Consider the following 56,189-nt stretch of genomic DNA (forward strand, 5'->3'; position numbering starts at 1 on the left):
GGCGTCCTGCTCTGCCACGGCTTCACCGGATCCCCGCAGTCGCTGCGCCCCTGGGCCGAGTTCCTGGCCGAGCGGGGTCTGACCGTCTCGCTGCCGCTCCTTCCCGGGCACGGCACCCGCTGGCAGGACATGCAGGTCACCGGCTGGCAGGACTGGTACGCGGAGGTGGAGCGCGAGCTGCGCGTCCTGCGGGAGCGGTGCTCGCGGGTCTTCGTCTGCGGCCTCTCCATGGGCGGCACGCTCACGCTGCGGCTGGCGGCCAGGCACGGCGACGCGATCAGCGGCATCGTCCTGGTCAACCCGGCGAACAAGCTGCACGGCCTGTCCCCCTACGCGCTGCCGGTCGCCCGTCATCTCGTGCGGACGACGAAGGGCATCACCAGCGACATCGCCAAGGACGGCCCGGTGGAGATCGGCTACGACCGGGTGCCGTTGCACGCCGCGCACTCCATGCGCCGCCTGCTGCGGCTGGTCGACGGTGAACTGCCGCAGGTGACCCAGCCGTTGCTGCTGCTCCACAGCCCGCGGGACCACGTGGTGCCGCCCGTCGACTCGGCCCGCGTCCTCAGCCGCGTCTCGTCCACGGACGTCACCGAGATCCTGCTGGAACAGAGCTACCACGTGGCGACGTTGGACCATGACGCGGACCGGATCTTCGAGGAGAGCCACGCGTTCATCGACCGGCTCGCCCCCAGCGTCGGCAAGGAAGGGACGGCCACCGGTGGCTGAGCACGAGGCGGACCGCGACGAGAGCCGTGACGAGAGCCGTGAGGGGAAGCGCGAGCAGAACCGCGACGGCGCTCGCGGGCCCGACCGGAGCGAGCCCTCCGGCGACGGGCTGCCGCTGGACGAGGACGCCGCCTGGCAGGCGATCGTCGCGGCCTACGGCGAGGAGCCCGCGGACCCGCCGGGCGCGAAGCCCTTCAAGTCGGTCGAGGACCTGGCGCTCCTGGAAGCGGAGTCCAACGGCCCGGCGGACGGCCCCGCGAGCGCCCGCACCAAGGACCCGGGCAAGGAGGCCGAGGACAGCTCGGCCTCGAAGGACGACACCGGCTCCGGCGCGGGCAAGGCGCTCGGCAGCTCCGTCTCCTTCGCGCCCGGCGTCGGCGGCCCCCGCGACCACACCCCCGCGCAGCCCTCCGAGGACGACTTCGACGCGGACGACGAGGGGCACTTCGTACCGCCGGAGCCGCCGCCGCTGCCCGAAGCCGACGTGACCGCCAAGTTCGCCTGGCTGGCCGTGCTCGGCGGCCCGCTGCTCATCCTGCTCGCCGTGCTGCTCGGCTGGCAGATGACGTGGTGGCTGACCACCCTCGGCATCGGCGGCTTCCTCGGCGGCTTCGCCACGCTCGTGGTGCGGATGAACGGCGGGGACGACGAGGAGGACGACGACCCGGGGCGCGGCGCGGTCGTCTGAGGACCGGGCCGTCGCCGGGTGCCCTATCGGGCGGGCGGCACCCTGAGGGCGGCCAGGACCGGCAGATGGTCCGTGGCCGCCCTCAGGTCCGTCGCGCTCACCCCGGGCAGGTGCGAGGGCACGCCGCAGCCGAGGACCTCGATCCCGGGTGTCGCGAAGATCGCGTCGATGCGCTGGTGCGGGTCCTCGGGGGTGGAGGTGTGCTCGCCGCCCCAGGGGTTGGCCGTCCAGCAGTCCCGCAGCTCGGCCGCGAGCCCGCGGAACGTCCGCCCCTGCGGCCGCTCGTTGAGGTCGCCGCCCGCGACCGCGTGCTCCACGCCGAGAGCGGCGAGGCGCTCGAGCAGCATCCCGCCCTGGGCGCGGCGCTCCTCGGCCTGGAGGCTGAGGTGGCAGCTCAGGACGCCGAGGCGGGCACCGCCGAAGCGGACGACGGCGGTCGCGAAGCCGCGCCGGTGCAGCCCCGGCGTGAGGGGCAGCAGGACGTCCTCGGTCCGTTCGACTCCCGCCCGCAGCGAGCAGAGCAGCGCGGGCCCGGCCGCGGAGCCGCCGCCGGAGAGGACCACCAGGTCGGCGGCGTGCGCGAGCCGGGCGAGCTTCTTGCGCCAGCGGAAGAACCGCGGCGCCTCCTGGATCAGGACGAGATCGGGGGCGCAGGCGGCCATGACGCGGGCGAGCGCGTCGGTGTCGTCGCGCATCGAGCGGATGTTGTAGCTGAGCACCCGGACGACGGCCGAGCCGTCCCCTTCGGTGCGCGAGTCGGGCAGCGTACGGGTCGGGCTCGTCGACATGGCGATCAAGATACGCGAACGCCGGGCAGGCGGAGGTCTCCGGCCTGTCCGGCGTTCGTTCGCGCACGGGCACGACGGGGGCGCGCGGCGCGATCGGCCGCGCCCCCCGGCGCGGGGTCACATGACCGGGTCGGGCTCCCGCGCCAGGTCCGCCGCGCCGACCAGGCCCGCCTTGTTGCCCAGCTGGGCGGCGATGACCTGGGCCTCGGGGCGCCAGGCGGCGCCGACGAGCCAGCGCTTGAAGGACTTGCGGATCGGGTCGAGGACCAGCTCGCCCTCGTCCGAGAGGCCGCCGCCGACGATGAACGCGGACGGGTCGAACAGCGAGGCCAGGTCGGCGAGACCGGCACCGGCCCAGCGGGCCAGCTCGCGGTAGGAGTCGATGGCCACGGCGTCGCCCTGGCGGGCGGCCATCGAGATGTGCTTGCCCTCGATGCCCTCGGGCGTGCCGTCCCCCAGCGAGAGCAGGAACTCGGCGTTCTCGGGGGTCGCGTTGGCCCGCTGGCGCGCGTAGCGCACGAGGGCGCGCCCGGAGGCGTACTGCTCCCAGCAGCCCTGGCTGCCGCAGCCGCAGAGCAGCCCGTCCGGCACCATCCGGATGTGGCCGAACTCGGCGGCCACGCCGAAGTGGCCGCGGCGCAGCTTGTTGCCGATGATGATGCCGCCGCCGAGGCCGGTGCCCAGCGTGATGCAGATGACGTTGCGGTGGCCCTTGCCACCGCCGAACTTGTACTCGCCCCAGGCCGCGGCGTTGGCGTCGTTCTCCACGACGACCGGCAGGCCCACGCGCTTTTCGACCTCATCCTTGAGCGGCTCCTGCCGCCAGTCGATGTTCGGCGCGAAGTAGACCGTGGAGCGCTGGCGGTTGACGTAGCCGGCGGCACCGATGCCCACGCCGACGATGTCGTGACCGGCCCGCGCGCCTTCCACCGCGGAGGCGATCGCGTCGACGATGGCCTCGGAAGTACCAGGGGTCGGCACCTTGAACGTCGAGAGGATGTTGCCGTCCTCGTCGACCACTCCGGCCGCGATCTTGGTGCCGCCGATGTCGACGCCGATGGTGAGTCCCATGAATCCCTCAGTTCGATCGAGCCCCGCTACGGCCCACCGTACCCGAGGGGGGTCAGTCGAGATCGATGTGTTCCGCGGCCGGGGGCTCCTCGTCGCCGCGGTCCGTGCCGCGCTCGCGCTCCGGGGCCCGCGGACCCTCGCCCCGCGTCCAGCGGCCCTCCTGGCCGCGGGCGGCCGAGCGGTAGGCGGCGAGCAGCTCGGATCCGGCGGCGGCCAGGTGGTCGAAGACGTCGGGGTTGCGCTCGATGACCGGCTCGACCGCGGCCTTCGCCTGCTGGACGACCTGCCGCACGGTCTGCTCGACGGCGCCCTGCGCGGCCGCGCCGAGCAGCGGCGCCTGGAGCCCGGCGAGCTTCTCGGAGACGGCGTCGACGAGCTTGCGCAGCTCCTCGGCGGCCGATCCGGGCGGCGTCCCGTACTGGGCACGGCGGCGGGCCCGCTCCGCCGCGAGGTCCTCGGCGCACGCCTGCTCCCAGGCGTCGGCGTCGACGTCCGGTCCGGGAGCTTCGGGGGCTTCGCGCTCGCTGGCATCGCTCATACCACTCGACGTTACCCGAATGGCGGCATCCCGTTCACCGTCCGCGCGGCCACAGCTGGGGGTCGGGTGTGAACCGCACGCGCAGCACCCCCTCGTGCAGCCCGGCCCCGGCGACGGTGCAGCGGCGCAGCGCGGACGGCAGGGCGACGATGCGGCGGTGGGCGCCGGCGGTGACGACGAGTTCGTCGCCGCGCCGGATCAGGCCCAGCTCCTCGCGCACGGCGCCGGGCAGCGGGATGTGCCATACGTACGTGTGGCCTCCCTCGCCGTCGGCCGCCTCGGTGACGGGCCACTCGGCGGGGGCGGGTGCGACGGCGGGGGCGGGCACGCCGAGGGCGGCGAGGTCGTCGGCGCCGCGCGGGTCGCGCCCGAGGTGCGGGATGCGGGCGACGGGCTCGTACGCGCTCTCCCAGGCGGCCAGCGTCTTGTGCTGCTGGGCGCAGAGCCCCGCGAGCCAGGTGTCCGCGGAGGTGTCGGGCAGCAGCCGGTTGGCGAGCAGGCAGTCGGTGCGCAGGCCCTGGAGGGCGAGGCCGGTGACGGTGGAGGCCACGGCGTCGGCGCCCGCCGGGCCCGGTTCGGCGACCAGGCGGACGGTGGTGCCGGGGGCCTCGACGACGGCCTGGGCGGCGGTCAGTTCGTCCTCCCAGCGGGCGGCGGTCCCATACAGCCAGGCGGCCGGCATCGGGACGCCCGCGAGGCGGCCGAGCATGGGGCGCAGGGCGCGGGCGGCCTGCCGCTCGGGCGGCAGCAGCCTGCGCAGGTAGCGGCGGAGCTGCTCGGGCAGGGCGAGCACCGCGAGGGCGGTGGGGGCGGGGGGCAGATCGAGCACCACGGTGTCGTGGGCGCCCTCGCGGGCGGCGTCGCGCAGGGCGCGCAGCAGGGCCAGCTCCTCGGCGCCGGGCAGCGGGGTCAGCTCCTCGCCGTCGAGCCGTTCGGCGCCGAGCAGGTCGAGGCCGGCGGCGGCACGTTCCTGCAGGGCGAGCAGGTCGTCCCGGAAGCGGTCGTCGGGGGCGGGGCGCCGCACGGTGAGGTTCGGATGCGGGGCCGGGCCGCCGAGCACCGCGGTGAGGGTGTCGGCGCGGTCGGCGCCGATCACGAGCGTCCGCCGGCCGGCGCGGGCGGCGGCGAGCGCCGTGGCGGCGGCGACGGTGGTCCGTCCGGAGCCGCCGGGGCCGGTGACCAGGAGGGTGCGCATAGGGGTGAACGCTACGTCAGCGGCCCTGCCGGGCCGCCGGCTCACGCCTCCTTGGACTCGACCCGCTTCTTCAGCCCGGCGAGCGCCCGGTCGATGATGACCTTCTCGGCCTTGCGCTTGATCATGCCGAGCATCGGGATCTTGACGTCGACGGTCAGCCGGTAGGTGACCTCGGTGCCGGTGCCGGCGGGGCGCAGGAGGTAGGAGCCGTCCAGGGAGCGCAGCATCTGGGACTTGACGAGGGTCCAGCTGACCTGGTCGTCGCCCGTCCAGGTGTAGCCGAGGGTCTGGTCGTCCTTGATGGCGCCGGCGTCCATGACGAGGCGGACCTCTTTGGCGCGGCCGCGTTCGTCGGTGGCGAGGACCTCGGCCTCCTTCACCTCTCCCGTCCAGTCCGGGTAGCGGGCGAAGTCGGCGATCACTCCCATGACCTCGGCGGGGGCCGCCTCGATCATGATGGTCGAGCTGGTGTGTTCCGCCATCGCTGTGGCTCCTCCAGATGCGGTCCGGGTCCGGGACGGGACGTCTGCCGCGTGAAGGCTACCGCGCGCCGCCGGCTCACCACTCCAGGGCCCAGGGCCTGCCGGACCCGGCGAAGTGGCCCACGTTCACGCACTCGGTGGCGCCGACGCGCATGCGCCGGACCAGGGGCTGGTGGACGTGGCCGAAGAGCGCGTACTTGGGGCGGGTCCTGCGGATGGCTTCGAGCAGGGCCCGGCTGCCGCGCTCGAAGCGGCGGGCCACGGTGTCGTAGAGCAGCTCGGGGACGTCCGGGGGGATGTGGGTGCACAGGACGTCGACCTCGCCGACGGCCTCGATCTTGGCGGCGTACTCCTCGTCGCCGATCTCGTAGGGCGTGCGCATCGGGGTGCGCAGGCCGCCGCCGACGAAGCCGAAGACGCGGCCGCCGATCTCCACGCGCTCGCCGTCCAGGACGGTGGTGCCGGGACCGGCGTATTCACGCCACAGGGTCGGCATGTCGACATTGCCGTAGGTGGCGTACGTAGGGGTGGGGAAGGCGGCGAACAGCTCGGCGTACTGCTTGCGGACCGCGCGTTCGATGGCCGGGACGCGGTCGACGCCCGCCCACAGCCGCGCGCCGAACGCCCTGGCCTCCTCGAAGCGGCGGGCGGTGCGCAGCTCGACCAGCCTGCTCGCGTTCCGCGCGCCGAACAAGTCGGGGAAGATGCCGCGCGAGTGGTCGGCGTAGTCCAGGAAGAGGACGAGGTCGCCCAGGCAGATGAGCGCGTCGGCGCCGTCCCCCGCGCGGGCGAGTTCCGCCGCGTTGCCGTGCACGTCACTGACCACATGGACCCGGAAAGCTGGCATGCGGATCACCCTAGGACGGCCGCCCGGGCGGCGGTAGGGCCCGGGCCCACGGCCGGACCTGCGGTTACTTCCGAGTCGGGAAGGGGGTGGCGTACTGTGCGGTTCAGACCAACGGCGACGTGTGACGCACCGAACATCTGGGCCCGCCCCCCTACCGAACAAGCCATACCGGTGGGTAACGTCCGGGCAGTCCAGTAGTGCTCAGCCCCCCACTCGACTGAGCACCTGCCCGATCTTGGACCGCACCGTCGCAGCACACAACGTCGTGGCGCCGGCGCCCTATGTAGGAGCAGCAGTCTTGCGCGAGTTCAGCCTTCCGGCCCTGTACGAGGTCCCCGCGGACGGCAATCTGACCGACATCGTCCGTAGAAACGCCGCGCAGCACCCGGATGTCGCCGTCATCGGCCGCAAGGTCGGCGGCAGCTGGCAGGACGTCGACGCCAGGACCTTCCTCGCCGAGGTGCGCGCCACCGCCAAGGGGCTGATCGCCGCCGGCGTGCGGGCCGGCGACCGCGTCGGCCTGATGTCCCGTACCCGGTACGAGTGGACGCTGCTCGACTTCGCCATCTGGAGCGCCGGCGCGGTGACCGTGCCGGTGTACGAGACCAGCTCGGCCGAGCAGATCCAGTGGATCCTCGGCGACTCCGGTGCCGTGGCCTGCGTCGTCGAACTGGACGCGCACGCCGCCGCCGTGGAGTCCGTCCGCCACGGGCTGCCCGCCCTCGCCCACGTCTGGCAGATCGACAAGGGCGGCGTCGAGGACCTGAACCGCGCGGGCGCCGAGGTCTCGGACCAGACGGTCGACGAGCGCAGCGCGGTCGCCAAGGCCGACGACCCGGCCACCATCGTCTACACATCCGGCACCACGGGCCGCCCCAAGGGCTGCGTCCTGACGCACCGCAGCTTCTTCGCCGAGTGCGGCAATGTGGTGGAGCGCCTCAAGCCCCTCTTCCGCACGGGCGAGTGCTCGGTCCTGCTCTTCCTTCCCGTGGCCCACGTCTTCGGACGCCTGGTCGAGGTCGCCGCCCTGATGGCGCCGATCAAGCTGGGCCACGCGCCCGACGTGAAGAACCTCACGGAGGAGCTGGCCTCCTTCCGGCCGACCATGATCCTGGGCGTCCCGCGCGTCTTCGAGAAGGTCTACAACTCCGCCCGCGCCAAGGCCCAGGCCGACGGCAAGGGCAAGATCTTCGACAAGGCCGCGGACACGGCGATCGCCTACAGCCGCGCGCTCGACACCCCCTCGGGGCCCTCCCTCGGCCTGCGGATCAAGCACAAGGTCTTCGACAAGCTGGTCTTCAGCAAGCTGCGCGCGGTGCTCGGCGGCCGCGGGGAGTACGCGATCTCCGGCGGCGCCCCGCTCGGCGAGCGCCTCGGCCACTTCTTCCGCGGCATCGGCTTCACGGTCCTGGAGGGCTACGGCCTGACCGAGTCCTGCGCGGCCACCGCCTTCAACCCGTGGGACCGCCAGAAGATCGGCACGGTGGGCCAGCCGCTGCCGGGCTCGGTGGTGCGGATCGCCGACGACGGGGAAGTACTGCTGCACGGCGAGCACCTGTTCTCGCGGTACTGGAACAACGAGGGCGCCACCGAAGAGGCCCTCGCCGACGGCTGGTTCCACACCGGCGACATCGGCACGCTCGACGAGGACGGCTATCTGCGCATCACCGGCCGCAAGAAGGAGATCATCGTCACCGCCGGCGGCAAGAACGTCGCCCCGGCCGTGATCGAGGACCGCATCCGGGCGCACGCGCTGGTCGCCGAGTGCATGGTCGTCGGCGACGGCCGCCCCTTCGTGGGCGCGCTGGTCACCGTGGACGACGAGTTCCTCGGCCGCTGGGCCGCCGAGCACGGCAAGCCCGCCGGGTCGACGGCCGCGTCCCTGCGCGAGGACGTGGATCTGCTCGCGGCGATCCAGAGCGCGGTGGACGACGGCAACGCGGCGGTCTCCAAGGCGGAGTCTGTACGCAAGTTCCGGGTGCTGGCCTCGCAGTTCACGGAGGAGTCGGGGCATCTGACGCCGTCGCTGAAGCTGAAGCGGAATGTGGTGGCCAAGGATTACGCGGACGAGATCGAAGCGATTTACCGCGGGTAGCGTCAGCGGGTGCGCCCACTCGCCGTGGGGGGCCTCTTGATGGGCGGCTCCCGGTCTCGTGTGGTTGCGGCGCCCACTCGCCGTGGGGGACCTGTCGTCTCGCGGCTTGCGGAGTTCTGTGGTTGCTCGCGCCGTTCCCCGCGCCCCTGGGGGGCGGGCTGCGCCCGCTTTTCTGTTGGCGGGGCGGTGGTCCTGCCTCAGGGGCGCGGGGAACTGCGCGAGCGGCCCACGACGGCCGTCGGGTGAGTGACGACTTCTGGCTGCGGCTCGGGGCGCCCACTCGCCGTGAGGGGTCTGTCGTCTCGCGGCTTTCGGGCCTCTCTTGGTTGCTCGCGCCGTTCCCCGCGCCCCTGAAAGACGGGCTGCGCCCGCTTTCCCGTTGGCGGGGCACGGGGAACTGCGCGAGGACCCTTAGAGCAGGGCGCGGAGTCGGTCCGCCAGGAGGTCCCAGCGCCATTTTTCCTCTACCCAGGCGCGGCCCCGCCGGCCCATGCGGGCGCGTAGCTCCGCGTCCGCCAGCAGCGCGGTGACGCGCTCCGCCGCCTCCTCGGGGGCGCCGCCCCGGACGACCCAGCCCGTCTCCCCGTCCAGGACCGCGTCCGGCGCCCCGCCGGAGTCACCGGCGACGACGGGCAGCCCGGTCGCGGACGCCTCCAGGTAGACGATGCCGAGGCCCTCGACGTCCAGGCCCCCGCGCCGGGTCCGGCACGGCATGGCGAAGACGTCACCGGCGCCGTAGTGCGCGGGCAGCTCCTCCCACGGCACCGCCCCGGTGAAGCGCACGGAGTCCGCGACGCCGGTCTCGGCGGCCAGCTTGCGCAGGTCGCTCTCGTAGGGCCCGCCGCCGACGACCAGGAGCACCGCCTCCGGCTCCGCGGCGAGAATCCTCGGCATGGCGAGGATCAGCGTGTCCTGCCCCTTGCGCGGCACGAGCCGCGAGACGCAGACCACGACGGGACGGTCGCTCAGGCCGAGCCGGGCCCGCACGACGTCGCCCCCGGACCCCGGGTGGAAGGTCTTCTCGTCGACCCCGGGCGGCAGTTGGACCATGCGCTCCGCAGCGGCCGGCGTCAGCGCGGCGGCGATGCGCGAGCGCGTGTACTCACCGAGATAGGTGATCGTGTCCGTCGACTCGCCGATCCGCCGCAGGAGTTGCCGCGAGGCGGGCAGCTGGGCCCAGCCGGCCTCGTGGCCGTGCGTGGTGGCGACGAGCCGCGTGGCGCCCGCCCTGCGCAGCGCGGGCGCCATGAGCCCGAGCGGCGCGGCCGCCCCGAACCACACCGACGTACAGCCGTGTTCGCGCAGGAGCGAGACGGCGCGGCGGGTGGCGCGCGGGGTGGGCAGCAGCATCGTCGTGGGGTCCCGGACGACCTTGAAGGGCTGCTCGGCGTCGAAGGCCGCGGTGGCCTCGGCGCCCTCGCGGCCGCGCTTCCAGGTGGAGGCGTAGACGATGAGCCGCTCGGGGTCCAGGCGCAGCGCCATGTTGTGCAGGAACGCCTGGATGCCACCGGGCCTGGGCGGGAAGTCGTTCGTGACGATCAGGGTCTTGTGCATCGCGCACGACAGTACCGAACGGCCCGGCCTCTTCGTCCGCCGCCGGTCCCACCCGGCATCATGACTCCACGAATCACGACGAAGCATGTGAAAAGGGGCGAGGAGCGCATGACAGGCACAGCACGCGTCCTGACCGTCTGGGCCCCGACCAGGATCCTCCTGCTGCTCTGCGTCTTCCGGGTGCTCGTCGTCCCGGGCCCGGACGTCACGAGCGATGTCTCGGTCATCTATCAGGGCTGGTACGAGGTCCTGCGCACCGGCACCTTCCCGCTCGACGACGTCACCTGGCAGTACCCGCCCGCCGCCGCCCTCGCCGTCCTCTCCCCCGCCCTGCTGCCCTTCCTCGGCTACGCCTCGGCCTTCTTCGTCCTCGCCTTCCTCGCGGACACGGCGGTCTGCGGGCTGCTCCTGTACGCGGGCCGGCGGCCCGGCAAGTCGTCGCGCGGGCTGTGGGTGTGGGTCGTGGGCGTGCCCCTGCTCGGCCCGACCGTGTACGCCCGCTACGACGTGATGGTGACCGCCGTCGCGGTCGCCGCGCTGCTCGCGGGGGCCGGCCGGCCCCGGGTGGCGGGGGCCCTCGCCGGGTTCGGGGCGCTGCTCAAGGGGTGGCCGGTGCTGCTGCTCGTCGGCACCCCGCGCGGGCGGGTGACGCGGCGGTCCTGGTCCGCCGCGGCGGGCACCGCGCTCGGCGCCGCGCTGGTGTTCCTCGTGGCGATGCCGGGGGCGCTCGCGTTCCTCACCTTCCAGCGTGACCGCGGCACCGAGGTGGAGTCCCTCGGCGCCCTCGTCTTCCATGTCGGGCGCCACCTCGGCTGGCGGGGCGAGGTCCGGCTCAACTACGGCTCGGTGGAGTTCCTCGGCCCGTACGTCCCCCTGGTGAGCGCGGCGGCGCAGCTCCTGTCGGCGGCGGCCCTGAGCTGGCTCGTGGCGTGGCGGCTGTACGCCCGGGCCTGGGCGGCGAACACCCTCGCGGACGCGGCCTTCGTGGCGGTGCTGCTCTTCACCGTGACGAGCCGGGTGATCAGCCCGCAGTACATGCTGTGGCTGGTCGGCGCGGCCGCCGTGTGCCTGGCGTTCCGCACGAGCCGCATGGAGCTGCCGGTGCGCCTGGTGCTGGTGGCCACGTTCGTGACGTTCCTGGAGTTTCCGGTGTGGTTCTCGCACGTCGTGGTCAGCGACCCGCTGGGCGTCGCCCTGATGTGCGTACGCAACGGCCTGCTGGTGGCGGCGACGCTGCTGGCCTGCCGCACCCTGTGGCGCCAGACCCTGTCCGAACCCCGCGAGCGGTCGGGCGGGACCGCGCCTGGGCGGGTCAGCCCAGCTCCGAGCGCAGATACGTGCGCCAGCGCGCCGTGAAGTCGCGCGGTGTGGTGTGCAGGACGTCCCGCAGCGCGTCCCGGACCGCGCCCGCCCGCCGGTCGTGCTCCCCGACGGCCCGGTAGAAGTCGGTCAGCCGCCGCTCGCCCCACCGGTCGGCGATCATCCGGCAGGCCAGCCACGCGCCCTCGTACGACTGGGCGAGGCGCCCGGCGTCGCCGGCGAACCCGAAGTCCTCGTCCTCGGGCAGCGCGCCGGGCAGCGAGCCGCCGCGCACCGCCCGCCGCAGCTCGGGCGCGGCCTGCCGCGCGGTGCGGCCCGTGCCGCGGTAGCCGACCCAGTCCGCGAAGCCCTCGGAGAGCCAGAGCGGGGTGGCATCGGAGGTGTGCGCGCGGGTCGCCACGTGGGCCGTCTCGTGGGTCAGGACGACCTGCTTGCCGAGGTCCCCGAGGATGCCGTACGCCTCGGGGTTGACGAGGATCCGGTCCGCCGGGGCGCGCCCCGAGCCGCCCGCCTCGCCCGTGGTGACCGCCGCTATCCCCCGGTACCCGGACACGGGCGCGCCGAGGAGGTCCGCCATGTCCTTCAGGGAGCGGGGCACGAGGACGACGACCTTCCCCGCCCACGCACCCGGCCAGGCGTCCCGCACGGCGGGCACCGCCCGGTCGGCGGGCCCGGCGAGGCCGCGCAGCTCCGCGGTGCTGTGCCCGACCCCGAGGACGAGGCTGTGCCGGCCCCGCACGACCGCGACCCGCCCCTGGTCCCAGAGCTGCTCGCCCGCCTGCCGCGCGGGCCGCTCGGAGGTGACGTACCACTGTCCGCCGTGCCGTTCCAGCGTGAGCGTGCGCGCGGCGGTGCGCGGGGCGCGGTCGTGGCCCTTGAGGCGGTAGCGCAGTTCGGCGCTCGCGGTGGCCCGGGCCCCGGTGCGGTCCAGGCTCTTGAGGCGGTACTCCCAGGAGTCCAGCGGCAGGGCGCGCACGCGGGCCAGGAGATCGGGCGGACGGGGCGCGCCGGCCGCCCGCCGCTCGGTGCGTCCGTAGGCCTGCTCGTCCCGGTCGAGGACCGCGTGCGCGCGCCGGTCCAGGAGTCTGCGGACGTCCCCGGCGGCGGCGTCCGGTACGGGGTCGGCGCCGCAGCCGGACAGCACGGCGAGGCAGAGCGCGACGCACAGCGCCACCGCCCACGACCCACGCCCGCCACCGGCCATCTTCCCGATCGTACGGGGCGGTGGCGGGCGCCCCGAGGTCAGATCCGGGTCACGGAGGAGACCGGCATCATGCCGACGGGGTCGTAGCGGACCGGTGCGCCGGGGTGCGGGGCGTGCACGACCTGGCCGTTGCCCACGTACATCCCGATGTGGCTGGCGTCGTCGCGGTAGGCGACGAGGTCACCGGGGCGCGCCTGGGCCAGCGGCACCTGCCGTCCGGCGTACCGCTGGGCCTGCGAGGTGCGCGGCAGGCCGACGCCGGCCTGGGCGTAGGACCACTGCATGAGGCCGGAGCAGTCGAAGCCGGAGGGTCCGTTGCCGCCCCACACGTAGGGGCGGCCGATGGCGGACCGGGCGGCGGCGAGGGCTGCGGCGGCCCGGGCGGAGGGGGCGGCGCCGGGCTGCGGCAGGTCCTCGCGGCCGCTGGTGCGCGAGGACCTCTCGCGGGCCTCGCGCTCCTTGCCCGGCAACGCGTTGAGCAGCCGCCTGGCCTGGGCGAGCTTGTGCTCGACGGTGCGCTTGTGGCGGGCGACGACGGCGCGGCTCTTCTCCAGCTCGGCGAGCTTGCGCCCGGCCTCGGCGCGCTGCTGGGCGAGGCCGCGCTGCGCCCGGCTGAGGTCGGCGAGGCGGCCCGCGTGCCGGGTGCTGACGCGGTCCAGTGCCGTGGCCTTGTCGAGGTAGCCCTCCGGGTCGGAGGAGAGCATCAGCTGGAGCGCGGGGTCGATGCCGCCCTCGCGGTACTGCGCCCCGGCGAGCGCGCCGAGCGAACCGCGCATCTCGTTGATCCGCTGCTGGCCGCGCGCGACGCGGTCCCTGGCCCGCTCGACCTGCGCGCGCAGCCTGTCCGCGCGCTCGTCGGCCTTGTTGTAGGCCTCGGTCGCCCGCTCGGCCTGTTCGTACAGCCGGTCCACCCTGGAGTGGGCGTCGGACGGCTTGTCCCGCGGCGCCGCGTCCGCGGGCACGCCGCCGAGGGCGACGGCCGCGGTGGCGGCGGCGGCCGTGAGGACGGTGGCGCGCGTGCTCCGGTCGATGCCGGGCTGGGCGGGACGGCGATGGGACACCACGGGTAGCCGCTCTCCCTTCCGCTGGAGGGCCCCCCGGCCGGCCCGGGGGAACGCGCGCCGACAGTAGCCGTGCGCATCCCCGGCGGCCAACGACCCGGATGGGTGCGGACAGCGCGACGCCCCGCCTCAGACGCAGGTCATCAGCGGGGCGCGGGGGTCAGCGCGAGGTGCCGTAATTCGCCCGTTCGGACGGTTCGGCACGCGTGTTGACGTCAGGCGACGCGGACGCCGAACTGGAAGTCGCCGAGGTACTCCATCGCCTCGTAGCGCACCACGGCGCCCGGCTTGGGGGCGTGCAGCACCTGGCCGTTGCCGGCGTAGAGGCCGACGTGCGCGAGGTTGTTGAAGAACACCAGGTCGCCGGGCTTGAGTTCACCGCGGCCGATCTTGGTGCCGTCGTTCTGCTGCGTGTACGTGGTCCGGGTGAGGGAGACGCCCGCCTGGGCGTACGACCACTGGGTAAGGCCCGAGCAGTCGAAGGAGTTGGGGCCGGTGCCGCCGGAGACGTACGGCTTGCCGAGCTGGGTGGCGGCGGCGTTCAGGGCGGCGGCGCCGCGGCCGGAGGCGGGGGCCTCCTTGCCGAGGTCCGCGGGCTTGTCGGCGGCGCGGTCGGCGGCACGGCTCGCGCGCTGCTTCTCCTTGGCGGCCAGGTCCGACTTCTCCTTGGCCGTCAGGGTGTTGAGGAGCTTCTGCGCCTCACCGAGCTTGCCCTGGACCTCACGCTTCTTCTTGCCCAGTTCCGTACGGGTGTCGGCGAGGTCGTCCAGCTTGCCGGCGGCCTCCTTGCGCTGCTGCGCGAGGTCCCGCTGCTTCTTCTGGATCTTCTTGAGCGCCTCGACCTGCTGGCTGCTCAACTGGTCCAGGGTGGACGCCTTGTCGAGGTAGTCGTCCGGGTCGGAGGAGAGGAACAGCTGGAGGGAGGGGTCGATGCCGCCGGAGCGGTACTGGGCGCTGGCCATCGTGCCGAGGCCGTCGCGCAGGTCGTTGAGCTGCTCCTGGCCCTTGGCGACCTTGTCCTGGAGAGCGTCGATCTGCTTCTCCAGCTTCTCCTGCTTCTCCTTGGCCCCGTTGTACTTGTCGGTGGCCCGTTCCGCGTCCTCGTAGAGCTTGTCGACCTTGGACTTGACCTCGTCCTTGCCCGGCTTCGGCGCGGCCTGGGCGGCGCCCTGCGAGGTGAGGGCCACGGCAGCGGCGGCGGTCGCGGTGAGCACGGTCACGCGAGTGCGGCTCGGCTGCTTGGGTCGACGGTGGGACGCCACTCGGGCGGCTCCTTCTTCCTCCAGCCGCCTACCGAGACGCGGCGGGCGGGTACCACCGCCGCCACCCCGGATGGGTGATCAACCGAGCGGGGGTTCGAAGGGTGACCCTAGTGACCTTCTTGTGATCAGTTCAAATCACGTCGGCAAAAAATCGGTCGCGAAGCGCATTCTTTACCGATAAGGCACAGCCGGTGATGACCTTCTGACGCTACGCCACTCCGGTCGACGCTCAATTCGGGCATACGACCCAGGAGTTGCACCAGGCACGTTAGCCCCGCGAAAGCCTCTTCAGCAGGACCGCCGAAGCCACCGGCCGCGCGCCCGCCTTCGCGATCCCGTCGGCCACCTCACGGTCGGTCGACACGACGACCACGGGCCTGCCGGGCGGCTCGGCGCGCACCAGCTGGCGGATCAACTCGTCCGCCGTGACACCGGGCTTGGAGAACAGCACCCGCACCCCGCGCGGCGGCGCCAGCAGCACCGGAGCGGCCAGCTCCGCGCCGTCGAAGACGCAGGTGACCTCGGCGCCCGACTGCAGGGCGAGCTGCGAGAGCGAGCCGAGCAGGCGCAACCGCTGCTTCTCCAGCGGCATGGTCGGATAGCCCGTCTTGGTGACGTTGTAGCCGTCGACGACCAGATGCGCCTGGGGCAGCGCGAGCAGCTGATCCAAGATCGCCGGATCGTTCTCGGAGAGGGCGCGGGCGGCGATGTCCTTGGGGGACATCCGGCCGGGCTCCACGGCGTCCACGGTCTCGGCGGGGCGCACGGAGACCGGCGGCAGGGCCAGCTCGCGCCGCAGCCCCTGGGCCGACTCCAGGACCGTGTCGAGCAGCAGGCGCACCCGCATGTCCTCCACGCTGCGCCCCTCGCGGACGGCCCTGCGGCTGGCCTCCAGGGCGGCCTCGGTCTCGCCGAGCCGCGCCTTGAGCCGCCGCGTCTCGCTCTCGGCGGCGGACAGGAGCGCCTGCTGTTCGGCGCGGACCGCCTCGGTCTCGGCGGTCGCCTTGCGCAGCGCCGCCTCGCCGCGCTTGACGTCACTGAGCGCGCCGCGCAGCTTGCGGTGCATCGACTCGGCTTCCCTGCGCGCCGCGTCCAGCTCCGCGCGCAGCCGCTCGGTCTCCGCCCTGGTCTGGCCGCGGGCGGCGGCCAGCTCCTCGCGCAGCCGCTCCAGCTCGGCCCTGGTCTCCTCCTGCACGCGCTCGGCGTCCGCCCGCTGGGCCTCCTCGCCCGCGGCGGTCACCAGCTTCACCCAGCCGGGCGGGCGCAGCACGAAGGCCGCGGCGGCCACGTCCAGGGGGTCGGCGGCCGGCGGCGGGGTGCCCGCGTCCAGGGCGGCGGCCAGCTCGGCCTGCGCCTCCCTGAGGCGCTCACCGATGCGCTGGCGGAAGAGGGTGTCGCCCTCCAGGGCCGCCGCCATGGCGTTGGCCGCGAACTTGGCGCGCCGGGTGGGCGTGAAGCGGGCGTACTGCCTCAGCTGGGCGGGCAGTTCCGCCATGGTCAGCCCGCCGAAGCCGTCCGAGACGATCTGCACGACCCGTCGGCGCACCCCGTCGGGCAGCGGACGGTCGAGCACCTCAGCGGTGCCGTCGTCCGGCTCCCCGCCCGCGCTCTCCACCATCCGTCACCCCACTAGCCGTGCGGGCCCGCTCCCTCAGGAGTCGGTGCCCGGCCTGTCCACGAGTTCCACCTGATCCACCGCGTTGCACCAGCGGCAGCGCACCGACTCGATGGTCTCACTGACCACCTCGCGTTCCTCGACGTTCGACTCACCGGCCAGGTCGAGATGCACATACTCGACGACCTTGGAGGTGCGGGTCACGTCGAAACGCGTGAGATTGCCGCAGAGCGTGCAGCGCCACCGGGTGGTGGCGGTCGGCAGGGGAACCGTCATCGTGGCTGTTCGCTTTCCTCGGTGGCCGTGCCCGCCCGCGGTGCTCGGCGAGGCGCATCGCCCGTAACCCTAAGGCCTGTAAGGGTCGCCGTGCGGCGGTGTCCGGCCCGGCATGGCGGTCTATGCGGGTAGCTCCCGTTACGTCATGCTCTGCCCATGATCAAAGCATGGAGCCCGAAGGCGGTCCGGCTGCTGGGGGGCCGGTCGGCCCCGATGACCCATGGCCTGATCGCCGTCTGCTGCCTGATCTTCGTGATCTCCCCGGTCTCCGGGTTCAACCCCGCCCACGGCACCGGTGACCAGCTGCTCGCCGCGCAACAGGCCTACTTCGAACGCTGGGGCGTGGTCCCCGCCGAGCTGTTCAGCGGCGTCCCACGGGCCGCCCTTGGCCCGTTCACCGCGCTGTTCGTGCACGGCAGCTGGGTGCACCTGCTCGGGAACATGCTGTTCCTGTACGTCTTCGGGGCCATGGTCGAACAGCGCATGGGACATGTGCCCTACGCACTCTTCTACGTCGTCTGCGGCTATTTCGCCCTGCTCGCCTACGCGGCGGCGCACGCGGGTTCCGGCCAGACCCTCGTCGGGGCCTCCGGGGCGATCTCCGCGGTCCTCGGCGCGTTCCTGCGCCTCTTCCCGAAGGCGCGCGTCACCAGCCTCTTCCCGTTCCTGTTCTTCCTGCCCCTGCGCTTTCCCGCCTGGCTCGTGCTGCCGTTCTGGGTGACGCTCCAGTGGCTGGCGGCGGGGCAGGCCGGCAAGGGCACCGGAGTGGCCTATCTGGCCCACCTCGTCGGCTTCTCCCTGGGCTTTCTCTACGCCTGGGGGTGGTCCGCGCGGAAGGCTAAGGTGACAGGCACAGCAGTACCGGCCACCGAGGGAGACAGCCAGCCGTGATCACCGCGATCGTGCTCATCAAGACCAGCGTGGACCGGATTCCGGAGATCGCCGAGTCGATCGCCGCGCTCGACTCGGTCAGCGAGGTCTTCTCCGTGACCGGCACCTACGACCTGATCGCGATGGTGCGGGTGCCGCGCCACGACGACCTCGCGGACGTCATCCCCGGGCGGATCAGCAAGATCCCCGGCGTGGAGGCGACGGACACCCACGTGGCGTTCCGCACGTACTCGCAGCACGACCTGGAAGCGGCGTTCGCGATCGGCCTCGACTCCTAGCCCCCCGGCGGGACCTCTCAGGCGGCGCCGGTGTCCGGCACGCAGCGGCCGTCCTGCGTGCGGTAGCTCCAGCGCGCGCCGTCGGCCACCAGCTCCTTGACGGCGCCCACGAACCGCTCGACGTGCTCGTCCGGGGTGCCCGCGCCGAAGCTCACGCGGATCGCGTTCAGGGACTTCTCGCCCGGCGCGGCCTCGGGGGCGCCGCACTCGCCGGGCTCCTCGCTCTCGGCACCGAGCAGGGTGCGCAGCAGCGGGTGGGCGCAGAACAGGCCGTCGCGTACGCCGATGCCGTACTCGGCGGAGAGCGCGGCGGCGAAGTGCGAGCTGTTCCAGCCGTCCACCACGAAGGAGATGACGCCCACGCGCGGCGCGTCGTCACCGAAGAGCGAGAGGATCCGCACGGCGGGCACCTCGGCGAGCCCCTCGCGCACCTTCCCGATCAAGTGCTGCTCCCGGGCGACCAGCTCCTCGAAGCCGGCCTCGGTGAGCGCCTTGCAGGCGGAGGCGATGGAGTAGACGCCGATCACGTTCGGCGAGCCGGCCTCGTGGCGGGCGGCGCTCTCGTGCCACTCGACGTCCACGCCGCCGCCCGCTTCCTTGGGGCGCCGCGCCACCTTGCGCGAGGCGCCGCCGCCCGCGAGGTAGGGCTCGGCCGCCCGCAGCCAGTCGGAGCGTCCCGCGAGCACGCCCGAGCCGAACGGCGCGTACAGCTTGTGCCCGGAGAAGGCGACCCAGTCGACGTCCAACTCCCGTACGGAGACCGGGTGGTGGGGGGCGAGCTGCGCGGCGTCCAGGACGATGCGGGCGCCGTGGGCGTGCGCGGCGGCGGCCAGCTCCCGCACCGGCCACAGCTCGCCGGTGACGTTCGAGGCGCCGGTCACGCACACCAGGGCGGGCCCGTGGGGTTCGCGGGCGGCCAGGGCCCGCTCCAGGGTCCGCACGGCCTCGGCGTGGGTGCGCGGCGCGTCGAGGTAGGTGACGCGGGCGTCCCGCCAGGGCAGCAGCGAGGCGTGGTGCTCGGTCTCGAAGACGAAGACCTCGCAGCCGGCGGGCAGCGCGGCGGCGAGCAGGTTCAGCGAGTCGGTGGTGGACCGGGTGAAGACGACCTGGTCGTCCGGGCGGCAGTCGAGGAACTCCGCGACGGCCGTACGGGAGTTCTCGAAGAGGTCGGTGGACAGCTGCGAGAGGTACCCGGCGCCGCGGTGCACGCTGCCGTAGTACGGCGCGTACGCGGCCACGTCGTCCCACACCCGCTGGAGCGCCGGCGCGCTCGCCGCGTAGTCGAGGGCGGCGTACGTCACCTCGCCGCCGGTGACGAGCGGCACGGTGACGTCCCGGCCGAGGACGGCCAGCGGGGCACAGACGGACGAGTCGGCGGCAACGGCGGAAACAGACATGGCGAACTCCCGTAAGAGGCAAGTGAGTTCACTGCGTCGACGCGCGTACGGCAGAGGTACGGCGGTGCAGTGACGAAAAGAAGAAGGTGTGCGGAAAAGGGGCGACGAGGCCCTAACACATTCGCTTGCTCACGAGACTGCTCCCTTGAGGACCAGGACCCCAGGGCTGTGACATCCACCGATGTCCAGGGGTCCGCGCTTGCCATACGCCTTGCTGCGTACGACCTGGTCTTCACCCGGGGCACCCCGCCACGGACGGAGGGTTGCCGGACAGCGGGCCGGGGCCGTAGTCGCTGTCACTCATGACCTGTGCAGCATCTTGCCACACGATCTTCGGCGCGCAAGGCGCGGTCCAGAATCCGGACCGCGCCGTGCGTCACACGGGTGAGGGGGGTTCAGCGGTTGCTGGCCGCCACCCAGCGCTCCAGGGCCTTCTTGGCGGCCCCGGAGTCGATCGACTCGGCCGCCCGGTCCATGCCCGTGCGGATCTGCTCCGTGAGGGTCCCCGGCTCCTGCGCGAGGGCCACCAGGGCCGCCGCCGAGTTCAGCAGGACCGCGTCGCGCACCGGCCCCTTCTCGCCGTCGAGCAGCCGCAGCGCCACCTCGGCGTTGTACGCGGCGTCGGCGCCGCGCAGCGCCTCGACGGGCACCAGGTCGATCCCCACGTCGCGCGGGTCGAAGGCCTCCTCGCGCACGGCGCCGTCGCGCACCGTCCAGACCCGGGAGGTCGCCGTCGTCGTCAGCTCGTCCAGCCCGTCGTCGCCGCGGAAGACCAGCGAGGAGTTGCCGCGCTCGGCGAAGACACCGGCGACGACCGGGGCCATCCGCGCGTCGGCGACCCCGACGGCCTGGGCGCGCACCCGGGCCGGATTGGTGAGCGGGCCCAGGAGGTTGAAGACGGTCCGGATGCCCAGCTGGCCGCGCGCGGCGCCGGCGTGTCGCAGCGCCGGGTGGAACTTCACCGCGAAGCAGAAGGTGATGCCCGCCTCCTCGGCGACCTCCACGACCCGCTCGGGGGTCAGCTGGAGGTTGACGCCGAGCCTCTCCAGCACGTCGGAGGCGCCGCTGGCCGAGGACGCGGCGCGGTTGCCGTGCTTGACGACCTTCGCGCCGGTGCCGGCCACGACGATGGCGGACATGGTGGAGATGTTGACGGTCTTGGCGCCGTCACCGCCGGTGCCGACGATGTCGACGGTCCGCCCCGGCACCTCGATCACGTTGGCGTGGTCGTACATGGTGCGGACCAGGCCGGAGATCTCCTGCACGGTCTCGCCCTTGGCCCGCAGCGCCACGACGAAGCCCGCGATCTGGGCGTCGGTGGCCTCGCCGCGCATGATGCGGTCCATGGCCCAGGCCGTGTCGTCGGCGCTCTGGTCGCGCCCGTCGAGCAGGCCGTTCAGCACGTCGGGCCAGGAACGGCCCGCCGCGGTCGTGCCTCCTGCGGGGGTCACAGCGCTCATGGCCGCTCCTGGTGTTCGTCTGTCGGGGAAGGAAGAACCCGACGCGTCGGCCGGGCCGGGTCCTCGGTGTCCACCCTATCCAGCCGCCGGGACGGCAAAGAGCCCCGTCCATGAACCGGACGGGGCTCTTGCCGTGGCGACCATGTGGGTCCCCCGCCCCGGCGAGGCCGAAAGTGGGGGAGGTCAGAGCTCGTGGAGCTTCAGGTGATCAGTGGTGGCCGTGGCCGCTGGTGATCTCCTTGTACTCCTCGACGGTGGGCTTGGGGATCTGGTTGTCGTCCCCGTAGTAGCCCTGGGAGAGCTTGGCCCGGAGCTTCTGCGAACCGGACACCTTGCGCTCGACACCGTTCTCGTCGACCGAGGGGCCGATCTCGACCGGCGCGTACTGCTCGTGCGCGGTGAGCGTGTGCAGCTGCCCCTGGTCGAGCGGCTCGTGGACCTCGATGAACTCACCGTGCGGCAGGCGCTTGATGATGCCCGACTCGCGGCCGTGCAGCACCTTGTCCTTGTCGCGGCGCTGGAGGCCGAGGCAGATCCGCTTGGTGACGATGAAGGCGATGACCGGTCCGACGAAGAAGAAGATCCGGACGAACCAGGTGATCGCGTTCAGCGACAGGTGGAAGTGCGTGGCCCACAGGTCGTTGCCGCCACCGACGAGCATGATCATGTACGCGGTGATCCACGCGACACCGAAGGCCGTACGGGTCGGGACGTTGCGCGGGCGGTCCAGGATGTGGTGCTCGCGCTTGTCCCCGGTGACCCAGGACTCGATGAACGGGTAGACCGCGATGGCCGCGAGGACCAACGGGAAGATCACCAACGGGATGAACACACCGAGGACCAGCGTGTGGCCCCAGAGGTTGATCTCCCAGCCCGGCATGACACGGATCAGGCCCTCGGCGAAGCCCATGTACCAGTCGGGCTGGGCGCCGGTGGACACGTGGTCCGGACGGTAGGGGCCCATCGCCCAGATCGGGTTGATCGAGGCGATGGCCGCGATGGCCGCGATGACACCGAAGACCAGGAAGAAGAAGCCTCCGGCCTTGGCCATGTACACGGGCAGCAGCGGCATGCCGACGACGTTCTTGTTGCTCTTGCCGGGGCCCGCGAACTGCGTGTGCTTGTGGTAGAAGACCAGGATCAGGTGCGCCACCATCAGGCCCAGCATGATGCCCGGCAGCAGCAGGATGTGCACCGAGTAGAACCGCGCCACGAAGTCGCCGCCCGGGAACTCCCCGCCGAACAGGAACATCGACAGATACGTGCCGACGACCGGGACGGACAGGATCGCGCCCTGCATGAAGCGCACACCGGTGCCGGAGAGCAGGTCGTCCGGGAGCGAGTAACCGGTGAAACCGGTGAACATGCCGAGGACGAACAGCAGGAAGCCGAACAGCCAGTTGACCTCACGCGGCTTGCGGAAGGCGCCCGTGAAGAACACGCGCATCATGTGCACGAACATGCCGGCGAGGAAGATCAGCGCCGCCCAGTGGTGGATCTGCCGGATCAGCAGACCACCGCGCACATCGAAGGAGATGTGCATGGTCGAGTTGAACGCCTCGGACATCAGCTGTCCCTGCAGCGGGACGTAGCTGCCGTGGTACTCCACCTCGTTCATCGACGGGTGGAAGAACAGCGTCAGATACACACCCGTGAGGATGATGATGATGAAGCTGTACATGCAGATCTCGCCGAGCATGAAGGACCAGTGGTCCGGGAAGATCTTGCGCATGTTGGCCTTGGCCAGGGAGTAGATCCCAAGGCGGCCGTCGGCCCAGTCGGCCACCCGCTCGCCGGCGGGTGCCTTCTTCTTGTTGTCGCTGCTCATCAGGTCAGCCCCTCTCGAAGAAGGCAGGACCGACGGGCTCTTCGAAGTCGCCGAGCGCCTCGAGGTAGCCCTCCTCGTTCACACCGATGCGCAGCTGCGGCAGGGGGTGACCAGCGGGGCCGAAGATCACTCGGGCACCGTCGGAGAGGTCGAAGGTGGACTGGTGGCACGGGCACAGGACGTGGTGCGTCTGCTGCTCGTACAGGGAGATCGGGCAGCCCACGTGGGTGCAGATCTTGGAGTACGCCACGACGCCCTCGTGCGACCACTCGAGCTCGCGCTTGTCCTTGATGTTCTCCGGCTGGATCCGGACGATCATCAGGGCGGCCTTGGCGATCTGGGTCTGGAAGTCGTGGTCGTGCTCCGACATGCCCTCGGGCATGGCGAACGTCAGCGAACCGACCTGCACGTCCGAGGGACGCAGCGGCTCGTTGGTGTTCATGTTGACGAGCTTCTTGCCCTTGGCCCACTTGGTGTGCCGGAGCTTGTCCTCGGGCAGCGGACCGAGGTCGCGCAGGAGGACGACACCGGAGAGCGGGACCAGGGCCAGCGCGCCGAACATCGTGTTGCGGATCAGCTTGCGCCGGCCGAACTGCGACTCCGCGGCACCGGCCTTGAAGTCGGCCATGACCTTGGCCCTGACCTCGGGCTCGGCCTCGATCGGGTGACGCTCGTCGGCGACCTCCACGTCGGACATCAGGGTGCGGGCCCAGTGGACCGCACCCGCGCCGATGCAGAAGAGCGCGAGGCCGAGGGTCAGACCCAGGGCGAAGTTGAGCCCGCTGATGTGTCCGATCGGCCAGACGAAGACGCTGCGGTCGGCCGGGATGGTCACGAACGCGGCGATGAAGCCGACCGTGGCCAGCATGGACAGCGTGAACAGGAACGCGATCGCACGCTCGGAGCGCTTCGCGGCCCGCTCGTCGATGTCCTGGATGCGGTGCTGGTGGGGCGGGAGCCCCGGGTCGGCGAACGGGTTCTCGTCCGCGACCGCCACCGAACCGTGCTCGGGCTCGGTCACCTGCTTGCTGGGCAGGTTCTCTTCTGGAATCTCTTGGCTACTCATGACTTCTTGGCCTTTGCGGTCCGAGCGGCGACCCACACGGCGACCGCGATCAGCGAGCCGAGACCGAAGATCCAGCCGAAGAGGCCTTCACTGACCGGGCCCAGCCCACCCAGCTTGAGACCGCCGGGGCTCTGGGTCTTCTCGCCGTTGACCGCGTCGAGGTACGCGATGATCTCCTTCTTCTCCTTCTCCGGCATCGTGGTGTCGGGGAAGGACGGCATGTTCTGCGGGCCGGTCTGCATGGCCTCGTAGATGTGCTTCGGGGAGACACCTTCGAGTGACGGCGCGTACTTGCCGTGCGTCAGCGCGCCACCCTCACCGGTGAAGTTGTGGCACTGCGCGCAGTTGGTGCGGAACAGCTCGCCACCCTTGGCGATGTCCGCCCCGGCCGGGCTGTACTGCTTCTCGGTGGGGACCGAGGGACCGGCGCCGAGCGAGGAGATGTACGCCGCGAGCTGGTCGATCTGGGCCTGGTTGTAAATGACCTTCTTCTTGGGCGCCTGGGCACCCTGCTGCTGGAGCGGCATACGCCCGGTGCCGACCTGGAAGTCGACCGCCGCGGCGCCCACGCCCGTCAGCGGCGGACCGTCGGAGGACCCCTGACCGCCGGTTCCGTGGCAGCTGGAGCAGCCCACGGCGTAGAGCTTCTTGCCCTCGTCGATGGCGAGGGACTGGGCGGTGTCGTCGGCCTGCGCCTTGTCCGCCGGCGCGAACGCGGCGTACAGCCCCCCGGTGGCCGCCAGCGCGAGGAGTAGGACGACGACCGCCGCCAGCGGATGGCGTCGTCGTGCGGAGAGCTTTTTCACGGATTACCCCGGTGTCAGGATCTTCTGCGTCGATGCTGGAATGTGTCGGTACGTCGCGCGAGCGACCCCGCCGATTACTTGATCATGTAGATCGTGGCGAAGAGTCCGATCCAGACCACATCGACGAAGTGCCAGTAGTAGGACACGACGATGGCTGCGGTCGCCTGTTCATGGGTGAACTTCCTGGCCGCGTAGGTGCGGCCGAGGACCAGCAGGAAGGCGATCAGGCCGCCTGTCACATGCAGTCCGTGGAAGCCGGTGGTCAGGTAGAAGACCGAGCCGTACGGGTCGGAGGAGAGCGAGAGCCCGTCCTTCTTGACCAGCTCGGTGTACTCGAACACCTGACCGCCGATGAAGATCGCACCCATGATGAAGGTGACGATGAACCACATCCGGAGCTTCTTCACGTCGCCACGCTCAGCGGCGAAGACGCCGAGCTGACACGTGAGAGAGGAGAGCACCAGGATGGTGGTGTTCGTCGCCGAGAACGGGAAGTTCAGGGCCGAGGCCATTTCCTTCCAGTGATCAGGACCTGTCACCGATCGCAGGGTGAAGTACATCGCGAAGAGGGCCGCGAAGAACATCAGCTCGGAACTCAGCCAGATGATGGTTCCGACGCTGGTGAGGTTCGGTCGATTGACCGGCGGGTGCGCGTGCCCGGTATCTACTGTCGTTGCTGTCGCCACGACCGACATTATGTCGGTCGCTTATCCCGCCCTCACCCCGGGGGGTGCCGTTCGGAGTGTCTGCGGGGTGTGTCCTGCCCGTATGGCCCATCGGAGGCCTGTCCGAACCGCTGTTGACGGGGTGTCGGGAGGGGTAGCATCCGCGCATCGGTCCCCGATCCCACGACGGCACAGCCTGTTCAGCTCGATGATCTGGAGGAACAATGCAGCCGACCGCCACGGTGCTGGTCTACAGCGACAACGCGAGCACCCGCGAGCAGGTCCGGTCGGCCACCGGGCGCAGGCCGGCGACGGACGTTCCCGAGGTCGAGTTCATCGAGTGCGCGACCCTGCCCGCCGTGCTCAAGCAGCTGGACGAGGGCGGCGTCGACGTCTGCGTGCTGGACGGCGAGGCGACGCCGGCGGGCGGCATGGGCGTGTGCCGTCAGATCAAGGACGAGATCTTCCAGGCGCCGCCGGTCCTGCTGCTCATCGGGCGCCCCCAGGACGCCTGGCTCGCCACCTGGAGCCGCGCGGAAGCGGCGGTGACCCTTCCGGTCGAACCGGTGGAGTTCGCGGACGCGCTGGCGGGCCTGCTGCGCGGCAGGGCGGCCGTGCGGGCCTGAGGCCCGAGGGCAGGGGCCACAGCGGCCCGGCCGGGGTCTCACGGCGCGGTGTGGGGCCCTGTGAGCCGTCTCCTGCGGCCTCGCTAGACCTGCGGCCGCAGTCGGGCCGCGTCGGCCGCCGTGGGGCCCTCCTTGGTGCCGGACAGCAGCGCGCTGCCCTTGCGCCAGTTCGTCCAGCTCATGTTCCAGTCGCCGAGGCCGTTGCCGAACGCCGGCATGTCCTCGCCGTAGCTGTTGACGACCTTCACCAGGTCGCCCTGGCGCACGTTCTCGTAGAACCAGGCGGCGTTGCCGGTGCTCATGCCGGTGCAGCCGTGGCTGGTGTTCGCCACGCCCTGGGAGCCGGTCGACCAGGGCGCGGCGTGCACGTACTCGCCGGAGTCGGTGACCCGCGTCGCGTAGTAGACCTGCTTGTCGTAGAAGTCCGAGGCGCCGATGCTGGCGCTGGTCATGCGTACGGAGTACTCCTTGCCGAGCACGACCTTGACGCCGTTGCGGGTGGAGTAGCCGGGCTTGCCGGTGGTCACCGGGATCGAGTTGATCTCCTTGCCGTTGCGGTAGACCGTCATCCAGTGGGATCCGGCGTCCGTCACGGCCTCGACCCGGTCCCCGGTGGTGAACTTCAGGGGCTTGCTCTCGCCGCCCCACAGCTTGTCGGCGACCTTGATGCCCGCCAGGTTGCTGGACACGCTGATCGTGGCGCGGGCGGGCCAGTACTCCTTGGGGCGGTAGTGCAGCGTCTTGTCGTCCACCCAGTACCAGGCGCCCTCGACCGCGGGCACCGACCGGACCTTCAGGGCCCGCTCGACGGTCGCCCTGGCCTCCTTGCCCTTCACCGCGGCGTCGAGGGAGGCGATGACGGGCTGTCCGACGCCGTAGGTGCCCGCCTCGGGGCCGAAGGTGACGCCCAGCCGCTTCTTCTTGGGCGGCACCTCGGTCTCGAAGTTCATGACCTTGCGGCCCGGCGCGCCCTCCTCGTCCTCGGTGCTCACCCGGACGGTGTACTGGGCGCCTGCCGCCAGCGGGCCGGTGCTGCGCCAGCGGGCGCCGTCGGCGGAGAGTTCGCCCGCCACGTACCGCCCCAGGGCGTCGGTGGCCGTGACGTCGGTGATGCGTCCGTCCTCGCCCTGTGCGGTGACCTCAAGGGGCTTGTCCGGGTCCGCCTTCTTGCTGCCCACCGGGCCGTTGAAGGCGATCTGGCCGGCCGCGTCGTACGGCTTCGCCGAGAGCGGGTGGCCGTCGGGGCCGCCGCATGCCGTGGCCCCCGCACCGAGTGCGGCCACCAGCATCGTGCAGCTCAGTACCGTGGGGATTCGCGGTGAGTGGCTCATGAACTCACGGTAGGGAGGTTCATCCGGTCCGGCGCGGTGAGTGACCCGTTGGAGGGGCGAGCGCGACACGCCGAGGGGCCCGGACGCTCCTGACGGAGTGTCCGGGCCCCTGGCGCGGGCGGGAGCTACAGACTCACTGGGTCTGGTTCTCGCCGCGGTAGTACTCGAAGACCCAGCCCCACAGGCCGATGAGCAGGAGGGGGGCGGAGAAGTACAGCAGCCACCAGCCGATGGCGATGCTCATGAAGGCGAGCGCGCCGCCGATGGCCAGCGAGAGCGGCTGCCAGCTGTGCGGGCTGAAGAAGCCCACCTCGCCGGCCTCGTCCGCGACGTCGGCCTCCTTGTTGTCCTGTGCGGAGGCGTCGACCCGCCGGGCCGTGAAGGCCAGGTAGTAGCCGATCATGATGCACAGGCCGAAGGCCAGGAAGAGCGCCGTGGTACCGGCCGGCTCCTTCGACCACACGCCATAGACGATCGCCATGGCGAGGACGAAGACGCTCAGCCAGATGAACATCTTGCCCTGGATCTTCACTTCGCGGCCTCCTTGTCGCCACCGAACATCTTGGTGTCCTTCTGCCCGGCGTTCTCGATCTGGCCGAGCGCGGCGATGTCGGGGTGGTGCAGGTCGAAGGCCGGCGATTCACTGCGGATGCGCGGCAGGGTGAGGAAGTTGTGCCGCGGCGGCGGGCAGGACGTGGCCCACTCCAGCGAGCGGCCGTAGCCCCACGGGTCGTCGACCTCGACCTTCTTGCCGTACTTGGCCGTCTTCCAGATGTTGTAGAAGAACGGCAGGATCGACAGGCCGAGCAGGAACGAGCTGATCGTCGAGATCGTGTTCAGCGCGGTGAAGCCGTCGGCGTCGAGGTAGTCCGCGTAACGACGCGGCATGCCCTCGGCGCCCAGCCAGTGCTGGACCAGGAACGTGCCGTGGAAGCCCACGAACAGCGTCCAGAAGGTGATCTTTCCGAGGCGCTCGTCGAGCATCTTGCCGGTGAACTTCGGCCACCAGAAGTGGAAGCCGGAGAACATCGCGAAGACGACGGTGCCGAAGACCACGTAGTGGAAGTGCGCCACCACGAAGTACGAGTCCGAGACGTGGAAGTCCATCGGCGGCGAGGCCAGGATGACACCCGTCAGACCGCCGAAGGTGAAGGTGATCAGGAAGCCGACCGCCCACAGCATCGGGGTCTCGAAACTCAGTGACCCCTTCCACATGGTGCCGATCCAGTTGAAGAACTTCACGCCTGTCGGTACGGCGATGAGGAACGTCATGAAGGAGAAGAACGGCAACAGCACGCCGCCCGTGACGTACATGTGGTGCGCCCACACCGTCACCGACAGACCCGCGATCGCGATCGTCGCACCGATCAGGCCCATGTAGCCGAACATCGGCTTGCGGGAGAAGACCGGGATGACCTCGGAAATGATTCCGAAGAATGGCAGCGCGATGATGTACACCTCTGGATGGCCGAAGAACCAGAAGAGGTGTTGCCAGAGCAATGCGCCGCCATTGGCCGCGTCGAAGACATGGGCACCGAATTTGCGGTCCGCCTCCAGGGCGAACAGCGCGGCGGCCAGGACCGGGAAGGCCAGCAGCACGAGGACGGCCGTCAGCAGCACGTTCCACACGAAGATCGGCATGCGGAACATGGTCATGCCGGGCGCGCGCATGCAGATGATCGTGGTGATGAAGTTGACCGAGCCGAGGATCGTGCCGAAGCCGGAGAAGGCCAGACCCATGATCCACATGTCGGCGCCGATGCCCGGGGAGCGGACGGCGTCCGAGAGCGGGCTGTAGGCGAACCAGCCGAAGTCGGCCGCGCCGTTCGGCGTGAGGAAACCACCGACCGCGATGAGCGAGCCGAACAGGTAGAGCCAGTAGGCGAACATGTTCAGTCGCGGGAAGGCGACGTCGGGCGCGCCGATCTGCAGCGGCATGATCCAGTTCGCGAAGCCGGCGAACAGCGGCGTCGCGAACATCAGCAGCATGATCGTGCCGTGCATCGTGAACGCCTGGTTGAACTGCTCGTTCGACATGAGCTGCGAGCCCGGGCGGGCGAGTTCGGCGCGCATGAAGAGCGCCATCACTCCGCCGATGCAGAAGAACGCGAACGAGGTGACCAGATAGAGCGTGCCGATGGTCTTGTGGTCAGTGGTGGTCATCCACTTGACGACGACGTTTCCCGGCCGCTTGCGCCTGACCGGCAGCTCGTTCTCGTACGAGTCTTCTGCTGCCGCGGCACCCTGAGGTTCGTTGAGGATGCTCACAGGTTGTTCGTCTCCCGGTTCTTCTCGTGGGGCGTCTGCTCGATGCCGGCCGGGATGTAACCGGTCTGGTTCTTCTTCGCCAGGTCCTCGAGGTGCTGCTTGTAGCGCTCGGGAGAGACGACCTTGACGTTGAAGAGCATCCGGGAGTGGTCGACGCCGCACAGCTCGGCGCACTTGCCCATGAAGGTGCCCTCCTTGTTCGGAGTCACCTCGAAGGCGTTGGTGTGGCCCGGGATGACGTCCTGCTTCATGAGGAACGGCACCACCCAGAAGGAGTGGATGACGTCACGCGAAGTCAGGACGAAACGAACCTTCTCGCCCTTGGGGAGCCAGAGGGTCGGGCCGGGGTTTCCGTTCTGGGGGTTCCGCTCACCGGGCGTGCCGACTTCGTAGACGCCGTTGGCCTTGGCCGGGAAGTCGTCGCGGAACTTGTCCGGGATGGCCTCCAGGTCCTTGGAGGTCCTGGCGTTCTCCTTGCCCGCGCCCGGAACGTTCTCGACGTAGTTGAAGCCCCAGCTCCACTGGTAGCCGACCACGTTGATGGTGTGGGCCGGCTTGTCCTCGAGCTTGAGGAGCTTCGACTCGTCCCGTGCCGTGAAGTAGAACAGCACGGAGACGATGATGAGGGGGACGACCGTGTACAGCGCCTCGATGGGCATGTTGTAACGGGTCTGAAGAGGAACCTCCACCTTGGTGCGGCTTCGCCGGTGGAAGATGACGCTCCACAGGATCAGGCCCCAGACCAGCACGCCCGTGGCGAGCGCTGCCGCCCACGAGCCCTGCCAGAGGGAGAGAATCCGCGGAGCCTCTTCCGTTACCGGGGTCGGCATTCCAAGGCGGGGGAAATCCTTGTATGTGCAACCGGTGGCGGTCGCCAGGATCAGGCCCGCAGTCAGCACCTGCGGCAGCTTCCGCCGCATCGGGCGCCGCGACGAGCGGTCGGAGCCGTTGGGACTCACGTAGCGCCTTCCCGAGAGTCTCGCCCGCGCTTGTCGGCTGCGGCCTTCTCGCTGGTCGGTCGCCGCCCTGCGACGGGCAGGGGTTTGGATGTTTATGCGGACCAAACCCTACTGGACGCATTTTGGGGTCGCGCGGGGAGGGTGCCTAACGCGCCGCGGGTCACTCCGAAGGGTGGGACGGTGCGCCGCCTCGCGCTTTCTGACGGGGGGTCGGGTGCCTCTGAGCTCGGCGGAATCTGGTCGTCCGCGGGTGCGGGTTCGGTGGGGGCTGGGCGCGCAGTTCCCCGCGCCCCTGAGGGGTGCGCCCTGCGGGCGCCCCTCAGGGGTGGGCGGTCTAGCGTTGGGGGGTGGCCTACTTTGATGTTGCTTCTTCCGTGCCTCTTCATCCCGTTGCCCGGCAGGCCCTGGTGGCCTCGCTGGATGAGGGGTGGGCCGATCCGGCGCGGCTCTACCGCGAGGGGCGGCGGGCCCGGCTGCTGCTCGACGCGGCGCGGGAGGCGGCCGCCGAGGCCGTGGGGTGCAGGCCCGACGAGCTGGTCTTCACCTCCTCCGGCACCCGTGCCGTGCACTCCGGGGTCGCGGGCGCGCTGGCCGGGCGGCGCCGCGCCGGACGCCACCTGATCGTGTCGGCGGTCGAACACTCGTCGGTGCTCCATTCGGCCGCGGCCCACGAGGCCGGCGGCGGGACGGTGACCGAGGTGCCGGTGGACCGGGGCGGGGCGGTCGACCCCGGGGTGTTCGCCGCCGCGCTGCGCGAGGACACCGCGCTCGCCTGCCTGCAGTCCGCCAACCACGAGGTGGGCACCGAGCAGCCGGTGGCCGAGGTGGCGGCGGCCTGCCGGGCGGCCGGGGTGCCGCTCCTGGTGGACGCGGCGCAGTCGCTGCTCTGGGGGCCGGTGGGCGGCGACTGGTCGCTGCTGACTGGCAGCGCCCACAAGTGGGGCGGCCCGGCGGGGGTCGGGCTGCTCGTCGTGCGCAAGGGGGTGCGCTTCGCCGGGCAAGATCCCGCGGACGAGCGGGAGTCGGGGCGCGCCGCCGGGTTCGAGAACATTCCGGCCGTCGTCGCGGCGGCGGCCTCGCTGCGGGCGGTGCGCGCCGAGGCCGCGGCGGAGGGGGTGCGGCTGCGGGAGCTGACGGAGCGGATCAGGGCGCGGGTGCCCGCCCTGGTGCCGGACGCGGAGGTGGTGGGCGACCCCGTACGGCGGCTGCCGCACCTCGTCACCTTCTCCTGTCTCTATGTCGACGGGGAGAGCCTGCTGCACGAGCTGGACCGGGCCGGGTTCTCCGTGTCGTCCGGGTCGTCGTGCACCAGCTCCACGCTGACCCCGAGCCATGTCCTGAAGGCGATGGGGGTGCTGAGCGAGGGGAACGTCCGGGTCTCGCTGCCGATGGGCACGGAGGCGGCCGAGGTGGAGCGGTTCCTCGACGTGCTGCCCGGCGCCGTCGCCGGGGTGCGCGAGCAGCTGGGGGCGCCGGTGGGGCCGCGGCCCCGTACGGAAGGGGCGGCACTGGTCGTCGACGCGCTCGGCAAGCGGTGTCCGCTGCCCGTCATCGAGCTGGCGAAGGTCATCGGGGACGTCCCGCTGGGCGGGACGGTGACCGTGCTCGCCGACGACGAGGCGGCGCGCCTCGACATCCCGGCGTGGTGCGAGATGCGCGAGCAGGAGTACGTGGGTGAGCGGCCGGCGGACCGGGGCAGCGCGTACGTGGTCCGCCGGCGCTCGTGATCACACGAGGTGGGCGCCGACCTCGGCGGCGGCCTCGTGGCCGTACGCCTTGGTGAAGCGGTCCATGAAGTTGCTGCGCCGCAGCTCGTACTCCTGGGTGCCGACGGTCTCGATGACCAGGGTGGCGAGCATGCAGCCCACCTGGGCGGCGCGCTCGTGGGAGACGCCCCAGGCGAGGCCGGACAGGAAGCCCGCGCGGAACGCGTCGCCGACGCCGGTCGGCTCGACCTTGGCCTCCTCCTCGGGGACGCCGACCTCGATCGGGTCCTGGCCGACGGCCTCGATGCGCACGCCGTTCGCGCCGAGGGTCGTCACGCGGTGGCCGACGCGGGAGAGGATCTCGGCGTCGGTCCAGCCGGTCTTGGACTCGATGAGCCCCTTCTCGTACTCGTTGGAGAAGAGGTACGTGGCGCCGTCGAGGAGGGTGCGGATCTCCTCGCCCCCCATGCGGGCGATCTGCTGGGAGAAGTCGGCGGCGAAGGGGATGCGGCGGGTGCGGCACTCCTCGGTGTGCCGGAGCATCGCCTCGGGGTCGTCGGCGCCGATCAGGACGAGGTCGAGTCCGCCGACGCGGTCGGCGACCGTCTTCAGCTCGATCAGGCGCGCCTCGCTCATCGCGCCCGTGTAGAAGGAGCCGATCTGGTTGTGGTCGGCGTCGGTGGTGCAGACGAAGCGTGCGGTGTGCAGCGTCTCGGAGATGCGGACCGAGGCGGTGTCCACGCCGTGCCGGTCGAGCCAGGCGCGGTACTCGTCGAAGTCGGAGCCCGCGGCGCCGACCAGGATCGGGGCGGTGCCGAGCTGCCCCATGCCGAAGGTGATGTTGGCGGCCACGCCTCCCCTGCGGACGTCGAGCGCGTCGACCAGGAACGAGAGGGAGACCGTGTGCAGCTGATCGGCGACCAGCTGGTCGGCGAAGCGGCCGGGGAAGGTCATCAGATGGTCGGTGGCGATGGAGCCGGTGACTGCGATACGCACGGCTGGGTGCTCCTGTAGAGGAGAGGCGAGGGGTTGACAGTTCACGTTAGCGGGTCGAACACCCACGCTGAAGAGGCCAAAACTACCCGATAGTAGGGCTTTTTTCCTGGGCGTCCAGATGCCTACGGTGCCGTTATGACCGTTATCCCGAAGGATGTCGTCACCAAGCGCGCCCGCAGGCTCTCCGCGGAGAGCCCCGAGAGCATGGAGACCCTGCGCGGCGACTGCGCCCGCATGGCGCCGCACTGGGCGGTACCCGTCCGGGCCGCCGCCACTCCCGTGCCGCCGTCCCTGATCCACGGCGTCACCGTGCCGCCGTCCTCCGCGCGGCTCATCGACGGGATGTCCGAGTACGGCGACTGAGAAGGGCCGCCCGCGAGGCCCGGCGCCCGCACCCCGCGCGTGAAAGGGAACCGCGCGCTCCCCCGCCACGTCCCATCGCCGACCCCCGCAAAGGGGGTACCGGGATACGACGGAGCCCGCCCGTGGGTTTCCAGGGACAGCAGTGCAGTCGAAGGAGCGATGCGGTGAACACCGAGCGATCCGTGCAAGAGACGGCCGAGCCCCGGCGTCGGCGTGCCCGCCTCGCCGTCACCTCGGTGGCGGCCACGGTCCTGCTGGTCGGCGGCGGCGGGGCGTACTTCGCCGCGACCGCGTCCGGCGGTGGCGACCGGGGCGGTGACGGGGCCCCCGCCGGGGACGGCGGCAATCCGCCGCCGCTCGCGCTGGACGGCTATCCGGCCGGCGACCGGCAGGACGGCTCCGCCGCGCCCGGCGGCACCGGCGGGATCGCGCCGGGCGAGCCCGACCCGAGCGGCGCCACGTACCAGGCGACGGGCAAGCTGCCCGAGGGCCCGGACGCGGCCTTCGTCTACCACGCCCGGAGCGAGGTGACCCGGGGCGAGGTGGTCGCGCTGGCCGAGGCGCTCGGCCTGTCCGGGACGCCGACGTCGAGGGACGGCACCTGGCGGGTCGAGCAGGACAAGGACGGTTCGGGCCCCTCCCTCCAGGTGAACAAGCAGGCGCCCGGCACCTGGACGTACACCCGGCACGGGGTGGGCGGCACGGACAACTGCCCCAAGGGCAAGCCGTGTTCGGGCACCTCCACCGCGCCGGGCGGCGACGCGGGCGACGCGGTGGGCGAGCAGGCGGCCAAGGACGCCGCCGCGCCGCTGCTCAAGGCGCTCGGCCAGGACGACGCGAAGCTCGACGCCCGCCAGCTGATGGGCGCGGTGCGGGTGGTGAACGCCGACCCGAAGGTGGACGGCCTGCCCACCTACGGCTGGTCGACCGGCGTCCAGGTCGGCTCGGACGGCCAAGTGGTGGGCGGCAGCGGCCAGTTGAAGGCGCCGGTCAAGGGCGCCAAGTACCCGGTGATCGGCGCCCGTCAGGCCCTGGACCAGCTGAATTCGAGGGGCGGCGGGCACATGGGCATCGGCGGCTGCGCCACCCCGGTACCACACGCCGACGACCGCACGAAGACGGAGGGCGGCGGGCAGCAGGCGCCGTGCGGGCCGTCGTCCGCGCAGCCGAAGCCGCGGTCCGTGGCCGTGACCGGCGCCACCTTCGGGCTCGCCACGCACTACGTCGCGGGCCGCCAGACCCTCGTACCTTCGTGGCTGTTCGAGGTGAAGCCGCAGGGCGCGCGGGAGACCTTCACGGTGACGCATCCGGCGCTCGCCCCCGAGTACCTGACCTCGCCCGGCAGCCCGACGCCCACCGAGGAGCCCGGCACCGGGCGTGCGGCGGCCATCGAGTCCTACGGCGCCGACGGCAGGTCGCTGACCCTGCACTTCTGGGGCAGCGCGTGTGGCCGGTACTCGGCGTCCGCGCGGGAGGACGGTGACCGGGTGAGCGTCGAGGTCACGGAGACCAAGAAGAAGGACCAGGTCTGCGTCATGATCGCCAAGAAGCTCTCCAAGACCGTCACGCTGGACAAGCCGCTCGGTGAGCGCGAGGTCGTGGACGCCTCGGGCAAGAGCGTGCGCCGCGCCTAGACACGACGCGAAGGCGGCGGCCCCCTGGAGTCCAGGGGGCCGCCGCCTTCGTACGTCTGTCTGTCGCCCGCAGCTCTAGCTGAAGGAGTCGCCGCAGGCGCAGGAGCCCGTGGCGTTGGGGTTGTCGATCGTGAAGCCCTGCTTCTCGATGGTGTCGACGAAGTCGATGGAGGCGCCGCCCAGGTAGGGAGCGCTCATCCGGTCGGTGACGACCTTCACGCCGTCGAAGTCCTTGACGACGTCGCCGTCGAGCGTGCGCTCGTCGAAGAACAGCTGGTAGCGCAGGCCCGAGCAGCCGCCGGGCTGTACGGCGACGCGCAGCGCCAGGTCGTCCCGGCCCTCCTGCTCCAGCAGGCCCTTCACCTTGGCCGCGGCGGCGTCCGACAGGAGGATGCCGTCGCTCACGGTGGTGGTCTCGTCCGATACGGACATCTGCTTCTCTCCCGGGTTGTACGGAGACTGCTTGCCGACGGTTGCAACCGGCGGGGCCGCGGATTCATTCCGGGCCGAGCGCTTACGTCTTACCCCCTCATGCTCGCACATGGTCTCCCCGGGGGCACCGGTCCCGGCGACGGCGAATGCGTCACATCGACACTATGGCCATCGTCAAACTGACGTGAAGCGGTTATGATAGATAACGTCAATTAGACGAAAACTCGTCTGCAGAAGAGAAAGGGTAGGTGTCGTCGTGACCACCGCCCAGTCCCCCGGGGACCTCGTGGACCTCGATGTGCAGCCCACGCCGCTCGCCCTGCTCCTGCTCGGCCGTGAGGCCGACCCCAAGAGCGAGCGGGGCGTGGACTGCCCCGGCGACCTGCCGTCCCCCTCCGACCCGGACCTGGTGGAGCGCGCCCGGGCCGCCAAGGAGAAGCTCGGCGACAAGGTCTTCGTCCTCGGCCACCACTACCAGCGCGACGAGGTCATCCAGTTCGCGGATGTGACCGGCGACTCCTTCAAGCTGGCGCGCGACGCCGCGGCGCGGCCCGGCGCGGAGTACATCGTCTTCTGCGGTGTGCACTTCATGGCCGAATCGGCGGACATCCTGACGACGGACGACCAGAAGGTCGTGCTGCCCGACCTGGCCGCCGGCTGCTCGATGGCCGACATGGCCACCGCCGAGCAGGTCGCCGAGTGCTGGGACGTGCTGACCGACGCCGGCATCGCCGAGCGGGTCGTCCCCGTCTCGTACATGAACTCCTCGGCCGACATCAAGGCGTTCACCGGCAAGCACGGCGGCACGATCTGTACGTCGTCCAACGCCAAGCGCGCCCTGGAGTGGGCCTTCGAGCAGGGCGAGCAGGTGCTGTTCCTGCCCGACCAGCACCTGGGCCGCAACACCGCCGTGCGCGACATGGGGATGTCCCTGGACGACTGCGTGGTCTACAACCCGCACAAGCCGAACGGCGGCCTGACCGTCGAGCAGCTGCGCGGCGCGAAGATGATCCTGTGGCGCGGGCACTGCTCGGTGCACGGGCGCTTCTCGCTGGAGTCGGTCGCGGACGTGCGCGCGCGCATACCGGGCGTGAACGTCCTGGTGCACCCGGAGTGCAAGCACGAGGTCGTGGCCGCCGCCGACCACGTCGGTTCCACCGAGCACATCATCAAGACCCTGGAGGCCGCGCCCGCCGGGTCGAAGTGGGCCATCGGCACGGAGCTGAACCTCGTCCGCCGCCTGGCGAACCGTTTCGCCGCGCAGGACAAGGAGGTCGTCTTCCTGGACAAGACGGTCTGCTTCTGTTCGACGATGAACCGGATCGACCTGCCGCACCTGGTCTGGACGCTGGAGTCGCTGGCCGAGGGCAAGCTCGTCAACCAGATCGCGGTGGACCGCGAGACCGAGCAGTTCGCGAAACTGGCGCTGGAGCGGATGCTGGCGCTTCCGTAGGGTCACGCCGGTCAGCGGTAAGGGGCGTCCGCCATGGCGGGCGCCCCTTACGTCATCCCCAGTCGCCGCCAGTCGTCGCCGGCCGTTCCCCGGTCACTCCACCCGTGGACGCACCAGGCCCGACTCGTAGGCGATGACGACGAGTTGGGCGCGGTCGCGCGCCCCGAGCTTGGCCATCGCGCGGTTCACATGGGTCTTCACGGTGAGCGGACTGACCTGGAGGCGCTCGGCGATCTCGTCGTTCGAGTGCCCCCCGGCGACCTGCACCAGGACCTCCCGCTCGCGGGTGGTGAGGGCGTCCAGGCGCTCGCCGCGCACCGCGCCCTCGCCGTCCCCGTCGCCGCCCTGCGCCAGGAACTTGGCGATCAGCCCTTTGGTGGCCACCGGGGAGAGCAGCGCCTCGCCCGCCGCCGCGATACGGATGGCGCCGAGCAGCTCCTCGGGCTCCGCGCCCTTGCCGAGGAAGCCGGAGGCGCCCGCCCGCAGCGACTGCACGACGTACTCGTCGACCTCGAAGGTCGTCAGCATCACCACCCGCACCTGGGCCAGGGCGGGGTCGGCGCTGATCATGCGGGTGGCGGCCAGGCCGTCCGTGCCGGGCATGCGGATGTCCATCAGGACCACGTCCGCCCGCTCCGAGGCGGCGAGCCGCACCGCCTGGGCGCCGTCGGACGCCTCGCCGACCACCTCCATGTCGGGCTCGGAGTCGACGAGCACCTTGAACGCGCTGCGCAGCAGCGCCTGGTCGTCGGCGAGCAGTACGCGGATCGTCACGCGGTCCCTTCCTTTGCCGGGGTGAGGGGGACGACCGGCAGGATCGCATGGACGCGGAAGCCGCCGCCGTAGCGGGGGCCGGCGGAGCAGCTGCCGCCGAGGGCGGTGACGCGCTCGCGCATGCCGAGCAGGCCGTGCCCGCCGCCGTCGGCGCCGGGGCCCCCGTCCGGGTCCCGCTGCCCCTCGCCGTCAGTGGCCCGGCCCGGCCCCGGGCCGTCGTCGAGGACGGTGACCTCGACGTTCGGGCCCACGCGCACGACGCTCACCTCGGCCTTGGCGCCCCGCCCCGCGTGCTTGCGCACGTTCGTGAGCGCCTCCTGGATGATCCGGAACGCGGCGAGGTCGACGGCCGCCGGGAGGTCGAGGCCGACCTGGCCGAGGGCGACCTCCACGGGCAGCCCCGCGTTGCGGAAGGTCTCGACCAGCTCGTCGAGCCGGTGCAGGCCGGGGGCCGGCTCGGTGGGCGCCTCGGGGTCGCCGCTCTGGCGCAGCAGACCGACGGTGGCGCGCAGTTCGTTGAGCGCGGAGCGGCTGGCGTCGCGTACGTGGGAGAGGGCCTCCTTCGCCTGGTCGGGCCGCTTGTCCATGACGTGCGCCGCGACGCCCGCCTGCACATTGACCAGGGCGATGTGGTGGGCGACCACGTCGTGCAGGTCCCGGGCGATGCGCAGCCGCTCCTCGGCGACGCGCCGCCTGGCCTCCTCCTCCCGGGTGCGCTCCGCCCGCTCGGCGCGTTCCCTTATGGCGTCCACGAAGGCGCGTCTGCTGCGCACCGCGTCGCCCGCGGCGGCGGCCATGCCGCTCCAGGCGAAGATGCCGAGGTTCTCCTGGGCGTACCAGGGCAGCGGTCCCGAGAGCATGGCGACGCCCGTGAGGCCGGTCATGGTGACCAGGCCGACGCGCCAGGTCGTCGAGCGGTCCGTGGTGGCGGCCACGGTGAACAGGGCGACGACCGCGGACATCACGACGGGCGCGCGGGGATCGCCCGTGAGCAGCTCCGTGACGGAGGCGGCGCAGGTCACGGCGAGCACCGCCCAGGGGGCGCGGCGGCGCAGGACGAGGGCGAGGGCGCCGAAGGCCATCAGGAGCAGGCTGGGGGCGTCGGGCGCGCGGGTGCCCCAGGTGGGTCCGTGCTCCCCGTAGGGCTCGGCGAAGGAGCCGACGACCATGAAGACGAGGACGGCGCAGGCGAGCGCGGCGTCCACCGCCAGCGGGTGCGCCTTGGCCCAGCAGCGGCCTCTGCCCAGCGTGGTCAACTTCCCCGCTCTTCCGTCGCGTTCTCCGCCGCGGGTCCCGCGGTCGGGCCATCTCGCGCCCACGCGGCGGGGCCGCGGCGGGGGCTCAGCCCGGGATCAGGCCGTCGTCGCCCAGCATGGCCCGGACCTCGTCGAGCGTCGCGTCCGGCGCGGGCAGGATCAGCTCGGAGGGCTCCAGCGCGTCGTCCGGGAGCGGTTCGCCGAGCTCGCGGACCCTGTCCAGGAGCGCGTGGAGCGTGCCGCGGAAGCCGACGGGGTCGCCGCCCTCCAGCTCCGCGAGCAGTTCGTCGTCCAGCTTGTTCAGCTCGGCGAAGTGGCTGTCGGCCAGCTTCACCTGGCCCTCCCCCATGATCCGTACGATCATGTCGTCCTCCTCGGACGTGAGCGGTACCCGTGCCGCCGCGCGACTACTGCTTGTCGAAGCGTGGAGTGTCCTGCGGCTGCTGCTGCGACCTGGGCTGCCCCTGGCCGCCCTCGATGGCCTGCTGGCCGGCGCCGGAGCCGCCCGCCAGCTCCGCCTTCATGCGCTGCAGCTCCAGCTCCACATCCGTACCACCGGAGAGGCGGTCCAGCTCGGTCTGGATGTCGTCCTTGGCCAGTCCGGAGGAGTCGTCGAGGGCGCCGGAGGCGAGCAGTTCGTCGATCGCGCCGGCCCGCGCCTGGAGCTGCGCGGTCTTGTCCTCGGCGCGCTGGATCGCCATGCCGACGTCGCCCATCTCCTCGGAGATGCCGGAGAAGGCCTCGCCGATGCGGGTCTGCGCCTGCGCGGCGGTGTACGTCGCCTTGATCGTCTCCTTCTTCGTGCGGAAGGCGTCGACCTTGGCCTGGAGGCGCTGCGCCGCGAGGGTGAGCTTCTCCTCCTCGCCCTGGAGCGTCTGGTGCTGCGTCTCCAGGTCGGTGACCTGCTGCTGGAGCGCGGCCCGCCGGGAGAGGGCCTCGCGGGCGAGGTCCTCGCGGCCGAGGGCGAGCGCCTTGCGGCCCTGGTCCTCCAGCTTGGCGGACTGGCCCTGGAGCTGGTTCAGCTGCAGTTCCAGGCGCTTGCGGGAGGTCGCCACGTCGGCGACGCCGCGGCGGACCTTCTGCAGCAGCTCCAGCTGCTTCTGGTAGGAGTAATCGAGGGTTTCGCGCGGATCCTCGGCCCGGTCAAGGGCCTTGTTCGCCTTCGCGCGGAAGATCATTCCCATACGCTTCATGACACCGCTCATGGGCTTCGCGCGCCCCCTTCTGACGGACTTCCAGCTCCAGGTACTGCTCAGAACCCACAGTACGGGCCCTGCATCCATTACCGCACTGTTCGCGTGCGGATGCGCTCATCCCCAAGGACGACTGCGTACGGCCCGGCTCCGGCGTAAGGAGTAGGTGTACCCCTGTGAAGACGCCCGGTGTTGCCGGATCGTTCCCCATGGGACGGGGGTCCATGCCCGGCGCACCACGTACCCTTGGGTTTTGTGTTCCGTAGCCGATCCAAGGAAGAGAAGGCCCCGGCCGCGCAGGCGCCGGTGACCGACTCCAAGCAGCCCCGTGACCCGCAGGCCCCCAAGGGCCGCCCCACCCCCAAGCGCTCCATGGCACAGTCGCAGCGCCGCGGCGTGACCAATACGCCGACGTCGCGCAAGGAGGCGGCGAAGCGGCAGCGCGACGAGCGCCGTGCGCAGATGGCCAAGCAGCGCGAGGCCCTGGCCAGCGGTGACGAGCGGTTCCTGCCCGCCCGTGACAAGGGCCCGGTGCGCAAGTTCGCGCGCGACTTCGTGGACTCGCGCTTTTGCATCGCGGAGTTCTTCCTGCCGCTCGCGGTGATCATCCTTGTCCTGAGCATGGTCCGCGTGCCCCAGCTGCAGAACATCGCGCTGCTGCTCTGGCTCGTCGTGATCGTGCTGATCGTCCTGGACTCCGTGGTGACCGCGTTCCGCCTGAAGAAGCGTCTCGCCGAGCGCTTCCCGAGCGAGAACAAGAAGGGCGCCGTCATGTACGCCCTGATGCGCACGCTCCAGATGCGTCGGCTCAGGCTGCCGAAGCCGCAGGTCAAGCGCGGAGAGCGGCCCTGAGCGCATTCACCGGCGGAGCCGGTGCCTGGCTGGAGAAGCTGGGCGGTCTGCGCAATGCCGTACGCCAGGAGCTGGTGGCCCGCCAGCTCGACGAGCAGATAGCCGCCCGCTTCCCGGTGGGGCAGCGGCTGCGGGTGCTGGACGTCGGCATGGGCCAGGGCACGCAGGCGTTGCGGCTCGCCCGCGCCGGGCACAAGGTGACGGGGGTCGAGCGGGACCCCGAGATGATCGCCGCCGCCCGCGAGGCGCTCGCCGCGGAGCCCGAGGGCATCCAGGGGCGGGTGCGGCTCGTGCAGAGCGACGGCCACCAGACCGGGGCGCACTTCCTGCCGGGCAGCTTCGACGTGGTGCTCTGCCACGGCGTCCTGATGTACGTGGAGGAGCCCGACGCCCTGCTGGCCGGGCTGGCCCGGATGCTGGCCCCCGGCGGGCTGCTCTCGCTCCTCGTGCGCAACGCCGACGCGCTGGCCATGCGGCCGGGGCTCGGCGGCGACTGGAGCGGCGCGCTGGCCGCCTTCGGCTCCGTCGCCTACCGCAACCGGCTCGGCCTGGACGTGCGGGCCGACCGCCTCGACGCGTTGTCGTCGACCCTGGCGGGGATCGCGGCGCCGCTGCAGACCTGGTACGGCGTGCGGGTCTTCACGGACACCGCCGAGGACGGCGCGCCGCTTCCCCCGCACGAGGAGCTGGAGGCGCTGCTGGCCGCCGAGGAGCGGGCCGGGCGCACCGACCCCTACCGCCGGGTCGCCGCGCTGCTGCACCTGTGCGGGGTACGGGATTGAGCACCGCGGGCGCGTGAGCCGCGGGCGTGCGGGAGGCGGCGGCCGGAGTCCGGTCGCCGCCTCCCGTGCGTCGCCCACCGGGTGCCTCGCCCCGGCCGGGCCACAGGACTAGGCCTGCGCGTCCTCGGCGTCCTGGGGGTGCAGGCTCATCGGGCCGTAGATCTTGGTCGTGTCCTCGAAGAGGGACACCTGGTCGGCGCCGCCCTCGGACAGTTCCTTCCAGTACTCGCCGACCCAGGACTCCGCGTCGCCCTGGGTGGTGAACTCCTCCGGCTGCACCGCGGGCTGGACCTCCGTCCCGTCCGCCTTCTCGAACCGCCACGTCCATGCCGCCATGTCAGCCTCCCGAGGGTTCCGTGGCGGTCTGAGGAACCGCCTGAATCCGCCTGAAGCCTAGCCGGACGCGCGGCCCGGGACCCGACGCGGGAGGATCTTCGTGTGGAACTGACTCTGCTCGGCACCGGCGCCCCCGAAGGACTGCCCCTCCCCGGCTGCCCCTGCGCGGCCTGCGCGACCGCTCTGGGCGGCGCGGCGCGCGCCGCCACCGCGCTGCTCGTGGACGGCGTCCTGCTGCTCGATCTCACCCCGGGAGCCGCCCTGGCGGCCGCCCGCGCGGGACACTCGCTCGGCGGTGTGCGCCAGGTCCTGCTCTCCCATCCGCACGACGGACCCGCCGTCGAGGTCCCGGCCGGCCTCCCGCAACCCGTACGGGGCGCCGACGGGCGGGAGTTGACGCTCCTGACCGGTCACCGGGTGCGCGCGGTGGCGCTGGACGCGCCCGGCTCCGGTTACGAGGTGACGGGGCCCGACGGGGAGCGGCTGCTGTACCTGCCGCCGGGCGGCGCTCCCGCGGGGCTCGGCGAGGGGAACGGCTCGGCGGCGGCGAGCGGCGGGCGCGGGACGTACGAGATGATCGTCGGCGATGTGCTCGGGCGCCCCGACGGGCTGGCCCGGCTGCGCGCCGCCGGCGCCGTCGGCCCGACCACGGATGTGATCGCCGTCCACATCGGCCACGAGGTGCCCCCGGGCGCCGAGTTGGCGCGCCGGCTCGCGGCGGCGGGCGCGCGGGCGGTGCCCGACGGGACGACGCTGGTGGTCGGCGCCTACGAGGACGTGCCGGACGTGCCGCGCCGCACCCTCGTCCTCGGCGGCGCCCGCTCGGGCAAGTCCGTGGAGGCCGAGCGACGCCTGGCGGCCTTCCCCGAGGTGCTGTACGTGGCGACGGGCGGGACCCGTGCCGGCGACGCCGAGTGGGCGGACCGGGTGAGCCTGCACCGGGAGCGGCGCCCCGGTTCGTGGCGGACCGCCGAGACCTGCGACCTGGTGCCGCTGCTGGCGCAGGACGGGCCGCCGCTGCTGATCGACTGCCTGTCGCTGTGGCTGACCCACGCCATGGACGAGGTGGGCGCGTGGGACGACGCGCGGTGGGCGGGCGGCGGCGAGCGGGCGCTGCGGGGGCGGATCGCCGAGCTGGCCGACGCGGTGCGCGCCACCCGGCGCACGGTCGTCGCCGTGTCGAACGAGGTCGGCTCGGGCATCGTCCCGGCGACCGCGTCGGGCCGCCGCTACCGGGATGAACTGGGGCGCCTGAACGCCGCGTTCGCCGCCGAGTGCGAGCACGTCCTGCTCGTGGTGGCGGGCCAGGCCCTCCCGCTGCGCGCCTGACCCGGCCCGCCGTGTCGGGCGGGCGCCTCGGCCCTCGTACGTCAGTCGTCCGCGCCGCGGCGAGCGAGGAGGCGGTAGGCGTTGGAGAAGCCGGTGCGGGTGAGCAGGGGGGCCAGCAGCGCGTCGAGCAGCAGGGCGAGGGCGAGCAGGGGCAGGCAGGCCCCCCAGGCGGCGCGGCGGAGCCGCAGCCTCAGGGGGTGCGCGGGCTTGGCGCGCCAGGGGACGTCGGCCCGGGGCAGGCAGCGGTTGAGCAGGAGCGCGAGCGCCCCGCCGAGGTCGGCCGGGACGTGCGCCGCGCGGCGCTCGACGCCGACGACGGTGAAGCCCAGCTCCTCCAGCTCCCGGCGGAGGTTGGCGAGCGGGATGAGGTGCAGGTGCCGCGGCTGGGCGTACGAGGGCCACCACTTGCCGAGCACTTTCGCGTACCGGCAGCCGGGGTCGGTGGTCTCGATCATCAGGTGTCCGCCGGGGCGCAGGGCGGCCTTCGCGGCTCTCAGCTCGGCGCGCGGATCGGGTGCGCGCTCCAGCTGGTGGAACAGGCTCAGGGCGTCGTAGCGGCCGGCGAGGGCGTCCGCGAGGCCGGTGAGGGTGCCGCGGTGGCCCTCCTCGACGCGGCCGTGGCGCACGGCCTGCTCCACGCCCCGGCCCGGGTCGAGCCCGTCGAAGGACGTGTACGGCAGGACCTGCCGGGCGAGGGCCGGGAAGCGGGCCCGGCCGGTGCCGACGTCCAGCCAGCACTCGGGCTCGTCGAGGGCGCGCATCGCGCGGGCGCGGGCGAGGTGGCGCCGGTCGGTGGGCCGGACGCCGACGAGCGCCGCCGCGGCCTTCGCGCCGAGCCCGGCGCGCAGGTCCTGGTCGGAGGAGTCCCGGCGGTAGAACTCCTGGCCCTCGGGGGTGAGGCGGGGGTTCTGGAACAGGTGGGCGCAGTTGGCGCAGCGGTCGAGCGTGAAGGCGCCCGGCTTGTGCTGGATCAGGTCGGCGGTGCGCAGCCGGATCCGCAGCCGGGGCGAGCCGCACCACGGGCAGTCGGCGCTGCGGGGCTCGTGGAACCGTTCGGTGCCCCCGGCGAGTGCGGCGAGGTAGGCGGGGCGTCGTTGGGCCACACGCTGGGCGACGTCCAAGGTCGTACTCCTGAAGTCGGTTTTGACGCGTTCGGTCCGGCAATGACGTTATGTGCCCCATACGCGAGGACTCGTAACCGCTCGTCAGGCCGGACCGCCTGTGGGGTGCAGGGTCCGGGCCGTTCGAACACGGGCGCCGCGCGTGCCGGTACTGTTCGGCGAATGAGTTCGCTGAATCTCGACGACTTCACCGACCTGATCGAGCGGCCCGACGGCGGGGTGCGCCGCGACGCCGAGGAACGCAGGGAGCGGCAGACCGTGCCGCCCGGCGCCCTGGGGCGCCTCGACGAGCTGGGCGAGTGGCTGTCGGCGGCGCAGTCCGCGGTGCCGGTCCGGCCCGTGGAGCGGCCGCGCGTGGTGCTCTTCGCCGGTGACCACGGGGTCGCCGGGCTGGGTGTCTCGGCGCGGCCCGCGGGCGGCGCCACCGCGCTCGTGCGCGCCGTCCTGGCCGGCGAGAGCCCCGTCGCCGTGCTCGCGCGCCGCCTCGACGTGCCGGTCCGGGTCATCGACATGGCGCTGGACTGCGATCCGGCCGAGCTGCCCGCCGAGGTGACGGGGTACCGGGTGCGGCGGGGGTCGGGGCGTATCGACGTCGAGGACGCCCTGAGCGCCGAGGAGGCCGAGCGGGCGGTGCGCGCGGGCATGGCCGTCGCCGACGAGGAGGCCGACTCGGGCACCGATCTGGTCGTGCTCGGGGACGTGAGCGTCGGCGGCACGACGCCCGCCGCGACGCTGATCGCCGCGCTGTGCGGCACCGACGCGTCCGTGGTGACCGGGCGGGGCGGCGAGCCCATCGACGACCTGGCGTGGATGCGCAAGTGCGCGGCGGTGCGCGACGCCCTGCGGCGGGCCCGGCCCGTGCTCGGCGACCAGTTGGAGCTGCTCGCCGCGGTCGGCGGCGCCGACCTGGCGGCGATGACGGGGTTCCTGCTCCAGTGCGCCGTGCGGCGTACGCCGGTGATCCTCGACGGTGTCGTGGCGTCGGCGGCGGCGCTGGTGGCCCAGCGGGTCGCCTTCCGGGCGCCGGACTGGTGGCTCGCGGGGCACGACAGCGGGGAGCCCGCGCAGGCCAAGGCGCTGGACCGGATGGCGCTTGAGCCGCTCCTGGGGCACGGGGTGCGGGTCGGCGAGGGAACGGGGGCGCTGCTCGCGCTGCCGCTCGTGCGGGCCGCCGCCGCGCTCTGGGCGGAGCTGCCGGAACGGGCCGCCGAGCCCGAGGCCGCAGCGGGGGCCACCCCGGGGAGCGGAGCGGTGGCCGAGGCCGGGAGCGGCGCGCAGGCCGTGGCGGAGGTCGGAGCGGGGCCGGCGGGACCGGCGGTCGAGCAGGCTCCCTGAGGGCCGGGGCGGCGGCCTCGATCTTGCCCATATGATCCCTTTTCATGGGAGATGAGCAAGTCGTTGCCGGACGACAGAAGCCACGCACCGTCACACAGCGCCGCGCCGCGGGGTTCGCCGTCTGGTACCTCCGCGCCGTCACGTTCGTCAACTTCCTCAGCGCGGTCTGGGTCTCCCTCGGGCAGGACGTGCGCCAGCACAACACGGAGGACTACTACACCCCGTACCTGCTGACCGCCGGCTTCGCCTCGGGGGCGCTCACGCTGTTCCTGGCGATCACCATGCGGCGCCGCAAGCGCGCCGCGTGGATCCTCAACCTGGTGCTCAGCGGCCTCCTCCTGCTGCTCCTCGCCCTCGTGGTGGGCTTCTTCCCGGAGGTGCGCCGGTACGCGCAGAACTGGATCTCCCTGGTCCTGACCGCCGCGTTCGTCGCGGCGCTGATCGTGGGGCGCCGCGAGTTCTACGCCAAGGGCGACCGCTCCAACCCGAAGCTGGCCTGCGCCGTCGCCGCCGGCGGGCTCCTGGTGACCTCGCTGATCGCCGCGCTGCTGGTCACCGTCACCAACCACGCCGACGACGACTACCGCTCGACCTTCCTGGACCGCTGGCGCTACGGCACCATGCGGCTGGTCTCGCTGGCCGCCGACGACCGGCGCTTCGAGGGCATCGCCACGCCCGGCTGGGTCAACGTCACCATCAACGTCCTGAGCACGCTGCTGCTCTGCGCCGTCCTGTACGCCGCGTTCCGCTCCCGCCGGGCCGTCGACCCGCTCACCGAGGACGACGAGGAGCGGCTGCGCGCGCTGCTCGACCAGCACGGCGAGCGCGACTCGCTCGGCTACTTCTCGCTGCGCCGCGAGAAGAGCGTCGTGTGGTCGCCGACCGGCAAGGCGGCGGTCGCCTACCGCGTCGTCGGCGGTGTCTCACTGGCCTCCGGCGACCCCATCGGCGACCCGGAGGCCTGGCCCGGCGCGATCGAGCCCTGGCTCACCGAGGCCCGCGAGCACGGCTGGCTCCCCGCCGTGATGGGCGCGAGCGAGGAGGCCGGCACGATCTACGCCCGGCACGGCCTGGACGCCCTGGAGCTGGGCGACGAGGCCATCGTGGAGACCGCGGAGTTCTCCCTGGAGGGGCGGGCGATGCGCACCGTCCGCCAGGCGTACAACCGCGTGAAGCGTGCCGGGTACACCGTCCGCGTCCGCCGCCACGAGGACATCCCGCAGGACGAGATGGCGCGGCTGCTGCGCCTCGCCGACGACTGGCGCGACGGCGCCACCGAGCGCGGGTTCTCGATGGCCCTCGGGCGGCTCGGCGACCCGGCGGACGGGCGGTGCGTGATGCTGGAGTGCACCGACGGGGAGGGCAGGCTGCGGGCGGTGCTCTCCTTCGTGCCGTGGGGGCCGCACGGGCTCTCCCTCGACCTCATGCGGCGCGACCGCGACTCCGAGAACGGCCTGATGGAGTTCATGGTCATCGAACTCCTCCAGCGCGCCCCCGAGATCCAGATCACGCAGGTCTCCCTCAACTTCGCGATGTTCAGGTCCGTCTTCGAACGTGGCTCGCGGCTCGGTGCGGGACCGGTCCTTCGCCTGTGGCGGTCGCTGCTCAGCTTCTTCTCGCGGTGGTGGCAGATCGAGTCCCTCTACCGCGCCAACGCCAAGTACCGGCCCATCTGGGAACCGCGCTTCCTCCTCTTCGAGAAGAGCGGCGACCTGCCGCGCATCGCCATCGCGGCGGCGCGCGCGGAGGGTTTCCTCGAAGCGCCGGGCCTGCCGAAGCTGCTGCACCGCAAACACCTGGAGTCGAGACGATGAGCGCCCTGGCCCGCCGCGCCCGCGCCGAGTGGGGACCGCTGTCCTCCGCCGTGCGGGACGGGCTCACCGCCCACCGGTGGCGGGCCGCGCCCATGACGCCGGCGGCCGTCTGCCTCACCGCGCTCCTCCAATGCGTCCAGAACCAGCCCTGGGGCTACCAGTTCGTCCAGAACGTCGGCTCCGTGCGCGCCGAGGATCCGCTGTGGCTCGCGCTGGCGCGCACCCCGCTCTCCCTCTTCGTGCCCGCGCTCGACCTGCCGGTGTGGGGGGCGCTCGCCCAGATCCTGCTCGTCTTCGGCATCGCGGAGATCTGCCTCGGCTGGTGGCGCACCCTCCTCATCGGCTACGCGGCCACCCTCGCCGGCACGCTCTACGCGCGCGTGGGCATCGAGCTGGGCCCCGGCCACCCCCTCGGGCTCCCGGCCTCCGACGCCTGGGTCGTCGACACGGGCCCGTCCGCCGCCGTCGTGGGCCTCGCGGTCTATCTGTGCTGGCGGTATCGGGCGTACGTCACGGCGGCCCTGGTGGTCGCCCTGATGGCCGTCGAGGTGCTCGTCAAGAACAACCTGGCGGGCAAGGAGCACCTGGCGGCGATCGCGGCCGCGCTGGCGCTCTGCGCGGTCACCGCCCTGCGTCACCGGGGCGGGGGTGTGCGCTCGGGGGCGCGCTCCCCGGACCGCCCGGAGTCGGGCGAGAAGCCGCCGATCCAGTCCTGAAGTCTGCGGCGCGGGCCGGCCCAGCGGCGGTCGTGCCGGAAGGCGCGCAGCCCCGCACGCGCGCGTGCCCGGTGCCGGCGGCGGTAGAACCGCCGCGCCCACGCCGAGCCCGGCCGGGCAAGCCGGACGGCGCCGACCAGCGCGACGAACGGGACCACCAGGCCGATCAGGGCCGTGCGCAGCTTGCCCTTGAGGAGCGCCACCAGGGCGAAGACGCAGTTCAGAGCGATGTCCAGGACCAGCAGGCCACGATTTTGCCGCTCCCCCGGTGTCAGGTCGTCGACCCCGAACGGCGTGAAGCCGGTGAGCACCAGCACCACCAGGGCGGCCGTGAGCATGACGGCCTCCACGCTCTTGCGACCCTGCTCGCTCCAGTAGACGTCGTCGAGGTGGAGGATCAGCGCGAACTCGTCCAGCACGAGCCCCGCGCCGATCCCGAAGACGACGGCGGCGTACAGCGGCCCGGCGCCCTGCTGCCCGGCGGCCACCGCCCAGAATCCGCCCACGAGCATCAGGAAGATGCCCGGTACGACGTGGTGGATGTGCACCTCGCCCGAGCTGATGTCGCGGAAGGGCCCCTTGCCCGCCCGGATGAGCCGGGTGACCGTCCGGGTGACCAGGAACGACCCCACGAAGGAGAGCAGGGCGAGCAGCAGCGGCAGTTTCCCCGGCTCGACGATGTTCCGGTACCACCAGTCGCTCATGCGGCCATCCTCTGCCCCGCACGAGTGATCCGCAGGGCGGGCGTGCCCTCGGGGTAGCCTTCCGCGGTGTCCACCTCCTCCCCCGCCGACGGCATACGTTTCGCCTTCGGCACCCTCACCGCGCTCCCCGTCCGCGTCACCCGCTGGGACCGGGGGGCCGCGCGCGCCGGCATGCAGTGGGCGCCCCTCGCCGGCCTGGTGATCGGCCTGGCCGCCGCGGGTACCGGCGCCGCACTGGGCCTGCTCGGCGGCGGACCGCTGCTCGCCGCGGTGGCGACCGTCGCCACCCCCGCCGCCCTCACCCGCGGGCTGCACCTGGACGGCCTCGCGGACACCGCCGACGGCCTGGGCAGCGCCCGGCCCGCCGAGGACGCGCTGCGCATCATGAAGCAGTCCGACATCGGGCCCTTCGGCGTCATCACGCTGCTGTTCGTGCTGCTGGCCCAGGTCGCCGTGTTCCACCGGCTCTACGAACGCTCCTGGACCGCGGGCGCCGTCGCCGCCGTCGTCTCGGCCGCCGCCGCCCGCCTCGCGCTCACCCTGGCCGCCCGCGCCTCGGTGCCCCCGGCCCGCCCCGAGGGCCTCGGCGCGGCCGTCGCCGGGGTCGTGCCGCGCGGCCGCGCGCTACTGGTCACGGCGCTCGTCCTGGCCGGGGCGGCGGCAGCGGGCGCGCCGCTCGGGGCGTACGACGCCGTGCGCTGCGCGGTGGCCGTCCTCCTGGCCGTCGGCGCCGCCGAGCTGCTGCTCCGGCACTGCGTACGGCGGTTCGGCGGGGTCACCGGGGACGTGTTCGGGGGCCTCGCGGAGACGGCGGCGACCACCGCTCTGGTGGTGCTCACGCTCGGCTGAGACCCCGCCGCGGCAGGGCCCCGGTGGGCGCGACACCGCACCGAACACACACAGTGAGGCGCACCGCAGCACTCACGGGCGTAGGCTCGCGACGGGCTCACCACCCCGCAGCCCGTCGAAACTCAACCGAAAGAGGACCTCACCACCGTGACTGCTCTGACTCTCAGCACCGCCGCGGCGTCCGGCCTGCGTGCCGACGCGATCGTCGTCGGTGTCGCGAAGGGCTCTGGCTCCAAGGGGACTCTGGTCGTCGCGCCCGGCGCCGAGGCCGTGGACAAGGCGTACGACGGCAAGCTCGCGTCCGTCCTGGAGACCCTCGGCGCCTCGGGCGGCGAGGGCGAGGTGACGAAGCTGCCCGCGCCGTCCGGCTTCAAGGCGCCGGTCGTCGTCGCGGTCGGCCTCGGCGGGGTCCCGGAGAAGGACGAGACGTACGGCACGGAGGCGCTGCGCCGCGCCGCCGGTGTCGCCGCGCGCGCCCTGACCGGCTCGAAGAAGGCCGCGTTCGCCCTGCCCGTCGAGGACGCCGACGACCTCTGCGCCATCGGCGAGGGCGCGCTGCTCGGCGCGTACTCCTTCGTCGCCTACAAGGACCAGGGCGACGCCAAGGACGCGAAGAAGAACGGCAAGGACGCCAAGGCGCCGCTCGCCGAGATCACCCTGCTCGGCGGCAAGCCCCGCGACAAGGCGTACAAGGCCGCCCTGGAGCGCGCCACCGCCGTCGCCGAGGAGCTGAACCGCGCCCGCGACCTCGTCAACACCCCGCCGAACGACCTCGACCCCGAGGCCTTCGCGGCGGTCGCCACCGCGGCCGCCAAGGAACACGGCATCAAGATCCAGGTGCTCGACGAGAAGGCGCTCCTCAAGGGCGGCTACGGCGGCATCCTCGGTGTCGGCGCCGGCTCGGACGCCCCGCCGCGCCTGGTGAAGCTCTCGTACACGCACTCCAAGGCCAAGAAGCACCTCGCCTTCGTCGGCAAGGGCATCACGTACGACTCGGGCGGCATCTCGCTGAAGCCCGCCGGTCACAACGAGACCATGAAGTGCGACATGGCCGGTGCCGCCGCGGTCTTCGCCGCCGTCGTCGCCGCCGCGCGCCTGGGCCTGGAGGTGAACGTCACCGGCTGGCTGGCGCTCGCCGAGAACATGCCCTCCGGCTCCGCGACCCGCCCCGGCGACGTGCTGCGCATGTACAGCGGCAAGACCGTCGAGGTCCTGAACACCGACGCCGAGGGCCGTCTCGTCCTCGCCGACGCGATCGCCAAGGCCTCCGAGGAGCAGCCGGACGCGATCGTCGACGTGGCGACCCTGACCGGCGCCATGATGGTGGCGCTCGGCAACCGCACCTTCGGCATCATGGCCAACGACGACGCCTTCCGTACCTCGGTGCACGAGATCGCCGAGGAGGTCGGCGAGCCGTCCTGGCCCATGCCGCTCCCCGCCGAACTGCGCAAGGGCATGGACTCCCCCACCGCCGACATGGCCAACATCGGCGACCGGATGGGCGGCGGCCTGGTGGCCGGCCTCTTCCTGAAGGAGTTCGTGGGCGAGGGCATCATCTGGGCCCACCTGGACGTCGCGGGCCCCGCCTACCACGAGGGCGCGCCGTTCGGCTACACGCCCAAGGGCGGCACCGGCACCGCGGTGCGCACCCTGGTCCGCCTGGCGGAGCGCACCGCCGCGGGCGACCTCGGCTGAGCCGGGCAGCACGCCTCGGGGCTCCGGACGCATCCGCGTCCGGGGCCCCGCACGTTCCCGCGCGCGAAGCCCCGTTCGATTTCGCCCTCGACGAAATCCGTGGGTCCGCGCGCGGGGCAACCGCTGTGAGACGGCTGATCGGACGTCTCACAGCCTGGCCCGGCGTCCCGTCTCCCGTCGACAAGTGCGAAGATGGGTTCTCGGCAGGACAGGGCCCCCACCAAAGGGCCGAAACAAGAGCGGCCGAATACCAGCCGACCGACCGGTCGTCCCCACGCACGGGGTCCGGCGTACGGCGCACATGCATGGAGGACGTGACGTGGCGAACGACGCCAGCACCGTTTTCGACCTAGTGATCCTCGGCGGCGGTAGCGGCGGTTACGCCGCGGCCCTGCGCGGAGCGCAGCTGGGCCTGGACGTCGCCCTGATCGAGAAGAACAAGCTCGGCGGCACCTGCCTGCACAACGGCTGCATCCCCACGAAGGCGCTGCTGCACGCCGGTGAGATCGCCGACCAGGCACGCGAGGCCGACCAGTTCGGCGTGAAGGCCACCTTCGAGGGCATCGACATCGCGGCCGTCCACAAGTACAAGGACGACGTGATCTCCGGCCTCTACAAGGGCCTGCAGGGTCTCGTCGCCTCCCGCAAGGTGACCTACATCGAGGGTGAGGGCAAGCTCTCCTCGCCGACCTCCGTGGACGTGAACGGCTCGCGGATCCAGGGCCGCCACGTCCTGCTCGCGACCGGCTCCGTGCCGAAGTCGCTGCCGGGCCTGGAGATCGACGGCAACCGCGTCATCTCCTCGGACCACGCGCTGACCCTGGACCGCGTGCCGCAGTCCGCGATCATCCTGGGCGGCGGCGTCATCGGCGTCGAGTTCGCCTCGGCGTGGAAGTCCTTCGGCACCGACGTCACGGTCATCGAGGGCCTCAAGCACCTCGTGCCGGTCGAGGACGAGAACAGCTCCAAGCTTCTTGAGCGCGCGTTCCGCAAGCGCGGCATCAAGTTCAACCTCGGCACGTTCTTCGAGAAGGCCGAGTACACCGAGAACGGCGTGCGCGTCACCCTCGCCGACGGCAAGACCTTCGAGGCCGAGGTCCTCCTGGTCGCCATCGGCCGCGGCCCGGTCTCGGCCGGTCTCGGCTACGAGGAGCAGGGCGTCGCCATGGACCGCGGCTACGTCCTGGTCGACGAGTACATGCAGACCAACGTGCCGACCATCTCGGCCGTGGGCGACCTCGTCCCGACCCTCCAGCTCGCGCACGTCGGCTTCGCCGAGGGCATGCTGGTCGCGGAGCGCCTGGCCGGTCTCAAGCCCGTCCCGGTGGACTACGACGGCGTGCCCCGGGTGACGTACTGCCACCCCGAGGTCGCCTCCGTGGGCATCACCGAGGCCAAGGCCAAGGAGATCTACGGCGCGGACAAGGTCGTCGCCCTCAAGTACAACCTCGCGGGCAACGGCAAGAGCAAGATCCTGAAGACCGCGGGCGAGATCAAGCTCGTCCAGGTCAAGGACGGCGCCGTCGTGGGCGTCCACATGGTGGGCGACCGCATGGGCGAGCAGGTCGGCGAGGCCCAGCTGATCTACAACTGGGAAGCGCTGCCGGCCGAGGTCGCCCAGCTCATCCACGCCCACCCGACGCAGAACGAGGCGCTGGGCGAGGCCCACCTGGCCCTCGCGGGCAAGCCGCTGCACTCCCACGACTGACGTCAGTCACCGGGCGCGACGACCAGACTTTCCGCTTCCCCAAGCTCTCGACTTCGCTCGAGCAGGGGAGTCCCCATCCGTAAGGAGCAACCGAAACCATGGCGGTTTCCGTATCCCTTCCGGCGCTCGGCGAGAGCGTCACCGAGGGCACTGTCACCCGTTGGCTGAAGGCCGAGGGTGAGCGCGTCGAGGCCGACGAGCCGCTGCTCGAGGTCTCGACCGACAAGGTCGACACCGAGATCCCCTCCCCGGCCGCCGGCATCCTGGCGTCCATCAAGGTCGCCGAGGACGAGACCGTCGAGGTCGGCGCCGAGCTGGCCGTCATCGACGACGGCTCCGGCGACGCGGGCGGCTCGGCCGCCCCGGCGCAGGAGGAGGCCCCGGCGGCCCCCGCCCAGGAGGAGGCCCCGGCCGCCCCCGAGCAGCAGGAGGCCCCCGCCCAGGCCGAGGCGCCCGCCGCCCCGGCGCAGTCCGGCGGTTCCGCCGAGGGCACCGAGGTCACCCTGCCGGCGCTCGGTGAGAGCGTCACCGAGGGCACCGTCACCCGTTGGCTGAAGGAGGTCGGCGAGGAGGTCGCGGCCGACGAGCCCCTCCTGGAGGTCTCGACGGACAAGGTCGACACCGAGATCCCCTCGCCCGTCGCGGGCGTGCTCCTGGAGATCGTCGTCGGCGAGGACGAGACCGCCGAGGTCGGCGCCAAGCTCGCCGTCGTCGGCGCGCCCGGTTCCGCCGCGGCTCCGGCCAAGGAGGAGGCCCCGGCCGCCCCCGCGCAGCAGGAGGCCCCGAAGCAGGAAGCCCCCGCGCAGGAGGCCCCCAAGCAGGAGGCTCCCCAGCAGGAGGCCCCGAAGCAGGAGGCTCCGGCCAAGGCCGAGGCGCCCGCCGCCCCGGCCGCCCAGGCCCCCGCCGCGCAGGCCGCGCCCGCCGCTGCCGCCCCGGCTCCGGCCAAGGCCGCGGCCCCGTCGGCTCCCGCCGCCCCGGCCCGGCCCACCCCGGCCGACGACGGCGCGTACGTGACCCCGCTGGTGCGCAAGCTGGCCTCCGAGAACGACGTGAACCTCTCCGAGGTCAAGGGCACCGGCGTCGGCGGCCGCATCCGCAAGCAGGACGTCATCGCCGCCGCCGAGGCCAAGCAGGCCGCCCCGGCCCCGGCCGCCGCCGCGCCGAGCGCCCCCAAGGCCCCGGCCCTGGAGACGTCCCCGCTGCGCGGTCAGACGGTCAAGATGACCCGCATGCGCAAGGTCATCGGCGACAACATGATGAAGGCCCTGCACTCGCAGGCCCAGCTGACCTCGGTCGTCGAGGTCGACATCACCAAGCTGATGAAGCTGCGCGCCAAGGCCAAGGACGCCTTCGCCGCCCGTGAGGGCGTCAAGCTGTCCCCGATGCCGTTCTTCGTCAAGGCCGCCGCCCAGGCGCTGAAGGCCCACCCGGTCATCAACGCCCGGATCAACGACGACGAAGGCACCATCACGTACTTCGACTCGGAGAACATCGGCATCGCCGTGGACGCCGAGAAGGGTCTGATGACGCCGGTCATCAAGGGTGCGGGCGACCTGAACATCGCCGGCATCTCCAAGAAGACCGCCGAGCTGGCCGGCAAGGCCCGTGGCGGTGGCCTCACCCCGGACGACATGTCCGGCGCCACCTTCACGATCTCCAACACCGGCTCGCGCGGCGCCCTGTTCGACACGGTCATCGTGCCGCCGAACCAGGCCGCCATCCTCGGCATCGGCGCCACCGTCAAGCGCCCGGTCGTCATCAACCACCCCGACCTCGGCGAGACCATCGCCGTGCGGGACATGACGTACCTGTCGCTGTCCTACGACCACCGCCTGGTCGACGGCGCGGACGCCGCCCGCTACCTGACCGCCGTCAAGGCGATCCTGGAAGCCGGCGAGTTCGAGGTCGAGCTCGGCCTGTAGTCAGGTCCCGGGTGAGGCTGTAACACTCGTCTCATCAGCGCGTACGCCCCCGTCCGGAGCCTTCCGGTCGGGGGCGTCGCCGTATTGTCTAGGGGTCACACGCCCTTGGGGCCCGCAGCCCCCGCCGGAGGAGCTCTCATGACCGCGCCCGTCGTTCACTCGCTGCGCGAACAGATCCGCGAGCACATCGTGGAGGGGATCGTCAGCGGGCGCTGGAAGCCGGGCGAGCGCATCGTGGAGCGGCGGATCGCCGTGGAGCTGGAGGTCTCGCAGACCCCGGTGCGGGAGGCGCTGCGCGAGCTGGAGACGCTGCGGCTCATCGAGTCGGCGCCCAACAAGGGTGTGCGCGTACGGAACTTGACGGCCGCCGACCTGGAGGAGAGCTACCCGGTCAGGGCGGGCCTGGAGGCGATCGCCGCGGAGCTGGCGGCGGAGCGGCTGGCCGAGGACTGCTCGGCGCTGGAGCCCCATGTGGCGGCCCTCTACGAGGCGGACCGCGCCGCCGACGGCACCGGGCAGGTGCGGCACACGGTCGCCTTCCACCGGGAGCTGGTGCGGGCGGCGGACAACTCGGTGCTCCTGCACACCTGGGAGGGCCTCGGCATCGAGGTCTTCACGGCGCTGTCCATCCGGTGGCTCGGCACGGTCCAGCAGTCGTACGCGGAGGAGCACGAGGCCCTCGTCACGGCCTTCCGGCGCCGGGACCCCGCGATCGCGGAGCTGGTCAAGTCGCACGTCCTCGGCTGCGCGCCGCGCGCCTGACCGACGCGCTCATGCGTGAGGCGGGGGCCGCAAACGTGCTCCCACCTGCGCGGACTCCCCTCGATTCCTTCAAATCGAAGGCACCCGGTGCCCTTTTCGCTGGCACCGGATGCCGACTTTCGCGTTCCGGGAAAGTTTTTCGTCGAACGCTTTGATC

Annotated in this window: 53 protein-coding genes and 1 riboswitch (1 of these 54 running past the window's edge); of the genes, 22 read left to right on the forward strand and 31 right to left on the reverse strand. The window is 72.1% G+C overall.

All coding sequences use genetic code 11. The features are described from left to right. Both ABZ385_RS12640 and ABZ385_RS12645 read left to right on the forward strand, forming a co-directional pair. Nucleotides 1–729: the 3' portion of an alpha/beta fold hydrolase gene (locus tag ABZ385_RS12640; protein WP_358584223.1), read on the forward strand. 51 nt of this gene lie to the left of the window's left edge; the window shows 729 of its 780 coding nt (coding positions 52–780); its start codon lies beyond the left edge, outside the window; it ends in the stop codon at nt 727–729. Then, nucleotides 722–1,417, forward strand: a complete 696-nt coding sequence (locus tag ABZ385_RS12645; protein WP_358911275.1) for a hypothetical protein — start codon at nt 722–724, stop codon at nt 1,415–1,417. The genes ABZ385_RS12640 and ABZ385_RS12645 overlap by 8 nt, the downstream gene beginning before the upstream one ends. A 23-nt stretch (nt 1,418–1,440) precedes the next feature. Here the strand turns inward: ABZ385_RS12645 and ABZ385_RS12650 are convergent, their stop codons facing one another. The 6 genes from ABZ385_RS12650 to ABZ385_RS12675 form a co-directional block, all read right to left on the reverse strand. Beyond that, complete coding sequence (locus ABZ385_RS12650; RefSeq protein WP_358584228.1) at nt 1,441–2,205, reverse strand: endonuclease/exonuclease/phosphatase family protein; 765 nt, start codon at nt 2,203–2,205, stop codon at nt 1,441–1,443. Nucleotides 2,206–2,322: 117 nt separating this feature from the next. Then, complete coding sequence (locus ABZ385_RS12655) at nt 2,323–3,276, reverse strand: ROK family glucokinase (protein WP_358584230.1); 954 nt, start codon at nt 3,274–3,276, stop codon at nt 2,323–2,325. A 52-nt stretch (nt 3,277–3,328) separates the two neighbouring features. Continuing rightward, nucleotides 3,329–3,814 (reverse strand): DUF5304 domain-containing protein, encoded by a 486-nt coding sequence (locus tag ABZ385_RS12660; protein ID WP_358584232.1) that lies wholly within the window; start codon nt 3,812–3,814, stop codon nt 3,329–3,331. A 34-nt stretch (nt 3,815–3,848) separates the two neighbouring features. Further along, on the reverse strand, nt 3,849–5,009 hold the full coding sequence (locus ABZ385_RS12665) for an ArsA-related P-loop ATPase (RefSeq protein WP_358584233.1): 1,161 nt from the start codon (nt 5,007–5,009) through the stop codon (nt 3,849–3,851). Between the two features lie 41 nt (nt 5,010–5,050). Further along, the gene (locus tag ABZ385_RS12670; RefSeq protein ID WP_358584235.1) at nt 5,051–5,491 is read right to left on the reverse strand and encodes an SRPBCC family protein; all 441 of its coding nucleotides are present in this window, start codon (nt 5,489–5,491) and stop codon (nt 5,051–5,053) included. Nucleotides 5,492–5,567: 76 nt separating this feature from the next. Beyond that, complete coding sequence (locus ABZ385_RS12675) at nt 5,568–6,338, reverse strand: metallophosphoesterase (RefSeq protein ID WP_358911277.1); 771 nt, start codon at nt 6,336–6,338, stop codon at nt 5,568–5,570. Between the two features lie 298 nt (nt 6,339–6,636). On the opposite strand from ABZ385_RS12675, the gene ABZ385_RS12680 reads away from it, so the two are divergent. Beyond that, nucleotides 6,637–8,433 carry an AMP-dependent synthetase/ligase gene (locus ABZ385_RS12680; protein ID WP_358911279.1) on the forward strand — a complete coding sequence of 599 codons (1,797 nt, stop codon included), beginning with the start codon at nt 6,637–6,639 and terminating at the stop codon, nt 8,431–8,433. A gap of 411 nt (nt 8,434–8,844) precedes the next feature. On the opposite strand, the gene ABZ385_RS12685 is transcribed toward ABZ385_RS12680, so the two are convergent. Beyond that, nucleotides 8,845–9,987 carry a glycosyltransferase family 4 protein gene (locus ABZ385_RS12685; RefSeq protein WP_358911281.1) on the reverse strand — a complete coding sequence of 381 codons (1,143 nt, stop codon included), beginning with the start codon at nt 9,985–9,987 and terminating at the stop codon, nt 8,845–8,847. A gap of 108 nt (nt 9,988–10,095) precedes the next feature. On the opposite strand from ABZ385_RS12685, the gene ABZ385_RS12690 reads away from it, so the two are divergent. Next, nucleotides 10,096–11,343, forward strand: a complete 1,248-nt coding sequence (locus tag ABZ385_RS12690; protein ID WP_358911283.1) for a glycosyltransferase family 87 protein — start codon at nt 10,096–10,098, stop codon at nt 11,341–11,343. Here ABZ385_RS12690 and ABZ385_RS12695 read toward each other — a convergent pair. From ABZ385_RS12695 to ABZ385_RS12715, 5 genes are all read right to left on the reverse strand, one after another. Beyond that, nucleotides 11,300–12,511, reverse strand: a complete 1,212-nt coding sequence (locus ABZ385_RS12695) for a hypothetical protein (protein ID WP_358911285.1) — start codon at nt 12,509–12,511, stop codon at nt 11,300–11,302. The genes ABZ385_RS12690 and ABZ385_RS12695 overlap by 44 nt on opposite strands. Before the next feature lie 38 nt (nt 12,512–12,549). Continuing rightward, complete coding sequence (locus tag ABZ385_RS12700; RefSeq protein ID WP_358911286.1) at nt 12,550–13,575, reverse strand: NlpC/P60 family protein; 1,026 nt, start codon at nt 13,573–13,575, stop codon at nt 12,550–12,552. 212 nt (nt 13,576–13,787) lie between these two features. After that, entirely contained in the window at nt 13,788–14,834 is a 1,047-nt protein-coding gene (locus tag ABZ385_RS12705) for an NlpC/P60 family protein (protein ID WP_358911287.1), read from the reverse strand. A 268-nt stretch (nt 14,835–15,102) separates the two neighbouring features. Further along, the gene (locus ABZ385_RS12710) at nt 15,103–16,452 is read right to left on the reverse strand and encodes an NYN domain-containing protein (protein WP_358584054.1); all 1,350 of its coding nucleotides are present in this window, start codon (nt 16,450–16,452) and stop codon (nt 15,103–15,105) included. A gap of 33 nt (nt 16,453–16,485) precedes the next feature. After that, a complete protein-coding gene (locus tag ABZ385_RS12715) occupies nt 16,486–16,725 on the reverse strand; it encodes a hypothetical protein (protein WP_358584052.1) in 240 nt (79 codons plus the stop codon). 156 nt (nt 16,726–16,881) lie between these two features. On the opposite strand from ABZ385_RS12715, the gene ABZ385_RS12720 reads away from it, so the two are divergent. Together ABZ385_RS12720 and ABZ385_RS12725 are read left to right on the forward strand one after the other, a co-directional pair. Next, a complete protein-coding gene (locus tag ABZ385_RS12720) occupies nt 16,882–17,616 on the forward strand; it encodes a rhomboid family intramembrane serine protease (protein WP_358911289.1) in 735 nt (244 codons plus the stop codon). Beyond that, nucleotides 17,613–17,894, forward strand: a complete 282-nt coding sequence (locus tag ABZ385_RS12725; RefSeq protein WP_125512351.1) for an Lrp/AsnC ligand binding domain-containing protein — start codon at nt 17,613–17,615, stop codon at nt 17,892–17,894. Before ABZ385_RS12720 ends, ABZ385_RS12725 begins: the two co-directional genes overlap by 4 nt. A 17-nt stretch (nt 17,895–17,911) precedes the next feature. Here the strand turns inward: ABZ385_RS12725 and ABZ385_RS12730 are convergent, their stop codons facing one another. The 6 genes from ABZ385_RS12730 to ABZ385_RS12755 all read right to left on the reverse strand — a co-directional run bounded on the left by ABZ385_RS12730 (nt 17,912) and on the right by ABZ385_RS12755 (nt 25,146). Next, nucleotides 17,912–19,291, reverse strand: coding sequence for an aminotransferase class V-fold PLP-dependent enzyme (locus tag ABZ385_RS12730; RefSeq protein ID WP_358584048.1), 1,380 nt, complete (start codon nt 19,289–19,291; stop codon nt 17,912–17,914). A 190-nt stretch (nt 19,292–19,481) separates the two neighbouring features. Next, a riboswitch (SAM riboswitch) is annotated at nt 19,482–19,599 on the reverse strand. Nucleotides 19,600–19,686: 87 nt separating this feature from the next. Continuing rightward, entirely contained in the window at nt 19,687–20,751 is a 1,065-nt protein-coding gene (gene trpD, locus ABZ385_RS12735) for an anthranilate phosphoribosyltransferase (protein ID WP_358584046.1), read from the reverse strand. A gap of 208 nt (nt 20,752–20,959) precedes the next feature. Continuing rightward, a complete protein-coding gene (locus ABZ385_RS12740; RefSeq protein ID WP_358584045.1) occupies nt 20,960–22,579 on the reverse strand; it encodes a cytochrome bc complex cytochrome b subunit in 1,620 nt (539 codons plus the stop codon). A gap of 4 nt (nt 22,580–22,583) precedes the next feature. Continuing rightward, nucleotides 22,584–23,645, reverse strand: coding sequence for a Rieske 2Fe-2S domain-containing protein (locus ABZ385_RS12745; protein ID WP_358584043.1), 1,062 nt, complete (start codon nt 23,643–23,645; stop codon nt 22,584–22,586). Next, a complete protein-coding gene (locus tag ABZ385_RS12750; protein WP_358584041.1) occupies nt 23,642–24,451 on the reverse strand; it encodes a cytochrome c in 810 nt (269 codons plus the stop codon). Before ABZ385_RS12750 ends, ABZ385_RS12745 begins: the two co-directional genes overlap by 4 nt. A 74-nt stretch (nt 24,452–24,525) precedes the next feature. After that, complete coding sequence (locus ABZ385_RS12755) at nt 24,526–25,146, reverse strand: heme-copper oxidase subunit III (protein WP_205035075.1); 621 nt, start codon at nt 25,144–25,146, stop codon at nt 24,526–24,528. 194 nt (nt 25,147–25,340) lie between these two features. On the opposite strand from ABZ385_RS12755, the gene ABZ385_RS12760 reads away from it, so the two are divergent. After that, a complete protein-coding gene (locus ABZ385_RS12760) occupies nt 25,341–25,742 on the forward strand; it encodes a hypothetical protein (RefSeq protein WP_358584039.1) in 402 nt (133 codons plus the stop codon). An 83-nt stretch (nt 25,743–25,825) separates the two neighbouring features. Here ABZ385_RS12760 and ABZ385_RS12765 read toward each other — a convergent pair whose 3' ends face one another. From ABZ385_RS12765 to coxB, 4 genes are all read right to left on the reverse strand, one after another. Next, nucleotides 25,826–27,073, reverse strand: coding sequence for an Ig-like domain-containing protein (locus ABZ385_RS12765; protein ID WP_358697584.1), 1,248 nt, complete (start codon nt 27,071–27,073; stop codon nt 25,826–25,828). A 133-nt stretch (nt 27,074–27,206) separates the two neighbouring features. Beyond that, the gene (locus ABZ385_RS12770; RefSeq protein WP_358584035.1) at nt 27,207–27,605 is read right to left on the reverse strand and encodes a cytochrome c oxidase subunit 4; all 399 of its coding nucleotides are present in this window, start codon (nt 27,603–27,605) and stop codon (nt 27,207–27,209) included. Further along, nucleotides 27,602–29,341, reverse strand: coding sequence for a cytochrome c oxidase subunit I (gene ctaD / locus ABZ385_RS12775; protein WP_358584034.1), 1,740 nt, complete (start codon nt 29,339–29,341; stop codon nt 27,602–27,604). Before ctaD ends, ABZ385_RS12770 begins: the two co-directional genes overlap by 4 nt. Further along, entirely contained in the window at nt 29,338–30,300 is a 963-nt protein-coding gene (gene coxB, locus ABZ385_RS12780; protein ID WP_358584032.1) for a cytochrome c oxidase subunit II, read from the reverse strand. The genes ctaD and coxB overlap by 4 nt, the downstream gene beginning before the upstream one ends. Before the next feature lie 347 nt (nt 30,301–30,647). On the opposite strand from coxB, the gene ABZ385_RS12785 reads away from it, so the two are divergent. Continuing rightward, entirely contained in the window at nt 30,648–32,027 is a 1,380-nt protein-coding gene (locus tag ABZ385_RS12785) for an aminotransferase class V-fold PLP-dependent enzyme (protein ID WP_358911291.1), read from the forward strand. Here the strand turns inward: ABZ385_RS12785 and ABZ385_RS12790 are convergent, their stop codons facing one another. Continuing rightward, the gene (locus ABZ385_RS12790) at nt 32,028–33,002 is read right to left on the reverse strand and encodes a carbohydrate kinase family protein (RefSeq protein ID WP_358584028.1); all 975 of its coding nucleotides are present in this window, start codon (nt 33,000–33,002) and stop codon (nt 32,028–32,030) included. Between the two features lie 135 nt (nt 33,003–33,137). Between ABZ385_RS12790 and ABZ385_RS12795 the strand changes: the two genes are divergently transcribed. Together ABZ385_RS12795 and ABZ385_RS12800 are read left to right on the forward strand one after the other, a co-directional pair. Then, on the forward strand, nt 33,138–33,365 hold the full coding sequence (locus tag ABZ385_RS12795; protein ID WP_358584060.1) for a hypothetical protein: 228 nt from the start codon (nt 33,138–33,140) through the stop codon (nt 33,363–33,365). Nucleotides 33,366–33,529: 164 nt separating this feature from the next. Beyond that, the gene (locus ABZ385_RS12800) at nt 33,530–34,999 is read left to right on the forward strand and encodes a hypothetical protein (protein ID WP_358911293.1); all 1,470 of its coding nucleotides are present in this window, start codon (nt 33,530–33,532) and stop codon (nt 34,997–34,999) included. A gap of 75 nt (nt 35,000–35,074) precedes the next feature. Here ABZ385_RS12800 and ABZ385_RS12805 read toward each other — a convergent pair whose 3' ends face one another. Then, complete coding sequence (locus ABZ385_RS12805) at nt 35,075–35,431, reverse strand: iron-sulfur cluster assembly accessory protein (protein WP_030786960.1); 357 nt, start codon at nt 35,429–35,431, stop codon at nt 35,075–35,077. 256 nt (nt 35,432–35,687) lie between these two features. On the opposite strand from ABZ385_RS12805, the gene nadA reads away from it, so the two are divergent. Then, a complete protein-coding gene (gene nadA / locus ABZ385_RS12810; RefSeq protein ID WP_358699786.1) occupies nt 35,688–36,884 on the forward strand; it encodes a quinolinate synthase NadA in 1,197 nt (398 codons plus the stop codon). A 93-nt stretch (nt 36,885–36,977) separates the two neighbouring features. On the opposite strand, the gene ABZ385_RS12815 is transcribed toward nadA, so the two are convergent. From ABZ385_RS12815 to ABZ385_RS12830, 4 genes are all read right to left on the reverse strand, one after another. Further along, a complete protein-coding gene (locus ABZ385_RS12815; protein ID WP_358584023.1) occupies nt 36,978–37,658 on the reverse strand; it encodes a response regulator transcription factor in 681 nt (226 codons plus the stop codon). Beyond that, nucleotides 37,655–38,914 carry a histidine kinase gene (locus ABZ385_RS12820; RefSeq protein WP_358584021.1) on the reverse strand — a complete coding sequence of 420 codons (1,260 nt, stop codon included), beginning with the start codon at nt 38,912–38,914 and terminating at the stop codon, nt 37,655–37,657. The genes ABZ385_RS12815 and ABZ385_RS12820 overlap by 4 nt, the downstream gene beginning before the upstream one ends. Before the next feature lie 85 nt (nt 38,915–38,999). Further along, complete coding sequence (locus tag ABZ385_RS12825) at nt 39,000–39,278, reverse strand: hypothetical protein (protein ID WP_358584020.1); 279 nt, start codon at nt 39,276–39,278, stop codon at nt 39,000–39,002. A gap of 43 nt (nt 39,279–39,321) precedes the next feature. Next, a complete protein-coding gene (locus ABZ385_RS12830; protein ID WP_358584018.1) occupies nt 39,322–40,119 on the reverse strand; it encodes a PspA/IM30 family protein in 798 nt (265 codons plus the stop codon). A gap of 243 nt (nt 40,120–40,362) precedes the next feature. On the opposite strand from ABZ385_RS12830, the gene ABZ385_RS12835 reads away from it, so the two are divergent. Both ABZ385_RS12835 and ABZ385_RS12840 read left to right on the forward strand, forming a co-directional pair. Beyond that, nucleotides 40,363–40,959 (forward strand): DUF3043 domain-containing protein, encoded by a 597-nt coding sequence (locus ABZ385_RS12835; RefSeq protein WP_358584016.1) that lies wholly within the window; start codon nt 40,363–40,365, stop codon nt 40,957–40,959. Between the two features lie 74 nt (nt 40,960–41,033). After that, the gene (locus ABZ385_RS12840; RefSeq protein ID WP_358584014.1) at nt 41,034–41,741 is read left to right on the forward strand and encodes a methyltransferase domain-containing protein; all 708 of its coding nucleotides are present in this window, start codon (nt 41,034–41,036) and stop codon (nt 41,739–41,741) included. 108 nt (nt 41,742–41,849) lie between these two features. Here the strand turns inward: ABZ385_RS12840 and ABZ385_RS12845 are convergent, their stop codons facing one another. After that, nucleotides 41,850–42,077 (reverse strand): hypothetical protein, encoded by a 228-nt coding sequence (locus ABZ385_RS12845; protein WP_358584012.1) that lies wholly within the window; start codon nt 42,075–42,077, stop codon nt 41,850–41,852. Nucleotides 42,078–42,179: 102 nt separating this feature from the next. Between ABZ385_RS12845 and ABZ385_RS12850 the strand changes: the two genes are divergently transcribed. Beyond that, a complete protein-coding gene (locus tag ABZ385_RS12850; protein ID WP_358911295.1) occupies nt 42,180–43,406 on the forward strand; it encodes a bifunctional adenosylcobinamide kinase/adenosylcobinamide-phosphate guanylyltransferase in 1,227 nt (408 codons plus the stop codon). A 41-nt stretch (nt 43,407–43,447) separates the two neighbouring features. Here the strand turns inward: ABZ385_RS12850 and ABZ385_RS12855 are convergent, their stop codons facing one another. Next, nucleotides 43,448–44,527, reverse strand: a complete 1,080-nt coding sequence (locus ABZ385_RS12855) for a class I SAM-dependent methyltransferase (RefSeq protein WP_358911297.1) — start codon at nt 44,525–44,527, stop codon at nt 43,448–43,450. Nucleotides 44,528–44,689: 162 nt separating this feature from the next. Between ABZ385_RS12855 and cobT the strand changes: the two genes are divergently transcribed. Genes cobT through ABZ385_RS12870 form a run of 3 tightly spaced genes read left to right on the forward strand, consistent with a single transcriptional unit; the run spans nt 44,690 to nt 48,392 of the window. After that, nucleotides 44,690–45,862, forward strand: a complete 1,173-nt coding sequence (cobT, locus tag ABZ385_RS12860) for a nicotinate-nucleotide--dimethylbenzimidazole phosphoribosyltransferase (RefSeq protein WP_358911299.1) — start codon at nt 44,690–44,692, stop codon at nt 45,860–45,862. Between the two features lie 44 nt (nt 45,863–45,906). After that, entirely contained in the window at nt 45,907–47,676 is a 1,770-nt protein-coding gene (locus ABZ385_RS12865; protein ID WP_358911300.1) for a phosphatidylglycerol lysyltransferase domain-containing protein, read from the forward strand. Beyond that, on the forward strand, nt 47,673–48,392 hold the full coding sequence (locus ABZ385_RS12870; RefSeq protein WP_358584004.1) for a hypothetical protein: 720 nt from the start codon (nt 47,673–47,675) through the stop codon (nt 48,390–48,392). Before ABZ385_RS12865 ends, ABZ385_RS12870 begins: the two co-directional genes overlap by 4 nt. On the opposite strand, the gene ABZ385_RS12875 is transcribed toward ABZ385_RS12870, so the two are convergent. Further along, entirely contained in the window at nt 48,311–49,096 is a 786-nt protein-coding gene (locus ABZ385_RS12875; RefSeq protein ID WP_358584002.1) for a hypothetical protein, read from the reverse strand. The genes ABZ385_RS12870 and ABZ385_RS12875 overlap by 82 nt on opposite strands. Nucleotides 49,097–49,162: 66 nt before the next feature. Between ABZ385_RS12875 and ABZ385_RS12880 the strand changes: the two genes are divergently transcribed. The 5 genes from ABZ385_RS12880 (at nt 49,163) to ABZ385_RS12900 (ending at nt 56,032) form a co-directional block, all read left to right on the forward strand. After that, a complete protein-coding gene (locus ABZ385_RS12880; protein WP_358911302.1) occupies nt 49,163–49,945 on the forward strand; it encodes an adenosylcobinamide-GDP ribazoletransferase in 783 nt (260 codons plus the stop codon). A 147-nt stretch (nt 49,946–50,092) separates the two neighbouring features. After that, a complete protein-coding gene (locus ABZ385_RS12885; protein ID WP_358911303.1) occupies nt 50,093–51,640 on the forward strand; it encodes a leucyl aminopeptidase in 1,548 nt (515 codons plus the stop codon). 319 nt (nt 51,641–51,959) lie between these two features. Beyond that, a complete protein-coding gene (gene lpdA / locus ABZ385_RS12890) occupies nt 51,960–53,348 on the forward strand; it encodes a dihydrolipoyl dehydrogenase (RefSeq protein WP_358585664.1) in 1,389 nt (462 codons plus the stop codon). Nucleotides 53,349–53,446: 98 nt separating this feature from the next. Beyond that, nucleotides 53,447–55,270, forward strand: coding sequence for a 2-oxoglutarate dehydrogenase, E2 component, dihydrolipoamide succinyltransferase (gene sucB / locus ABZ385_RS12895; RefSeq protein ID WP_358911305.1), 1,824 nt, complete (start codon nt 53,447–53,449; stop codon nt 55,268–55,270). A gap of 138 nt (nt 55,271–55,408) precedes the next feature. Then, entirely contained in the window at nt 55,409–56,032 is a 624-nt protein-coding gene (locus tag ABZ385_RS12900; protein ID WP_358585662.1) for a GntR family transcriptional regulator, read from the forward strand. The last annotated feature ends 157 nt before the right edge of the window (nt 56,033–56,189 follow it).

It is taken from the genome of Streptomyces sp. NPDC005898 (assembly GCF_040629635.1).
Taxonomy (GTDB): Bacteria; Actinomycetota; Actinomycetes; order Streptomycetales; family Streptomycetaceae; genus Streptomyces.

Coding starts and splice junctions, on each gene's coding strand:
- ABZ385_RS12650 (WP_358584228.1), bottom strand. CDS start 2,205: ATGTCGACGAGCCCGACCCGTACGCTGCCCGACTCGCGCACCGAAGGG.
- ABZ385_RS12655 (WP_358584230.1), bottom strand. CDS start 3,276: ATGGGACTCACCATCGGCGTCGACATCGGCGGCACCAAGATCGCGGCC.
- ABZ385_RS12660 (WP_358584232.1), bottom strand. CDS start 3,814: ATGAGCGATGCCAGCGAGCGCGAAGCCCCCGAAGCTCCCGGACCGGAC.
- ABZ385_RS12665 (WP_358584233.1), bottom strand. CDS start 5,009: ATGCGCACCCTCCTGGTCACCGGCCCCGGCGGCTCCGGACGGACCACC.
- ABZ385_RS12670 (WP_358584235.1), bottom strand. CDS start 5,491: ATGGCGGAACACACCAGCTCGACCATCATGATCGAGGCGGCCCCCGCC.
- ABZ385_RS12675 (WP_358911277.1), bottom strand. CDS start 6,338: ATGCCAGCTTTCCGGGTCCATGTGGTCAGTGACGTGCACGGCAACGCG.
- ABZ385_RS12685 (WP_358911281.1), bottom strand. CDS start 9,987: ATGCACAAGACCCTGATCGTCACGAACGACTTCCCGCCCAGGCCCGGT.
- ABZ385_RS12690 (WP_358911283.1), top strand. CDS start 10,096: ATGACAGGCACAGCACGCGTCCTGACCGTCTGGGCCCCGACCAGGATC.
- ABZ385_RS12695 (WP_358911285.1), bottom strand. CDS start 12,511: ATGGCCGGTGGCGGGCGTGGGTCGTGGGCGGTGGCGCTGTGCGTCGCG.
- ABZ385_RS12710 (WP_358584054.1), bottom strand. CDS start 16,452: ATGGTGGAGAGCGCGGGCGGGGAGCCGGACGACGGCACCGCTGAGGTG.
- ABZ385_RS12715 (WP_358584052.1), bottom strand. CDS start 16,725: ATGACGGTTCCCCTGCCGACCGCCACCACCCGGTGGCGCTGCACGCTC.
- ABZ385_RS12720 (WP_358911289.1), top strand. CDS start 16,882: ATGATCAAAGCATGGAGCCCGAAGGCGGTCCGGCTGCTGGGGGGCCGG.
- ABZ385_RS12730 (WP_358584048.1), bottom strand. CDS start 19,291: ATGTCTGTTTCCGCCGTTGCCGCCGACTCGTCCGTCTGTGCCCCGCTG.
- trpD (WP_358584046.1), bottom strand. CDS start 20,751: ATGAGCGCTGTGACCCCCGCAGGAGGCACGACCGCGGCGGGCCGTTCC.
- ABZ385_RS12740 (WP_358584045.1), bottom strand. CDS start 22,579: ATGAGCAGCGACAACAAGAAGAAGGCACCCGCCGGCGAGCGGGTGGCC.
- ABZ385_RS12745 (WP_358584043.1), bottom strand. CDS start 23,645: ATGAGTAGCCAAGAGATTCCAGAAGAGAACCTGCCCAGCAAGCAGGTG.
- ABZ385_RS12755 (WP_205035075.1), bottom strand. CDS start 25,146: ATGTCGGTCGTGGCGACAGCAACGACAGTAGATACCGGGCACGCGCAC.
- ABZ385_RS12760 (WP_358584039.1), top strand. CDS start 25,341: ATGCAGCCGACCGCCACGGTGCTGGTCTACAGCGACAACGCGAGCACC.
- ABZ385_RS12765 (WP_358697584.1), bottom strand. CDS start 27,073: ATGAGCCACTCACCGCGAATCCCCACGGTACTGAGCTGCACGATGCTG.
- ABZ385_RS12795 (WP_358584060.1), top strand. CDS start 33,138: ATGACCGTTATCCCGAAGGATGTCGTCACCAAGCGCGCCCGCAGGCTC.
- ABZ385_RS12805 (WP_030786960.1), bottom strand. CDS start 35,431: ATGTCCGTATCGGACGAGACCACCACCGTGAGCGACGGCATCCTCCTG.
- ABZ385_RS12825 (WP_358584020.1), bottom strand. CDS start 39,278: ATGATCGTACGGATCATGGGGGAGGGCCAGGTGAAGCTGGCCGACAGC.
- ABZ385_RS12830 (WP_358584018.1), bottom strand. CDS start 40,119: ATGAGCGGTGTCATGAAGCGTATGGGAATGATCTTCCGCGCGAAGGCG.
- ABZ385_RS12845 (WP_358584012.1), bottom strand. CDS start 42,077: ATGGCGGCATGGACGTGGCGGTTCGAGAAGGCGGACGGGACGGAGGTC.
- cobT (WP_358911299.1), top strand. CDS start 44,690: ATGAGTTCGCTGAATCTCGACGACTTCACCGACCTGATCGAGCGGCCC.
- ABZ385_RS12865 (WP_358911300.1), top strand. CDS start 45,907: ATGGGAGATGAGCAAGTCGTTGCCGGACGACAGAAGCCACGCACCGTC.
- ABZ385_RS12870 (WP_358584004.1), top strand. CDS start 47,673: ATGAGCGCCCTGGCCCGCCGCGCCCGCGCCGAGTGGGGACCGCTGTCC.
- ABZ385_RS12875 (WP_358584002.1), bottom strand. CDS start 49,096: ATGAGCGACTGGTGGTACCGGAACATCGTCGAGCCGGGGAAACTGCCG.
- sucB (WP_358911305.1), top strand. CDS start 53,447: ATGGCGGTTTCCGTATCCCTTCCGGCGCTCGGCGAGAGCGTCACCGAG.
- ABZ385_RS12900 (WP_358585662.1), top strand. CDS start 55,409: ATGACCGCGCCCGTCGTTCACTCGCTGCGCGAACAGATCCGCGAGCAC.